Annotated in this window: 34 protein-coding genes and 1 pseudogene (1 of these 35 running past the window's edge); 22 read left to right on the forward strand and 13 right to left on the reverse strand. The window is 41.5% G+C overall.

The window, feature by feature from the left end; genetic code table 11:
* The 5 genes from OA91_RS01960 to atzF form a co-directional block, all read left to right on the forward strand.
* Positions 1-676, forward strand: the 3' portion of a protein-coding gene (locus OA91_RS01960; RefSeq protein ID WP_063337814.1) for an ABC transporter ATP-binding protein. It extends 155 nt beyond the left edge of the window; only the last 676 of its 831 coding nucleotides appear in the window; its start codon lies beyond the left edge, outside the window; the stop codon is at positions 674-676.
* Between the two features lie 59 nt (positions 677-735).
* On the forward strand, positions 736-1,473 hold the full coding sequence (locus OA91_RS01965) for an urea amidolyase associated protein UAAP1 (protein ID WP_063337815.1): 738 nt from the start codon (positions 736-738) through the stop codon (positions 1,471-1,473).
* Between the two features lie 8 nt (positions 1,474-1,481).
* Positions 1,482-2,120 carry an urea amidolyase associated protein UAAP2 gene (locus tag OA91_RS01970; protein WP_063337816.1) on the forward strand — a complete coding sequence of 213 codons (639 nt, stop codon included), beginning with the start codon at positions 1,482-1,484 and terminating at the stop codon, positions 2,118-2,120.
* Positions 2,121-2,243: 123 nt separating this feature from the next.
* Positions 2,244-5,990 carry an urea carboxylase gene (gene uca, locus OA91_RS01975; protein ID WP_063337817.1) on the forward strand — a complete coding sequence of 1,249 codons (3,747 nt, stop codon included), beginning with the start codon at positions 2,244-2,246 and terminating at the stop codon, positions 5,988-5,990.
* Positions 5,991-6,017: 27 nt separating this feature from the next.
* Positions 6,018-7,805 carry an allophanate hydrolase gene (atzF, locus tag OA91_RS01980; protein WP_063337818.1) on the forward strand — a complete coding sequence of 596 codons (1,788 nt, stop codon included), beginning with the start codon at positions 6,018-6,020 and terminating at the stop codon, positions 7,803-7,805.
* Between the two features lie 313 nt (positions 7,806-8,118).
* On the opposite strand, the gene OA91_RS01985 is transcribed toward atzF, so the two are convergent.
* Positions 8,119-9,015: a LysR family transcriptional regulator gene (locus OA91_RS01985; RefSeq protein WP_063337819.1), complete on the reverse strand. Its 897-nt coding sequence runs from the start codon at positions 9,013-9,015 to the stop codon at positions 8,119-8,121.
* 315 nt (positions 9,016-9,330) lie between these two features.
* Here OA91_RS01985 and OA91_RS01990 point away from each other — a divergent pair, with 315 nt between their 5' ends.
* From OA91_RS01990 to OA91_RS24815, 3 genes are all read left to right on the forward strand, one after another.
* A complete protein-coding gene (locus OA91_RS01990) occupies positions 9,331-9,786 on the forward strand; it encodes a Crp/Fnr family transcriptional regulator (RefSeq protein ID WP_063337820.1) in 456 nt (151 codons plus the stop codon).
* Between the two features lie 162 nt (positions 9,787-9,948).
* Entirely contained in the window at positions 9,949-10,206 is a 258-nt protein-coding gene (locus tag OA91_RS24380) for a hypothetical protein (protein ID WP_197477698.1), read from the forward strand.
* Positions 10,207-10,434, forward strand: coding sequence for a DUF1772 domain-containing protein (locus OA91_RS24815; protein ID WP_197477699.1), 228 nt, complete (start codon positions 10,207-10,209; stop codon positions 10,432-10,434).
* A gap of 149 nt (positions 10,435-10,583) precedes the next feature.
* On the opposite strand, the gene OA91_RS02000 is transcribed toward OA91_RS24815, so the two are convergent.
* Both OA91_RS02000 and OA91_RS02005 read right to left on the reverse strand, forming a co-directional pair.
* Complete coding sequence (locus OA91_RS02000) at positions 10,584-11,063, reverse strand: cupin domain-containing protein (RefSeq protein WP_063337821.1); 480 nt, start codon at positions 11,061-11,063, stop codon at positions 10,584-10,586.
* Between the two features lie 14 nt (positions 11,064-11,077).
* Positions 11,078-11,506, reverse strand: coding sequence for a carboxymuconolactone decarboxylase family protein (locus OA91_RS02005; RefSeq protein ID WP_063337822.1), 429 nt, complete (start codon positions 11,504-11,506; stop codon positions 11,078-11,080).
* Positions 11,507-11,636: 130 nt separating this feature from the next.
* On the opposite strand from OA91_RS02005, the gene OA91_RS02010 reads away from it, so the two are divergent.
* Positions 11,637-12,530 (forward strand): LysR family transcriptional regulator, encoded by an 894-nt coding sequence (locus OA91_RS02010; protein WP_063337823.1) that lies wholly within the window; start codon positions 11,637-11,639, stop codon positions 12,528-12,530.
* Between the two features lie 69 nt (positions 12,531-12,599).
* Here the strand turns inward: OA91_RS02010 and OA91_RS02015 are convergent, their stop codons facing one another.
* On the reverse strand, positions 12,600-13,547 hold the full coding sequence (locus OA91_RS02015; protein ID WP_197477700.1) for a substrate-binding domain-containing protein: 948 nt from the start codon (positions 13,545-13,547) through the stop codon (positions 12,600-12,602).
* A gap of 285 nt (positions 13,548-13,832) precedes the next feature.
* Between OA91_RS02015 and OA91_RS02020 the strand changes: the two genes are divergently transcribed.
* On the forward strand, positions 13,833-14,711 hold the full coding sequence (locus tag OA91_RS02020) for a hypothetical protein (protein ID WP_231870287.1): 879 nt from the start codon (positions 13,833-13,835) through the stop codon (positions 14,709-14,711).
* An 89-nt stretch (positions 14,712-14,800) separates the two neighbouring features.
* Here OA91_RS02020 and OA91_RS02025 read toward each other — a convergent pair whose 3' ends face one another.
* A complete protein-coding gene (locus OA91_RS02025; RefSeq protein ID WP_063337825.1) occupies positions 14,801-15,922 on the reverse strand; it encodes an FAD-dependent monooxygenase in 1,122 nt (373 codons plus the stop codon).
* A 364-nt stretch (positions 15,923-16,286) separates the two neighbouring features.
* Between OA91_RS02025 and OA91_RS24185 the strand changes: the two genes are divergently transcribed.
* Both OA91_RS24185 and OA91_RS24675 read left to right on the forward strand, forming a co-directional pair.
* The gene (locus OA91_RS24185; protein ID WP_157203809.1) at positions 16,287-16,436 is read left to right on the forward strand and encodes a hypothetical protein; all 150 of its coding nucleotides are present in this window, start codon (positions 16,287-16,289) and stop codon (positions 16,434-16,436) included.
* Position 16,437: 1 nt separating this feature from the next.
* A complete protein-coding gene (locus tag OA91_RS24675) occupies positions 16,438-16,566 on the forward strand; it encodes a hypothetical protein (protein ID WP_269447889.1) in 129 nt (42 codons plus the stop codon).
* A 129-nt stretch (positions 16,567-16,695) separates the two neighbouring features.
* Here the strand turns inward: OA91_RS24675 and OA91_RS02030 are convergent, their stop codons facing one another.
* From OA91_RS02030 to OA91_RS02040, 3 genes are all read right to left on the reverse strand, one after another.
* Positions 16,696-17,034 (reverse strand): hypothetical protein, encoded by a 339-nt coding sequence (locus OA91_RS02030; RefSeq protein WP_063337826.1) that lies wholly within the window; start codon positions 17,032-17,034, stop codon positions 16,696-16,698.
* Positions 17,021-17,470 (reverse strand): hypothetical protein, encoded by a 450-nt coding sequence (locus OA91_RS02035; protein ID WP_063337827.1) that lies wholly within the window; start codon positions 17,468-17,470, stop codon positions 17,021-17,023. The genes OA91_RS02030 and OA91_RS02035 overlap by 14 nt, the downstream gene beginning before the upstream one ends.
* Positions 17,471-17,693: 223 nt before the next feature.
* Complete coding sequence (locus tag OA91_RS02040; protein ID WP_063337828.1) at positions 17,694-18,116, reverse strand: hypothetical protein; 423 nt, start codon at positions 18,114-18,116, stop codon at positions 17,694-17,696.
* 277 nt (positions 18,117-18,393) lie between these two features.
* Between OA91_RS02040 and OA91_RS02045 the strand changes: the two genes are divergently transcribed.
* The 4 genes from OA91_RS02045 (at position 18,394) to OA91_RS02060 (ending at position 22,183) form a co-directional block, all read left to right on the forward strand.
* Positions 18,394-19,542, forward strand: coding sequence for a Na/Pi symporter (locus OA91_RS02045; RefSeq protein ID WP_063337829.1), 1,149 nt, complete (start codon positions 18,394-18,396; stop codon positions 19,540-19,542).
* Positions 19,543-19,556: 14 nt separating this feature from the next.
* The gene (locus tag OA91_RS02050) at positions 19,557-19,781 is read left to right on the forward strand and encodes a hypothetical protein (protein ID WP_009831711.1); all 225 of its coding nucleotides are present in this window, start codon (positions 19,557-19,559) and stop codon (positions 19,779-19,781) included.
* A 290-nt stretch (positions 19,782-20,071) separates the two neighbouring features.
* A complete protein-coding gene (locus tag OA91_RS02055) occupies positions 20,072-21,703 on the forward strand; it encodes a methyl-accepting chemotaxis protein (protein WP_063337830.1) in 1,632 nt (543 codons plus the stop codon).
* A gap of 255 nt (positions 21,704-21,958) precedes the next feature.
* Positions 21,959-22,183 (forward strand): hypothetical protein, encoded by a 225-nt coding sequence (locus OA91_RS02060; RefSeq protein ID WP_063337831.1) that lies wholly within the window; start codon positions 21,959-21,961, stop codon positions 22,181-22,183.
* Positions 22,184-22,451: 268 nt separating this feature from the next.
* On the opposite strand, the gene OA91_RS02065 is transcribed toward OA91_RS02060, so the two are convergent.
* Positions 22,452-24,185: a BCCT family transporter gene (locus OA91_RS02065; RefSeq protein ID WP_063337832.1), complete on the reverse strand. Its 1,734-nt coding sequence runs from the start codon at positions 24,183-24,185 to the stop codon at positions 22,452-22,454.
* Positions 24,186-25,176: 991 nt separating this feature from the next.
* On the opposite strand from OA91_RS02065, the gene OA91_RS02070 reads away from it, so the two are divergent.
* The 5 genes from OA91_RS02070 (at position 25,177) to OA91_RS02090 (ending at position 32,323) form a co-directional block, all read left to right on the forward strand.
* Entirely contained in the window at positions 25,177-25,893 is a 717-nt protein-coding gene (locus tag OA91_RS02070; RefSeq protein WP_063337833.1) for an ABC transporter ATP-binding protein, read from the forward strand.
* Positions 25,868-28,444 (forward strand): ABC transporter permease, encoded by a 2,577-nt coding sequence (locus OA91_RS02075; protein WP_231870288.1) that lies wholly within the window; start codon positions 25,868-25,870, stop codon positions 28,442-28,444. The genes OA91_RS02070 and OA91_RS02075 overlap by 26 nt, the downstream gene beginning before the upstream one ends.
* A gap of 11 nt (positions 28,445-28,455) precedes the next feature.
* A complete protein-coding gene (locus OA91_RS02080) occupies positions 28,456-29,577 on the forward strand; it encodes a lipocalin-like domain-containing protein (RefSeq protein WP_231870289.1) in 1,122 nt (373 codons plus the stop codon).
* Positions 29,578-29,813: 236 nt separating this feature from the next.
* On the forward strand, positions 29,814-31,937 hold the full coding sequence (locus OA91_RS23980; RefSeq protein WP_082827740.1) for a hypothetical protein: 2,124 nt from the start codon (positions 29,814-29,816) through the stop codon (positions 31,935-31,937).
* A complete protein-coding gene (locus OA91_RS02090; protein WP_063337836.1) occupies positions 31,937-32,323 on the forward strand; it encodes a lysozyme inhibitor LprI family protein in 387 nt (128 codons plus the stop codon). The genes OA91_RS23980 and OA91_RS02090 overlap by 1 nt, the downstream gene beginning before the upstream one ends.
* A 368-nt stretch (positions 32,324-32,691) precedes the next feature.
* Here the strand turns inward: OA91_RS02090 and OA91_RS02095 are convergent, their stop codons facing one another.
* Positions 32,692-33,669, reverse strand: coding sequence for a transposase (locus OA91_RS02095; RefSeq protein ID WP_063337837.1), 978 nt, complete (start codon positions 33,667-33,669; stop codon positions 32,692-32,694).
* Between the two features lie 77 nt (positions 33,670-33,746).
* Here OA91_RS02095 and OA91_RS02100 point away from each other — a divergent pair, with 77 nt between their 5' ends.
* Positions 33,747-34,034: an IS110 family transposase gene (locus tag OA91_RS02100; RefSeq protein WP_063337838.1), complete on the forward strand. Its 288-nt coding sequence runs from the start codon at positions 33,747-33,749 to the stop codon at positions 34,032-34,034.
* A gap of 366 nt (positions 34,035-34,400) precedes the next feature.
* Here OA91_RS02100 and OA91_RS24510 read toward each other — a convergent pair.
* From OA91_RS24510 to OA91_RS02110, 3 genes and pseudogenes are all read right to left on the reverse strand, one after another.
* Positions 34,401-34,502: pseudogene (locus OA91_RS24510) on the reverse strand (transposase); the annotation flags it as partial.
* A gap of 544 nt (positions 34,503-35,046) precedes the next feature.
* On the reverse strand, positions 35,047-35,514 hold the full coding sequence (locus tag OA91_RS02105) for a hypothetical protein (protein ID WP_063338578.1): 468 nt from the start codon (positions 35,512-35,514) through the stop codon (positions 35,047-35,049).
* Positions 35,511-45,584 carry a hemagglutinin repeat-containing protein gene (locus OA91_RS02110; RefSeq protein ID WP_157203893.1) on the reverse strand — a complete coding sequence of 3,358 codons (10,074 nt, stop codon included), beginning with the start codon at positions 45,582-45,584 and terminating at the stop codon, positions 35,511-35,513. The genes OA91_RS02105 and OA91_RS02110 overlap by 4 nt, the downstream gene beginning before the upstream one ends.
* Positions 45,585-45,659: the final 75 nt, after the last annotated feature.

The following is a 45,659-nucleotide window of genomic DNA, read 5'->3' on the forward strand; positions in this document are numbered from 1 at the left end:
CGGCACATCTGGCTGTGGTAAGAGCACCTTTTTAAACATGCTACTCGGCACAGTGGCCCATTCTAAAGGGGATATCTTATTAGAAGGTAAACCTATAGTTGCGGAACCGAGTCCAGATCGAGGCATTGTTTTTCAAAAGTACTCTGTCTTCCCTCACTTGAGCGTGCGTGAAAATGTTGCCATTTCAAAAGAGTTTGAAGCGAGTCCAGTATTAGGTCGGCTATTTGGCGAGAGACGTAAACAAGCCTTAACTGAAACAGATGAATGGCTCGAAGCCGTTGGGCTACTCGCCGCAAAAGACAAGTACCCACACGAACTTTCTGGTGGCATGCAACAAAGGCTAGCCATTGCTCAAGCGCTAATTAAACACCCCAAAGTGTTGCTACTAGACGAACCATTCGGCGCCCTTGATCCGGGCATCCGAAAAGACATGCATAAGTTGGTGTTAGAGCTTTGGAAGAAGTATCAACTCACCATTTTTATGGTGACCCATGATCTAAACGAAGGCTTCTATTTAGGTACTCGCTTATGGGTATTTGATAAAACGCGGCACGATCCACATGCCCCACATCGTTATGGCAGTACGATTACCTTTGATCTGCCTATTGGTAAAACGGATGAAGCAAGCTTTGTAAAAATCGAAAAGTCCTTAGAGTCAAATCGACTCTCAGCTTAAAGCTCAACCTTAACCTTTAACCTAACCCAATACTTCAACTTAAAGAGTAAATTGATAAAATGAAAAATAGTTTGCAAAGTTTACTTAAAGATAAGCACTATCAAACTCACATCCCTGGTGCGAGCCACTGGTCTACCATTATTCGAAAAGGCACTGAACTGCGCCTAAAAGACATAGAAGGTGGCGCAAATGTTGGTATGTTGTTTTATAACCCAAGTATCTTAAGTGAAAAATACAACGCACCAGATACTCTAAAATGCCAACACACATTCAAACTCACCCAAGGCCACTGTCTATACAGCGAAATGGGCCGCATCTTTTGTTCTATCACATCTGATAGTTTTGGCTGGCATGAAACCGTTTGCGGTACTTCACATGCAAAGCACATAGAAGAAAGCTGGGGCAAACGTGACTATCAAGGGGACCACAACCTTTGGCGTCAAAATGGCTTCGATAGCTTTTTAGTGGAACTCGCTAAATACAACCTCAGCAAACAAGACCTTTGTGCCAATGTAAATTGGTTTAGCCAAGTCAGTGCCGACGAAGCGGGCAAACTCGCTCTAACAAGACATAGCCAAGCTGGGGACGAAGTCGTATTAAGATTCGAAATGGACACACTGGTCGTATTGCATACCTGCCCTCACCCACTTAACCAAGCAAAAGAATACCCAAACAAACCTGTTGCTATCAGCTTGAGTCAAGCCGAAACAATGCATGATGACGATGAGTGCCTGAACCACTGCCCAGAAAATCGTCGCGGTTTTGAAAACAACGCGTTATACCACTTTGGTTTATAGGAGCCACCATGATTAAAGCAAGCTTATTAAACGTAGAAGACGCTAAATTCTCACAATCTATCGATGCTGGTGATTACTTTTTTCACTGTATCAAGGCAGGCGAAACCATACGCCTTGTTGACCTTAAAGGTAATCAAGCAGCCGATACCCTATTTTATAATGCCAATGATGTCAGCGAACGCTACAGCGCCATGGACACAGTACGTGAACAAAGTGCGTTATATCTAACAACACACTCTGTTTTAAAAACCAATTTAAACAGAGACATGCTCGAAATCGTCGCAGATACCTGTGGTCGTCATGACACTGTTGGCGGCGCCTGTGCCACTGAATCAAATACAGTGAGGTATGACTTGGAAAAACGTTGCATGCATGCCTGTCGTGATAGCTGGATGTTAGCCATTCAAGAAAATGAAGAGTATGGATTGAGCAAAGCGGATATCACTCACAACATCAACTTTTTCATGAATGTGCCAGTCACTCAAGAGGGTAAATTAACCTTTGAAGATGGTATCTCAGCACCGGGTAAGTACGTTGAATTAAAGGCAAAAATGGATACCTTGGTATTAATTTCAAATTGTCCGCAATTAAACAACCCATGTAATGGTTATGACCCCACCCCGATTCAGGTCTTGGTCTGGTCTTAGGATAAACCGTATTTCTATAAACCCATTAGCCCATTTGCATTAACGCTATTTTTTGCATTTTTTAGTCAGGACGACCTGATTAATGTATTTATTCTCGGGACGACCCGCAAGTTTGGAGCCGTTATGTTTAACACGGTAATGATTGCAAATCGAGGTGCAATAGCCACTCGCATTATTCGCACACTTAAAAAATTAGGTATTCAATCCCTTGCTGTTTATCACCAAGAAGATAAAGACTCATTACATGTTCAGCAAGCTGATATTGCTGTATGTCTGGGTGATAACAGTGTCGCAGACACCTACCTTAATATTGAAAAACTCATTCAGATTGCCAAACAACACCAAGTAGATGCCATTCATCCAGGCTATGGCTTTTTAAGTGAAAATACTGAGTTCGTGAGTCAATGTGAACAAGCAAACATCGTTTTCATTGGCCCGACAAGCACACAAATGAACCTATTTGGTTTGAAACACCTAGCACGGGATGCAGCAGAACAAGCCGGCGTACCGCTTGTACCAGGCTCACCATTACTAACCGAACGAAACGACGCCATACATTGGGCTAATAAGATTGGCTACCCTATCATGCTAAAAAGCACCGCTGGCGGTGGTGGTATTGGAATGCAAGCCTGCCTCAATCAAGATGAAATGCTTATTGCCTGGGAAAGCGTTAAAAGGTTAGGTGAAAACTACTTCTCTAACGATGGCGTCTTCTTAGAAAAACTCATAAAAAATGCACGACATATCGAAGTACAAATTTTTGCCAATGGACAAGGACAAGCCATTAGCCTTGGAGAACGCGATTGCTCAGCCCAGCGCCGTAATCAAAAAGTTGTCGAAGAAACGCCAGCACACAATTTAACTCATGACGTCCGTGAACAGCTCCATAACACCGCAGAGCGCTTAATGGCATCGGTTAATTATCGTAATGCCGGTACCGTTGAGTTTATCTTTGATCATGATGCTAATGCATTTTACTTTTTAGAAGTAAATACGCGATTACAGGTTGAGCATGGCGTAACGGAAGCCGTTTGGGGAGTCGATCTGGTTGATTGCATGATCAAGCAAGCAGCAGGAGAAATGGAAGATTTACAGGCGTTTAAAGCACAGCTCACACCCTCAGGCCATAGTATTCAAGCCCGTATTTATGCTGAAAACCCAGCACAAGACTTCCTACCCAGTAGCGGTTTATTGTCAGAGGTAAACTGGCCACAAAAAGATAACTTACGTATTGATACTTGGATTGAGTCAGGTATCCAAGTACCCGCTCTATTTGACCCTATGTTGGCAAAAGTCATCACCACAGCGGATGATAGACAAACCGCAATCAGCGAATTAGAACAGGCCCTTGATCACAGCACCCTCTATGGCATACAAACTAACAAGGCTTATGTTCAAGCTATTCTAAATGGCCCTATGCATCAAGGTGGCCAACTATTTACCAAGGATCTGGCTGATTTTAAAATCCAGACACCTAGTTTTTCTGTATTAAGTGGCGGCACCCAGACAAGTATTCAAGACTATCCCGGCAGGCAAGCACACTGGCATGTTGGCGTACCACCTTCTGGCCCAATGGACTCACTTAGCTTTCGCTTAGCCAATGAATTATTGGGGAATAACCTTGATGCTGCCGCCTTAGAAATAACCTTAAATGGCCCTAGACTTAAGTTTCATACATCTTGTGATGTTGCTCTAATTGGTGCCGAATTTGATGTGAGTTTGGATGGCAGCCCAGTTGCAATGAACCAAGTCATTCACCTAGATGCAAACCAAACCCTAAGCATAGGAAAAGTCAAAGGAACTGGCGCGCGTTGTTATCTTGCCGTTAAAAATGGCATCCAATGTCCTGACTATTTAGGCTCAAAATCTACCTTTACCTTAGGCCAGTTTGGTGGCCATGTGGGCCGAGCACTGCGTACTGGAGACGTGATAGAACTCGCTAATATAATATCTAATAAAAAGACGAATAAAGAGACTAATCAAAAAACGAATACACAGAGCAGTCTGAAAACTCAGCCCGTTTTATCCGCAAACTTTCAGCAGCAAGCCAAGCAAACCTTTAATCCAGAAATCTCGCAATTAAGGGTTATCTACGGGCCCCATGGCGCACCAGATTTCTTTACCGAAACAGATATAAAGACCTTCTTTGAGCATACTTGGGAAGTGCATTACAACTCCTCTCGTACAGGTGTTCGTCTTATCGGGCCCAAGCCTGAATGGGCACGAGAAAGCGGCGGCGAAGCTGGCATGCACCCTTCGAACATTCATGATAATGCCTATGCTTTTGGTACCGTGGATTTTACGGGTGACATGCCCGTTATTCTTGGTCCAGATGGCCCATCATTGGGTGGATTTGTTTGCCCTGCTACTGTCATTAGTGCCGACCTTTGGAAGCTAGGCCAATTAAAAGCCGGTAGTAAAATTCAATTTATTCCCGTGACACACGCTCAGGCTATTTCCCTCGAAAAAGCGCAAATAAGCGACATACGTGAGTTAAGCTTGGTGGCTGAATCAGTATCCTTATCTAAGTCAGAGTCAGAGCAAGTAACTAGTCGCGGCATTAACCCAGCCGCTTTAGCTTCCCCCAAAGTACATCAAGGGAAAATTGGGAATGACGAGGTAATTTGCCGTTTAGCGGGAGATCATTTCTTACTTGTCGAATTAGGTCCATTAGCGCTTGATATTCCACGTCGTTTTAAAGTTCACGCCCTCATGTTATGGCTAGAAAACTATAAAAAAACGCATCCAGAATCTGGTCTAAGAGAATTAACACCTGGCATTCGCTCTCTTCAAATTCACTTTGACTCTCAAGTGATGAGTCTAGACAAGCTCACTCGTTTAATTGATCAGGCTTGTCATTATGTGGCCACTACCGAAAACCTCACCTTACCTTCTCGCACAGTGTATTTGCCACTAAGTTGGAATGATGAAGCCTGCCAATTAGCCATAGAAAAATACATGCAATCGGTACGTAAAGACGCGCCTTGGTGTCCAAGTAACCTAGAGTTTATCCGCCGTATTAATGGCCTAAAAGATATTCAAGCGGTGAAAGACACTGTCTTTAGCGCGGATTATCTGGTGATGGGATTAGGAGATGTTTATTTAGGTGCACCCGTTGCAACGCCATTGGACCCACGCCATCGACTGGTCACAACAAAGTACAACCCTGCTCGTACTTGGACCGCTGAAAACTCAGTTGGTATTGGTGGGGCTTATATGTGTGTTTACGGGATGGAAGGCCCAGGTGGGTATCAATTTGTGGGTCGTACGTCACAAATGTGGAATCGCTACCGTAAAACCAAAGAGTTTACCCAACCTTGGCTGCTACGCTTTTTTGATCAAATAAAATTCTATGAAGTAAGCCCAGAAGAGCTAGCACACATTCGAGAAGCATTACCAAAAGGCCAAGTATCCCTAAGGATAGAAGAAACACAGTTTAGCCTAAATGATTACCAAAATTTCTTGGACGCTAATCAAACTCAAATGACGGAATTTGTTAAAGCCAGAGATGAGGCCTTCGATGAAGAACTCGCCCGTTGGAAGGAGAATGGTCAACTTACCTATGAGGTGGTTGAACCAGAGACTAGCCAAGATGATGAGCAGGCCTTAGCAGAACTTATCTCAGCCGAAAACATTAATGCTATCGATAGCCCTGTATCGGGCAATGTTTGGCAGTGCAAAGTAGAAGAAGGCCAAACCGTAAAAGCAGGCGACGTATTAATGGTTTTGGAGTCCATGAAAATGGAAATAGAAATCTATGCCAGCTGTGATGGCCAAGTAAGAAGCTTATTAAAGCAGCAAGGACAATCGGTTCAGTCAGGACAAGCCCTCGCCTTAATAGAACTCGCGCCAGTCACTGAACTTGCCTAACTTATACACGTTTAAAGGACATATCCCATGTTTAACTTAAATATTATTGCACTTAAAAATGCCTATAAAAATAATGACACCACAGCCAAAGAACTTATTTTTTCGCTCCGACAACAAGCCCTAGAGCAGGCCGAATATAATGCCTGGATTACCTTATTGGATGAGACAAAATTAACTGAATACCTAAGCTATTTAGAAGGTAAAACCATAGATGAACTCCCTTTATATGGCGTACCATTTGCCATCAAAGACAACATAGACCTAGCCGGCGTACCAACCACAGCGGCCTGTCCAGACTTTGAATACACACCAAGCAAAAGCGCCTTTGTGGTAGAGCAATTAATGAAAGCTGGCGCGATTCCACTAGGTAAAACGAACCTAGACCAATTCGCCACAGGTCTAGTCGGTATGCGAAGCCCCTATGGTGAAGGTGTAAACGCCTTTAATACTGATTATGTGTCAGGTGGTTCAAGCGCAGGCTCGGCCATAAGCACCGCCTTAGGCCAAGTAAGTTTTGCACTTGGCACAGACACAGCCGGCAGTGGCCGTGTACCAGCCGCATTAAATAACCTCATCGGTCACAAACCAACAAAAGGCTTATTCAGTAACTCTGGCTTGGTACCTGCTTGCTTAAGCTTGGATTGCATCACAGTATTCGCGCTAAATACACAAGATGCGGCTTTGGTCACCAGCATTGCAGGCCAATATGACGAAGCAGATAGCTATGCAAGACCTAACAAACCAGAAAACCACTTACGTTACTTTGAACCTAAGCTACCTCAAAACTTCACTTTTGGTGTACCCGCTGAATTAGATTTTTATCAAAACCCAGAAACGAAAGCCTTGTTTGAACAAACCGTAGAGCGTTTAGAAAACCTTGGTGGCACTAAAGTCACCATAGATTTTGTGCCTTTTACCACAGCAGCAAAACTCCTGTACGAAGGCCCTTGGGTGGCAGAACGTTGGTTAGCAACCCATGATGTAAAACGTGAATCCATGTTACCTGTGATTCAAACCATTATAGGTTCAGCAGAAGGTAAAACCGCAGCCGATGCCTTCAGCGCACAATATGCCTTACAAAGCTTTAAGAAAGTGTGCGATGCCCAAGTAGATGCCGTTGATTTTATGCTCACACCCACTTGCCCAACTCAATTCACCCGTGAAGCCTTGCGACAGGAGCCAATCAAATACAACTCGGTTTTAGGCACTTATACCAACTTTATGAATTTATTGGATTACGCTGCAACCAGTATTCCTGTTGGCTTTACCACAAATAAAGTAAGTTGGGGTGTAACTTTCTTTAGCCATGCATTTAGAGATATCGAACTCTTAAGTTATGCTGGAGCCTTACATCAAGCCCTAGATTTACCCCAAGGTGCGAGTGAATTTCCCTTACAAACTTATGAGTCTACCGCCATTGCAGCCCCACAAAAAAATATCGATGTGGTCGTCTGCGGCGCTCATTTAGAAGGTTTTCCCCTTAATTGGCAGCTCACTGAACGCAACGCCACACTCGTTAGCAAAACACTCAGTGCTGCCAAGTATCAACTCTATGCGTTACCAGATGGTAAACGCCCAGCGATGATACGTGATGATGAAGCGGGTCAAGCCATTAAAGTCGAAGTCTGGTCTATGCCGATAGAGCACTTTGGCTCTTTTGTTGCTGGCATCCCTGCACCGCTTGGTATCGGTAAGGTAGAGCTTGCAGATGGTAACTGGTATTGCGGTTTTATGAGTGAGGGGAATGCAACATTAGATGCTACCAAGATTACAGAGTTTGGTGGTTGGGCAAATTATATTCAATCTAAGAAATAGCGCTGTTTTACTAATAAACAAGAGTAGCAAAGCCACCCCGAACCTGCTGGTTTTGCTACTAGCTGTTTATCAAACCTAACATTTCTTATCTCTCTTTTTACCTTAACCTCTTTTCTTTAATCAATTGATAACACGAAAAAGTGTGCTCGTAACGACTAAATAGATAACATTCAAGGTGTCATTTACTTTATAAACAACTAAAAAAGTAAGTAATAAATTAAAAGCTATTAGAAAGCGCTCAATGTCACAAAAGCGATAGCATCACTTAATTTCTACTCTGTTTGGTTAGATAGCTGTTAGACAAGCCATCCGTTTATTTGAAGTTTTTTAAAAGTTCTGAGAGCTCGTCATATATAAGTCTCATCCTTTTATTCGACTTTAACTCTCTGTGAGCGGTGATCCAAATCGGGAAAGAAGCAATGAATTCATCTTTAAATAATCTAACCATGTTTTCTTTTTCACGAGCAGCAATATCTAAACAAAAGCCGCACCCTAAACCTTCTTCGATTAATTCATAAATTAAGACATAACTATCAGTTCTAAGAGCAAAATCTTCATCATTAATGTCGAACCCACTTTTGTTTAAGCCATCTTTTATATCTGTAAAATTATCTTGCCCTATTAAATCAAAGCCCAACACAGCATCAAAGTCCTTTGCATTTACAGATGCCATAAGCTCTTTATATCGTGGATATTTTTTCGACACATAAAAGCCAATTTCTAGATTTAATATTCTCTTGGTAATTAAATCGTTTTGAGTGGGCCTCACCATTCTTAAAGCGATATCAGCCTTTCTTTCTAGTAGGTTTTCAACCTTATCCGAAGGGCTAATGATCAATTGAATTTGAGGGTATTTTTCGCGTAGCTTCCCCATTAACTGAGGCAAAATTTTTAAAGCGATAGTATTGCTTGCTGAAATCCTAACCGGGCCACTAACCACATTAGAACGCATGTCAGCAAGGCTAGAAATTGCCATTGCATGAGAGTTCATCTGCTTTACTTCTTGTGCAAGCTCTAAACCGAATTCAGTTGCAATGTAACCTCTAGCGGTTCTATCAAATAATAAATTACCTAAATCTTTTTCTAATTGTTCAATATGTCTACCAACCGTTGGCTGTGATATTTTTAACTCTTGGGCGGCTTTAGACAAACTCTTTAATTCAATAACAGCAAGGAATGTCTTTAGTAACCCCCAATCTACATGATTCATTTTTGCGTACTTCTTATTTGTTTTTATATCTATAGGCCCAGTAATATCCTTTATATTAGATCCATATTTTTTCTAATGCCATGGGGGAATAAGTGAGACTGGTTTAACCTGTTAATTTAAATGGCTTTCATGTTTAAGTAGACTATAAAACTACCTATTCGGTAATTAGGGAAGCTGCGAATAAGTCTTCCCACCTCAGCGAGTGGACAAAAGTTGACAAGCCATAAGCTGAGCATTTCAGTTAAAGATAATAAATAGTCATAAAACGTGTAAGATAAAACCTGACTTAGCATCCAGATTTTAAGGAGTAATTTCTTGGCTCTTGAACCCCTTCCTCATGTTTCTATGAATACCCTTAACAGATTAAATACGTTGGGCAAAGAAATTGATGCCGTTGCAGGAAGTTGCTTACTTGATGCTTCTCATATTTGGAACAAGGTTACGCTGATTGAATCAGGCGTTGTGAGAATGTTCTATTTAGCCATTGATGGAAAGGAGCATAACAAAAACTTCTTTTTTGAAGGCGATATATTCTGGCCTGTCACGCCAAGCCTACAAGAAAAAGCAGCAGGCTTTACGATCGAAGCACTCTCTAATGTTAAAGCAGTTCAATGGCATATAGATGACTTTAAATCTGCTTTTGAGAGCGAGCTGGAATGGCTTAAATTCACCCTATTTTGGTCTGATAAATTGCTTGATAGTAAAATGCAAAGAGAGCAAGAATGGCTACAGCTTCCAGCCAAAGCACGCTATGAAAACTTGCTTAAATAACATCCTGACATAGTTCAGAGAGTTCCTGCTCATCATATAGCGAGCTTTTTAGGCATCACCTCTGTCACCCTTTCTCGTCTAAAACACGCTAGCTAATTAACATTTGTTAATGCACACCATTTTAAACCCTAGATAATGAGTGTTTTTAAGGAGTGCAAACAGATGCTAACAATAAAACAGCTTAGTGGATTAACGGCTACCGCTTTATTTGGATTAATGGCGGGCTTTTTTGCGACCTATTCGTTTAATGTTAATTACGCAATGTTAGCTGTTGATGCGAGTACCTACGCTGAAGTTCAGTCTCTCTTCAACATCAATGTACGTCATACAGGTTTCTTTTTATGCTTCTTCGGTGCAGGAGCGCTTCCCTATTTTTGTGCTGTTTTGAATATCAAAAATAAGAGTATTTTCTATTTTTGATTGCTGCTCGGAACGCTCTACTTAACAGGAATAATTCTTTTCACCAAGTTCGTTAATTTGCCGCTTAATTATTATACCGAATCTTGGACTTCTTCAACTTTGCCTTCTGATTGGAGAAACACCCGAGATGCTTGGAATCAGGCGAACCTATTCCGATCTCTACTTAGTTTTATTCTCTTCGTTAGCGCCTTATTTCTTCTCATCAAACAAGATAAAACGAATAGCTAATGTCTCTGTATGAGCTATTTTCACGCCTTGATAAGCCACAAAGCACGGGGGCTGAAGACTATTTTCGAGCAAGTTTACACCCATGATAAATAAGATACTTATCATGGGAGTTTCTCTAAAATGCGCCAAAAAGAACTATTTAAAATGAGCTATTTGATAGAAGTACTCAAGGATGTACCTTTTTCACCTATCGAAAGAACGAGTATCTTAGCGACCTCATTGTGACTAAGGTTTTCAGTTAACTCATGAACAGAACCTAAAGGTTCTACCCATACATCTCCTTGTTTATAATCCTTGGCTTCACTGCCTTTTAATTTTGATCTCACCCTTCCTTGCAGCACATAAACATAGAGCATGCCCTCATGTGTATGTGAGCCAACACGCACCTCGGGCTGTAATTCAACTGTTAAGGTCGTGAGATAGGCTTTTTCAAACTCAGGCAGTGCTAAAATATTAAGCATTTGTCGCTTAACATCATGGGCATCACCTTCGTGTGTTAACCCATGATTAGATAAGCTTAACAACGCAATGAGACTAAAGAGCTGCGCGGCTTTTCTCCAAGCCTTCACAGCTCTCATTTCTTTTATATAAGCCTTAATAACTCTCTTATCATTAATAAGCAGACCCATAACTTTCTCCTAATTTAGGCCATAGCCGTTGCCACACCAATGCGATTCCAAGCATTAATCGTCACTATCAGCATAATGAGCTGGGCAATTTCCGAGTTTGAAAGGTATTGCTTTAAAGGTTCATAAATATCATCAGGGACATGTCTACTCGATAACTCAGTGACATGATCTGTCATGGCTAAAATGGCTTTTTCTTTTCCATTAAACAATGCACTTTCTGGCCAAGCCTTCAGCGCTTCAAGCTTCCCCTTTTCAATGCCGAGTTTTTCTGCAGCAGAAGTATGCATCCCGATACAAAAGTGACATTGATTAATCAAAGAGGCTCTAAGCCTTACCAGCTCTTGAGTCTCTTTAGAGAGTGAGGATTGGTCAATAAACTGCTCTAGTTCAAACATGGCTTTATATGCATTTGGTTCAATAGATTGAATATCTACACGAGTCATAGTGTTACCTCAAAAGTGAATGGACAAATTGTTAACTTGTGCTCACTTTAACCAAAGTCGATTAATGCTAGAATAGCCTCAAAAGAACAAGAGTTATTCGTAAATTGCATAAATAGAATGGAACATCTAAATGCTTAAGATTCAGATTGAAGAATTAGAAATGTTGGTAGCAACAGTCAATTGCGGCAACTTTAGTAAGGCTGCCGAAGAGCTTGGGGTAACCGCCTCAGTAGTCAGCCGCACAATCAAGAAGCTGGAAAACAAGCTCAATACGACCCTCTTCAATCGAACTACTCGCAAGACACAATTAACACAAGAAGGCCAATGGCTGTTTAATGAAGCAAGTGCCATGATTGCCCAAGGTCAGAGAGTCGAGTCCCAACTTGGCGAACGTACAGCTGCACCAGCAGGACGATTAGTGGTTGATGCTGCCACACCTTTTTCGCTGCATGCTATTGCTCCACTTATCGCAGGCTTTAATCAGGAATACCCAGATGTCACTGTGATCATGACTTCGACCGAATCCAATATTGATCTAATTGAACGTAAAGTGGATATTGCTATTCGCATTGGCCATTTAACAGACTCAACCCTTAAAGCACGCAAGCTAGGAGAAACCAGCAGACAACTTTATGCCTCTCCTAGTTATATTGATAAATACGGATTGCCTAAGTCCCCAAGCGACTTAAAACAGCATAATTGTTTAGGCTTTGTTAAACCCGATAGGCTTAATGTATGGCCGCTTCAGGATAAAAACAAAAATGCGATACACATAGTGCCTAAAACGTATGCGGACAATGGAGAAACCCTGCGTCAGTTAGCAATACAAGGCTGTGGAATCGCCTGTTTATCAAGATTTACGGTAAACGCAGATGTTCAGACGGGGCACTTACGCCCTATTTTAGAAAGTGACATTCAACCTGAATCCATTCCAATATATGCTGTTTTTTACTCTGATAACGAGGTTAACCCAAGAATGCGTTGTTTCTTGGATTACATCAGTGAGCATATTACTCTTAAATAACAGATGGAAATAAACACTAACCAGAAAGAGTCTGACTTGAAGAAGAGCCAAAATATTGGATCAGGATAATTAATCCTTCAAACCCAGCATTTCTTGGATTTTCTTTTGCTTGATATTACTCACATCCACAAAGATAACCTCTGCTTCTACAGATGCATCTATGGTTTTACCTAACCTCGCGGCATGGGCTGTTTTAACACCTTGATAGCCCATCAAAAAGGGATTTTGAATGATAAAGCCTTGCATACTCTTTTCTTGAACCGCTTTGATCATAAGGGCATGGCTATCAAAGCCAATAAACTTAACATCCTGTTCTAAACCTAATTGTTTTAAACTCGCCAACACACTGACACTAGTCGATTCATTTGGTGTAAACACCCCTTCAAATTCGTCTAACCCTTTAAGAAATCTGATTGAATTAACTCTTGCTTGGCCTATGGTTGTGCCTAAATAGCCTTCAAAGATGAGATTCAAACCTTTCTCTTTAGCCGCTTTGATAAAGCCCTCTTCACGTAATCGCGTACTGATAACCTTTTGATCCATCCTCAGTAAAACCACGCGCTTCTTATTAGAGCCCGCAAGCGCATTCGCCATTTCAAGGCCTGCAAGATAGCCCGCTTTAAAGTTATCCGTTTTAATCACACTCACCCGCTCTCCCCCTGTGTCTCTATCAATAAACACAGTGGAAATGCCTTTTTCTTTTAGAGATTTAACATCTTTATTTCGTTTACTGTTGTTAGGCGCTAGCACCAAAGCCTCACAACCAATAGACATCATAGAATGAATAATTTTAGCTTGAGATTTACTATCCACTTCATCCGCTGCGCCTCTTACCAAAACCTTCACTGAAAGTTCCCTCCCCGCGGTTTCAGCTCCTTTTTTTACCTCTCCCCAAAAACCATCGCCACCCCCTGCGGTAACCACCCCAATACACTGAGACATAAGTGGGAAAGACATAACCAGAGACACTGAAAATACAGCCGATTTAACAGTACCCAGCAGAGAGAAAGCTCTCATTGACGACATCCTTAAATACAAATCACTCTTTAAACTATAGGCCTATTCACCCTCATAAACTGGGGTATTAGGAATAAAAAAGTAATGCATTGTAAATGAGGCAAAGTGACAGCTAGGTGAACAAGAAAAACTCTCCAATTGCTTCTAAAAACACTTATCTCCAAGTATTTACCGTTGTTATGGCGGCGTATTAGTGAGTGAGGCTTATTAAAGTGAGCTATGGGTGAAGTTAAGAAGCACATTTGCTTTTTACACAGTATTGACTTTATAAGAGAGGCCTCAACAATGCATAAACTACTGGATAAAAAAGTTAAAACCATTAAAAGAAAAGAACGATTAAATACAAAGAGAAATTTATCTCAAGAGCTTCTAATACAAAGAAAAATACTGGTTGGTAATGAATGGTTTAAGCATACTGAAGACAGTTTTTTAGAAGATATTGAAGCAGGTGTAAAGCCTCGGCTTAATCACTGGCGAGAATTAAAAGATAAAGTTTTCAAAAAGAACACAAATGCAGCCACGAATTCTGCTATTAAAGATTATTACGAGTTAAAGTTACCAGATGTGGAAGTAACACAATTTGAATCAGATATTCTAGCCTCTCTCCGCAAGCATAACAGCCAGAACAGCTTCGCTGACAAGAATGATCTTTATAGGCAGATAGCTCAGGATATAAAGCTCAAGCTATTAAAATTTAATAATATTGCAGGCATTCCGCACCATGACGGTCAATTTAAAAAAACTGACGATAACTTCGGTGGCTCGGCGAGTGGTCGTAACAAAAATTTAGTCATATACCGCACTATGCCCAAGGCAGATTGGGTTAATTATAAAGAAAGTGGAGATCTAAAAGATATTTTGTATGGTCATGGAGGCTCTCTTGGCCAGGCAATGCACTATTTTTATAAATCCAAAAAAGACAACAAAGATGATGTTCTTGTCGAGTTTAGGTTCTCTAAAAGCGCATTAGAGCTAATAGATTACTCTAAGGTTAACGGAGGAGGTGAAGGAGGGGCTCCAAAAAATGGAAAATTAACAGGAAAATCTGAACAAAATGATTTAATGAATGTTGATGATAATGTTTTTAGTATCCACCTACATAAGAGCAAAGACTTGATAAAAGAGTTAAAACCCAAAGCTCGCCTTATTGCACAAGTGCAGTGATCATTAATATTTCTATTTACTAAAGATATCTATAAAAGACATCCATTCTTTGCTTAAAAAGCACTATGGATGTCTAACCTTATCTCCCCCTACTTCGACCGCTTTTGCCAAAACTCACTGTCAGGCCAGCGTTGCTCTAGCTGGTAAATATGGGCTCTATTCCTCAAGTATTGTCGGTAATCCTGCTTAATCATGTCACCATAATTCATTTGAGGTGCAATACCTTTTAGTTTGGCTAGCACGACTTCGGCGGCGAATATGCCGTGTTTGATGCCTTTGTAGATACCTTGTGCTGCTATAGGATCAAAGCTTGAAGCCGCATCACCAACAGCAATCCAGTTTTCACCTTCAACCTGCTCTAATAAACCAGAATTAATCATATAAGTGTGATAACTCTCATTGGTTAGTTCTATCTCCTGGGCCTTATCGCCTACCCAAAGCGGCTTGGCTAAACGAGTTTTAAACGCATGATAGTTATCTTTTTCGAGCGCCTTTCGCTCAGACGGGTCCGTAATCAGCATACTCATTACTTTTTGATGAGGCATTAACGTGTGATAACACCAACTATTGTTCGTAGCATCTATTCTCACTTGTTTGCCTTTATGGGGCTGCTCAAGCTCGGCAAAATGCACGATTGCAATTAACTTATCATCTAGCGTTTTTTTAACATTTAAGCCTTTAGCAAAGCTTGCCTTGCTACCTGTGGCATCAACAACAAAATTAGCTTTAACTGAACGGGTTTCTTGAGAGTCTGTTTGCAGGAAAAGCTCGTAAGCAATATGCCCATCTTGCTTACGCTTACTCGCCTCAATAAAACGGGTATTCCAAACGATTTCAACACCCAATGCCTTGGCCTTATTCACTAAAGTTAAGTCAAAAGAGTGGCGATTAAGTCGCCAAGAGTGGCCATAAGGGCTAACAACCGTATAGTTATAAAGAAGCTCTTTACCTCCCCAGACAGAAGCAAAATCTGGGCAAGGCTCGTGACCGCCTTTTGAGAACTCAGACTCAACCCCTAACCTTTGTAATAACACTGAAATATCAGAAGGGACATTCTCCCCTATTCTTTGATGGTCTTTTGAGCGCTGATCGATAAGCAGTATTTTAGCCTTCGTATTAGAAGTAAGAAGGTCAGAAGCAATACCTATAGCAGTGGCAAGCCCAGCAGGCCCTCCCCCAATTATCACCACATCATAATGCGTTTGTAGCATACCGAATTGACTCCTTAACCTTACTTAACCTTAAAAAAACGAATTGCTTGGCCAAAAAGAGATTGTGATAACTCTCCACTTTTTAGCCAAAAAGGCTGATAAATAAATTCTAGCTAACTCATAAAGTGAAATGAGCAAACATTCACTTTTTCATAATCCAGCTCAAGAAAAGGTGAAATAAATTTAATTTATAGTTTTTTTTGAAAGATGAAGCACCTGAAAAATACTGTTTTTAAATAATTAACTCTGTACATCCCAAATGTCCCCAGATGTCCCCATGCGACCATTTATAGTTAACTTGCTTTCAAAGAGTACCAGCGGGTACATCTAATAAAGCAATTAACAAAACATAAGGAAATTTGAAATGACTAAAACTAAAACACCAATGACACCGGCCGCTGCTGCACGTATTCAGTCAGCAAACGCAAAACAAAATAATGGAAAAACACCTAAAGGATCTTTTCCTGCCAAAGCACAATCATCAGCAGCAAAAAATCTAAAAAAAGGAGATTAATATGTCTGATATGACAGATGATGAACTAGACCTTTGGTCAGATATTAATAACCCAAATAATGATGCAGACATGGACGATTGGGCTGATGCCCATAACCCAAACAATGATAATTACCAAGGAGAAAACTAATGAGTAAGGGATCAACACCAAGACCACATAATGGACCAAGTACTACAGGTAATCCTTCTGGTGGTGGACGAGGCAATAACCCTCCAAAATAAAGGCTTGCTAAAAAGGGTTGTCAACTGACAACCCTTTTTATTTAGTATGGAACTCTCTAAAAATAGAAGATAGCGACCTTTCAAAATCAGCATCTTTAAACAATTTTTTTTCTCGACTTATATTTACTTGATTAGATTTAGTATACTCAGTTTGTTTTGCTAAGATATCTTGCATTAAAGTTAATTCAAATTTACTAATCGACTTTCTACTTAATCTTTTTCTAAATTTTTCACTGATTGTATTAATTTCATTCTCATCATCAGTGCACTCATCAGAAGCCACTAGCAAGCAAATTTTACGCCTTGAGATATTCATTGACTTAATTAGATCTAAGAACTTTTCTACTTCTACTAAGTCTGCTTTATCTACACTCATTAGATGCAACCTTAACTTCATATGAAAAAGCTTCTAAAACTTCATCAGGCTCATTTCTATCTCTTGCCACACCCAGCGTATTTACAGCTTTTCTAATTGCACATGAGCAAGATTCTATTCTTTCAGAATATCTATCAACATCAACCATACCTGACCGGCTATTTAAGCATAAATCCATAAGTCTGTATTCTGCTGCGTATGGCAACCTTGTATCTTCTATACTGTTTTCTATAACTATTCCACCTATTGCACCAGCGACAATCAAATAGGCTGAAGATTTTTTAAGCAGTTTCCTACGTTTAAAAACCATTCCTCTAAAAGAGGTTTTACAGTCAGGTGAAGTACATTCAACACCCTTTTCATTTTTAACCTTTGTCTTTGTATTACAATCAGGGCAAATTAATGAAAGATGATCATCTTTTGAGCTATTAAACATTACGTAGTAAATCCTTTTAAGAAAGCAAAAGTTCAATTATAAAAATGATTTAAAGTTTTAATTTAAATGTAAATTTATTTTCAAACACTAAGAATCCTCTTTTTAAAAAAAAATTAAGAGTTAACAGCATTCTAAAAGCAAAAAATTAAAAGTATACAGTCAGTTAGTAAACTTTATTGAAACAAGTAAATTTATGTATTTTTCAAATCAATTAACCAAGAAATCATTCTTTAATAGCCATTAAAAAAACTCTTTCTACTATATCTAGCAAACCTATTACAACCAAACAAGCTATTGCAGAAAGCAGAATTGACCATAAAATCCTTTTATACACTTCTCCTTCATAATTTATTTTTATCAAGAAAACGATAGATCCTATTACAAAGAAATAGAGTGTAAAAGGTAATTCAAACAATGATCTTTTATAAACCATCACATACGGTATTTCTAGAAAAAAGATAAAGGTGCGAAAAATTACAGTATAAAATAAAGCTTGTAAGATAACTTTAATCGGACTGTTCAGCTGAATAAAAGGAAATAACTTGTTTGAAGCTTTTAAAACTCCGCCACCAGCAAAAATTAATACAAAGAAGTAAAGCAGAAATACAACAACAGCGATCAAGAAAAATGGTGGACCAATAATCATAAAATCTAGCCTTTATCCATAAAAACTAATAAAGCGGCAATTATATACTCTCTTAGCTATTTAGTCAGGACAATCATTTAGAAAGCACCATTCATTAATCACTTCAACTTTGGCACCTATCTAATTCAGTTTAAGGGTAATAAATTGACGATCTGGCTATTTCTGCAAGCTCCTTTCAGTCAAGCCAAAGACATCATTTCTTCACCTAAATGTCACATAAGTGTAAATCGCCACAAATAGAATTCATTTACCATTCATTCTTAGGTAAATAGCTATTATGGAAAATAATCAGGCAGTACTTCCTAACAAAAGCGAGTATCAAAACTACATGCAGTGGGCGATGGTTGCCCTATTAGTTTACCTACTTATTTGTGCTGTTGGCATGATAGGTGGTGGATTTAAAATGGCGGCAGGTGGCCAAGCTAAGGAGCTTTTTGCTTTTGCTAGTAACCCTTTTGCGGGCCTTGTTGTCGGTATTGTTGCAACAGCGCTTATTCAATCATCTTCGACAGTAACCTCTATTATTGTGGGCTTAGTGGCAGGCGGATTACCTGTTGAGCTGGCTGTGCCTATGGTAATGGGAGCCAATGTCGGGACATCTATTACAAACACAATTGTCTCCTTAGGCCATGTCAGAGCAAAAGAAGAGTTTAAACGGGCCTTTTCAGCTGCCACAGTACACGACTTCTTTAACCTTTTATCTGTACTTATTTTTCTACCGCTGGAGATTGCCTTTGGTGTATTAGAGAAAATGGGGGCATGGTTATCTGGCTTGTTTTATGGTGCTGGGGATAGTTCAATCAAAAGCCTTAACTTTGTGAAGGCTGCGACTGCACCTGTGGTAAATACCTTTAAGGAAGTGACTCATTCTTTAAGTGATCAGATTGGTGGTATCACCCTGATTATTTTAGGAATAGTGCTTATTTTTATCTCTATCACCATGGTTGGTAAATTGCTGAAAAAGCTCATGGTCGGTAGGGCTAAAAACATCATGCATACCGCGATTGGCCGTGGCCCTGTTTCAGGGATAGCATCAGGTACATTAGTGACCATTCTTGTTCAATCATCCTCTACAACCACCTCTTTAATGGTAGCACTGGCTGGCTCTGGCGCATTCAAACTGAAAGATATCTACCCTTTTACCTTAGGCGCAAACATAGGTACCTGTGTGACTGCCGTATTGGCAGCGACTGCTGTAACAGGTAACGCAGAAGCGGCATTACAAATCGCCTTTATCCACCTTACCTATAATATTTTAGGGGTTCTCGTGATCTTCGGATTACCTATGTTAAGGGACTTACCTGTTAAAGCGGCAGAGTTATTAGGTGAGACAGCAGCCGAAAATAAGTTTGCTGCACTTGGATATATTTTAGCTGTATTTTTTGTTGTACCTGCCGTATGCCTCGGCGTCAGTAGCTTAGCTTAATAAAGGGAAATGACATGAGTAATTTACAAGTTTTAACCACAGAAAGATTAAACAAGTTAATTGATGAAACTCAGCAAACCTTGTCAGAACTAAAGGAAGAAGTCGCTCGTCGAGAACTCTTACAACAAGAACATGAAATAATGGATTTAGACCAACATATGAAGAGTGCTGAATTTAACCTAGTGGGAATAAAGAACTTTATTACCTACTTATTAGATGAAGCCAAGAAGAAAAAATAGCCAAAAGACAAAGGCCCTTGTTCATTGCAAGGGCCTTTTTTATTTCTGTCCGTAGTCATTTCTGGATGGTTATCCTAGAAGATATATAGAACGCTGTTGCTTATGTCGAGTGTCGGGAAAATGTCGCCTTTAAAGCCTCTTTTAAGGTAACCGAGCTCCAATACAAATCAATTCTTACATTAATTTACTATAGAAACATTTCTGTAATGTCTTATTAATAATTCATTATTCATTTACATTCTATGGCTTATTATCTCTGGTGATATCAATATCTGACAGGAGAGCTACATTTGCTTAATAATCTAACTATAAAAACTAAGCTAAACTTTAATTCCTTACTCCCCCTAATTGGCATTATTGCCGTTGTCATAATTTCCTTATCAGGTCTAAAACAAGCCAATGAAGGCGTTGGTCGAATATATGAAGACAGAGTCGTACCTCTTGAAGACTTAAAAACAATCGCTGACAACTACGCCGTGTTTGTTATCGATGCAGTAAACAAAGCAGATGCAGGCCTAATGACAGCACCAGAGGCACTTACGGGGGTACAACAAGCCAGAGAAGAAATTAAGCTAAAATGGCAAAAATATATGGCGACAACCCTTACACAAGAGGAAGCCAAATTAGCCAAAGAGGCAGAATCACTATTTGTTGATGCAAACCGCTCATTAGATGAACTAGAAAAAGCATTACAAAATTCGAAACAAACAAATCTAGAAAATAAGCTCAGCGCATTTAATGGACCTCTATATAAAACCATAGATCCTATAAGTGAAAAAATTACAGAGCTAGTTGTTTTACAGTTGGCAGTTGCAAAGCAAGAGCGTGAGAATATTCAATCCGTTTACCAAGACCAACAAATACTACTTTGGCTTCTAACTACACTGATTATTGTTGTACTCATTGCTACAGGGTATCTCATTAATAAATCAATTAATGCCCCACTCAATGTGCTCAATAATGCGATGTACAAAGTATCGACTGAGTCCGACCTCACAGTGAGTGTTGATAGCAAAGGTCAAGATGAACTGGCAAAAATGGCCAATAATTTCAATAGCATGCAAGAGCAACAACGCTCACTCATTTCAGGCATTGGCAATGCTATTCACCAGCTTTCTGATGCCGCATCTCAAATGACTTCAATTAGCTCACTTGCAGGTAAAAATATAAATAACCAAAGAGTTGAGATAGAGCAAGTTGCCAGCGCAATGAATGAAATGGTTTCAACATCACTAGATGTCGCGGATCATGCTGAACAGGCAAATCAAAACGCAAAAAGCATGCAGAATCAGGCTAACAGCGGTAATACAGTCATGGAAAGTACTGTCCATGCAGCAAATGCTCTCATAGAAAATATGGAGAATGTAGCCAATCAAATTAAATCTGTTGATGAAGACACTCTCAGCATAAACTCAGTTGTTAATGTCATTAATGACATTGCTGAACAAACCAACCTGCTTGCACTTAATGCCGCCATAGAAGCCGCACGAGCAGGTGAACAAGGGCGAGGGTTTGCAGTTGTTGCAGATGAAGTAAGAACACTGGCACAAAGAACACAAACCTCGACGACAGAAATACGAACAACCATAGAAAAGCTTCAACAAGGCACACGTATCGCAGTTGAAGCTGTCAAAACAAGTAAAGAAGAGACCGAACAAGTCGGTGCTAAAGCAACAGAGGCTAGCCAAAGCTTTATTGATATTACACAGTCGATTGGTAACAGCACAGACATGAATACTCATATTGCTTTAGCCAGTGAGCAACAACATTCCGTCTCCGAAGAGATCAATGGCTCTCTTACAAGGATTAGTAATTCAGCGCATGACTCAGCCGAAGGCGCTGAGCAGCTTTCAGGTGCTAGCGACCAACTAATGACACTTGCATCAGAGCTCAATGCTCAAGTAAGTAAATTTAAAGTTTAAGCATCAAACACGTCTTAAACCGTGAGAGACAAAAGCTCTCACGGTTTAAACCAAAACTGATAAAAGATAGATAAAAATCATTCAATCTAAAATCGAGGGATTTACGCTTAAGCGCGTTCTTAGATCCCTCATCCTTGAGTGAATCTAATCAAACTAGTCTTGGCTTGAATACAGGTAAGATTACGTTGCCTGTCCATGGTAATTACCTGCCGTATGCCTCGGCGTCAGTAGCTTAGTTTAATAAAGGGAAATGACATGAGTAATTTACAAGTTTTAACCACAGAAAGATTAAACAAGTTAATTGATGAAACTCAGCAAACCTTGTCAGAATTAAAGGAAGAAGTCGCTCGTCGAGAACTCTTACAACAAGAACATGAAATAATGGATTTAGACCAACACATGAAGAGTGCTGAATTTAACCTAGTGGGAATAAAGAACTTTATTGCCTACTTATTAGATGAAGCCAAGAAGAAAAAATAGCAAAAAAGACAAAGGCCCTTGTTCATTGCAAGGGCCTATATTGTTAACTGATAAGTCCACTGAAAGTTTGTCTTATATAGCTAAAAAAGTATGTGCTTTCCCATCCTTGAACGAATCCTAAAAAACCAGTTCGATTTACGTGTAATTGAGGGAAGTTAGAATGAGAGAAAAGCTGTGCAGGTAAAACGATAATGAAAAGAACATGACTCATAACTGTACCATCAAGTAACGGTTATGAATCATGTTGCTCTGTTTAATCAATGAATATTTAAGACATATCAGCGACTTCTCGTTCAATCATAGCCTTGATGTGCTCTTCATTTTCAACCACGGATTCACTTTCGTTTCTTAATGACTTGAATAAGCCAATCACCATAGCAATTAGAACGAAAGAGAAAGGTAATGCACCGGCAATAGAAGCCGCTTGCAGAGCCCTCATTGCCTGATCTCCCCCCATTAGTAGAATCACTAAAGTCACGATACCAAGAATAGAGCCCCACAATATACGTTGCTGTATAGGTGGCCTGCGGCCAAATGAAAGCAGTCGACCTAATACTAAGGTTCCTGAATCTGCAGACGTAACAAAGAAGATAATAACAACGAGTAGCGCAGCACTTTTAGCAATGGTTGCCGCTATACCTGGTGTTAATACATCAAACGCGGCGTAAAGTGTTCCGGCATAATCCCAGTTGTTTACAGCGGTATTGTAGATGGTCATATCAGCACCATAAATGGCTTCATACATACCAGCAGAGCCAATGATGCCAAACCAAATGAGCGCAACAGTAGAGGGAACAAACATGACCCCAATGATAAACTCACGGATAGTACGGCCACGAGAAATACGCGCGATAAACATACCAACAAACGCACCCCAAGCAATCCACCACCCCCAATAGAAGATAGTCCAACCACCTTGCCACGTTCTTTCTTCAGGGCTACGAGCTGTCCATAGCGTCATGGAAATAGCCTCTGAAACGAAGTCTCCCATGGCCGTTAAGGTATTTGCTAATAAGTAGTTTGCGTTACTCACGATTAAGAAATATGACAAAATGATAACGCAAACCCATGTATTGAATGTTGATAGCATTTTGATGCCTTTGGCAACACCACTTGTCGCCGATACAATGGCAATAAAAGTAATCAATACGATGGAACAGATAGTAACCATTTGAGAAGGTTCATCTAACAAGCCTAATGAGATTAAACCTGCACTAATTTGTTGAACACCTAAGCCTAAGGTAGTGGCAATACCAAAAATCGTCCCTAATACGGCTAAAATATCAACAACGTGTCCAATTGGGCCGTAAATACGGTTACCAATCAAAGGATATAAAGCAGAGCGAATTGATAGAGGCAAGCCTTTACGGAAAGCGAAATAAGCCAATGACAAACCCACTACGCCATACATAGACCATGCTGTTAAGCCCCAATGAAAGATGGTCAGTTTAAGACCACCTGCAACAGCTTCTGCAACTAAATCATTTGGTACAGGAAAACCTGCTTCGCCAGGAACTAAGCCTTGTTCTAAAGTATTTTGTTTAGCCTCAAAAAATGTCGCTACCGCCATTTTCACTTCAGCACTCAAAAATGGGTTACCACCACTCCAACCACTTGCAAAATGAATCAAAGGCTCTGACATAGAGAAGAAAAGCATGCCAGCACCTGTACCCGCTCCAAATAACATGGAGAACCAAGCAAAGTTGCTAAACTCGGGCCTTTCATCATCTTGTCCTAGTCTTATATTGCCAATTTTAGAACACATGAAATATGTACAGACGACAAACGACATAAAAATCATGAGAACGTAATACCAACCTAAGGTACTTTCAATCCAACTTTTTAAACCGAGAAACTGCTCGCTGGCTATATCGCCCAAGATGACTGTGTATAGTATTAACCCAACCACCATCACTAATGCGGTAATGCCAAGTGTAGAATCTAACCCCTTCAATATCCCTCTTTTGGATATTCGTGCGTTTATTTCTTCATCCGATATCATGATTTACCCTTTAATTTCCAAGTTGTTTAAAACGACATTGCTAAATTAAGGAGCCTTTGAATAAATCTCATCTTTCGATGTGACTTACTAAATAAACTCCATGGTAACCTCGTAGCCTTTTCCTCCCATTATTATTTTTTTATCTATAACAAATTCCATAGATAGTTATTTTTGTAATCACTCAATCGGTTTTTTTACAATTAAAACGTCTCAATAGATGACATGAATAACAATCGTAAAGTTATAGTGGCAATGTTTTGAAAATGCGTAAACTCTAGCCAGACTAATCCAAGACATAAGTAATTCTTATGTTACTCAATAAATGAGAAAGTGTGGCACTCTGCATTCTGCACGTTAGTTTTCTAAGGGAGGGGTTAATTTATTATTAATTTTATCGACATTGACTAACAATAAAACTAAACAAATTAAATCAATAACTTAGACAAAAATAAAAAACCAAAACCTTCTTTAATTCAATTAAGCCCCAAAGAATTAGTCATTAATAATTTAACCTTACTCATCTGATGAAATTAATTTCATCGCCGCATAATTAAAAATAATGTGTATTAATAAAGCAACCTTGTCGTTTTTAACCACATGAAGGTCGCTTTGATATTTTCAAACAGATCGAATTCTAATATTCAGAATTAGTGATAATAATATTTATTATGAAAAGCATTTATTAGCCCCCTCATCCTTGAGTAAACCTAATTAAACTAGTCTTGACTTGAATTCAGGCAAGATTACCTTGTCTGCCCATCGTAATTACCTAAAATCAATGCATTGCTATTAATCAATGAAGATAACCTTAGACAATAGCCTTAGATCGAAAAACGATGTACTAGAGCTGATGGCTCACTAAAATCTTAGTGTTTTAAACTGATCTATTTTCACCAACTCGTAGTACAGGTTATTAATAAGTCGATGTAAATCGTTAATTTTTCGAATTCTTATCTAAAGTTTTATAGAAGCTATCGTCTAGGGAGAGAAAATGGAAAGCCCAGTTGTCACACTGAAACAAGCCAGCAAAAGCTTTGTTGACGGCAAAGACACCCATAAGGTGCTGAACAGCGTCGACTTCACTTTGGCGGTAGGAGCAAGCGTGGCGTTGACAGGTGCAAGTGGCAGCGGAAAAAGTACGCTACTCAACCTCATCGCGGGTTTTGAACCACTTTCTGATGGCGAACTCTGGCTCGATGGCGACAACACATCGGTTTGGAAAGAGCCACAATGGAGCCGCTTCCGCCACCAAAAACTGGGCGTCATCTTTCAGCAGTTCAACTTATTAACTCCGCTCAACGTTAAGCAAAACATCGCATTCCCGTTGCACTTGAATCAACAAAAATGGGACGACTGGTGTGATTACTTGGTTCAAGTGTTAGGCATCAGTGGACTACTGGATAGGCATGTATCAGCGCTCTCTGGTGGACAACAACAACGAGTCGCGATCGCACGAGCATTGGCTCATAAACCCAAACTGCTGCTTGCCGATGAACCCACCGGCAACCTCGACCACAAAGCCGGATTAGAAGTCATGAGGCTGCTGAACGAAATCACCACACAAGGCAACACCGCCGTGTTACTGGTGACACACAGCCCTGAATGCGCCCAATTTATGCAGACACAATGGGTATTGGATGATGGAGATCTGAAGCAAGTAGACCTAAAGCAAAATCCGGCCGGTGAGATGTCTCATGTGGCAAGCTAACTTATCTCACTCTAAGTTAAATCGCTCTAAGTTAATTCACTCTAAGTTAAATCACTCCTGGCTCAATCACACCTGGCTCTCTCTAAAGCTGTTCGCTGCACACTATAAACAATCACCATTGCAAGCCGCAGCGATCCTGATTGGCATTGTATTGGCGGTCACCTTATTTGTGGCCGTGCAAGCCATCAACCTGAATGCCAAACGAAGCTACGCTGAATCTAGTGAACAACTCAGTGCTCAAGCGAAAAACCTGATCATCCCAGCAGCGGGGCAAAACTACTTACCAGAATCGCTCTACTTCAAGCTAAGACAAAATGGACTCAGCGCAATACTGCCCGTAATTGAAGGGAAAGTGAGAGACGAGCAAGGTCGCCGTTGGTCAGTACAAGGCAGTGAGTTAATCGCTGCTCTCACCTCAAGATCTCGCTATTCTTCTGACAAGACAGCCGAGAAGGATAAAACGCCACAAGGCATCTCCTTATTCGATAGCGCGCTGCCTCTGCCACAGCTCTTGGCTGGAAAACCCATCGTCATGATGAGCCAATCGCAACACCAAAGCTTAGGCGAGGTAGAGACACTCACTCTGGATGAAATAGTCACTCAAGTTGTCGTTTTACCCGACGAGTGGCAGCTGGGGAGTCGCATGTTGATGGACATAGGATTCGCCCAACAACTACTCAACAAGCAAGGTCAACTGAGTTACATCGCTGTGTTTGATACCAACACCCAAGCACAAGAAAAGTGGCAAGATCTCATCGCAGAGCAAGGGCAATGGATCACCAATAACCAGAGTACCAATCTCGGCTCTATTACCGATAGCTTTCACCTCAACCTGACGGCCATGAGCTTACTGGCGTTCTTGGTTGGTTTGTTCATCGCATACAACGGCGTGAAGTACAGCTTGCTCAAACGTAATCGGCTGTTAGTACAAATTCAGCAAGCCGGTGTTTCATCGAGTATCGTGTTCTCCGCGCTGTTAATTGAGCTCACTGTTTTAGTCACACTAGGCGCATCACTCGGTTTCATTTTGGGGATTCAATTAAGCCACTGGCTCCACCCTACCGTTGCGATAACACTGGAGCAACTTTATGGTGCGACACTGCTTCCCGGTACATGGCAGTGGTCATGGTTAGCACAAGCCCTATTATTGACGTTAGCGGCCACGCTTGTTGCCTGCTGGCAACACTTTAAACAAAGGGTTCGACAACCGCTCTCTTCCCATGGCGGATTTTATCAAGCGCCAGAGGCTTCAAATGAAAACCAGCTGTTCGTCATTGGTTTAACCTTAACCTGTATCGCATTAGCAGGGTTATGGCTCAGTGAGTATCATAGATTCACCATGGCGTGGCTAGGTGTGTTGGTGGTGTCGATTCCTTTGTATCTCCCCAAAACACTCAGCGTGTTAGCCAATTGGAGCGAACAACGCACTCAATCGGGGTTGATGCAGTATCTCTTTGCAGAACTGCGAGAGCTGATATCCCCCCTCTCCCTTGCCATGATGGCACTGCTGCTTGCAGTAACCGCCAATATGGGAATGAATACGTTAGTTGGTAGCTTTGAATCCACCCTAAAGCAATGGTTAGAGCAACGACTCCATGCCGACATTTACGTTAGCCCTGCTCAAGGAGAAATCGCTAATGTCGAGCGCGTGTTAGAGCAGTTTGAGAAGGTTGAGACCGTTTATAAGCAATATTATGTCGACGATAACCTGCAAGGCCTACCCACGTTACTCGGCACCAAAGATAAAGACAGCTTAGAGCAAACCATGGTGTTCCAATCAAAGCTGGATAACTTTTGGCTGCGCTTCTACCAAGGTGAATGGGTTGCCATCAGTGAGCCTACCGCGATGAAACTCAACTTATCACTGAATAGTGAATTTAAGCTCGATTCCATCCCCGACAAATTACTGGTGGTTGGCGCGATCTTCCATGATTACGGTTCCCCCAATGGCGAAGTGCTGCTTGCCCCTAATTTATGGCGTGAGAGTGGCTTTACCGACTTACCCACTAGCCTAGGGATTAAAGTGTCTGGCGACCAACAAGGAGTCTACGAACAACTGCGTCAAAAACTGAATTTGCACCCAAGCCAGCTTTACGATCAATCACATATCAAATCCATCGCGTTGGATATCTTTTCACAAACCTTCGCCATTACTCGTGCACTTAATGGCGTCACCTTAATGGTTGCCGTCATTGGCTTGTTCTGTGCCTGTTTCATGTTGCTTGATGCACGTAAAGCCGCTATTGCAAGGCTGTATGCGCTTGGCGTGAGCCGTAATCAGTTAATGGCGATGGTGCTCGGGCAAATTGTCGTATTGGTGACTTTCACTCTGGTTATCGCCATTCCTCTTGGGGCTATGGTCGGCTATGTGCTAACCGACATCGTCACCCTACGCGCCTTTGGTTGGAGCTTAAACTACCAATGGAGTTGGAGCGATGCCCTCAGCATTTCCGCCATCACGATTCTTGTGGCTGTGATTGCGACGCTCATCCCCCTATGGCGCTTAGTCAGTAAGCCCGTGGTAGCTAGCTTGCAAAGTGAGGTGTTGTAATGGAGCTTGGTTTGAAGAGTAAGCGAATCAAAATGTCCGCCGTCTTGCTTAGTCTGTTATTTCTATGGGGTTGTGAGAAAGCCGAACAAAAATCAGCTCAAAACATGGGATCAATGCTCGGTCCTGTCAATAACAAAGAGCAGAATGAACAATTTACGCCTGTCACTAAAGGCGTAGAGATCACCTTCCCTGCCGACCACCAAGCGCACTCAAGCTTTCGTCATGAATGGTGGTATTTAACCGCCAACCTCATGGATGAAAATGGCAATGCACTGGGTGTGCAATGGACACAATTTCGTTTTGCCGCAGCTCCAGAAAATAGAGCCAAACAACCCAAGCAAACCGCGTGGCAAAGCCAGCAGATCTACATGGCGCATAGTGCCATCACCACCAAAGACAAACACTACGCCGATGAAAAGTGGTCCCGTGACCAAGCAGAACTGGCAGGCATAAGCGCTTCACCATTTCGTGTTTATCTTGATGATTGGCAATGGACATCTTCCACCGATGACCTATTCCCAGCCACATTGAATGCCAATTCAGATCAGTTTGGCTACTCATTAACACTCACTAGCGACGCACCCTATCAAAAACAAGGTGAGCAAGGCTACAGCACGAAAAGCAGCGACGGCAAAGTGGCTTCTTATTACTACAGCCAACCATTTATCCATGTATCAGGCAAAGTGACGATTGATGGCGTGACGCATCAGGTTTCTGGCAAAGGCTGGATAGACAGAGAATGGAGCTCGCAATTCTTACTCGACTCGCAACAAGGCTGGGATTGGTTTGCACTCAGACTCAATGATGATACCAGCTTAGTCGTGTTCCAACTTCGAAACGCAACAACAGGCAAAGCCAATTACTCTCACGCAAGGTTAATGCAACAAGATGGTTCTGGCATTGCTATTTCACAGCAGGACATCAGCCTAACCGCCGTCAAACAGACAGAAATCGACGGACGCAATTACCCAACAGCGTGGCAAATATCCATTCCCACTCAGCAAATCGAAGTGACCGTCACGGCACTGAATCCAAAGGCAAAAATGCCCCTGTCGGTTCCGTATTGGGAAGGGCCAATCGTAATAGAAGGGACACACTCAGGAACGGGCTATATGGAGTTAACGGGGTACTGACCCCATAAATACGTTTTTCTAAAAAATCCTATTTGTAAAAGCAGGTGAATCTCTAAAGACATCCAATTTAAAATCGAGGGATTTATGCTTCCCTAAAAAAGAGCTAAAAGAGCAGTAGAAACAATTAAACACTCATAAAAAATGATAATTAATACGAAAACCTTACAAAAAATTCATTAACATCTTGTCCTTATTAGGGTTTAATCCGCCTTTTTAATCGCAAGGATGCGACCAAGATGTACCATAGAATTGCCCCAACGGAATCCGTGCTTCTTAATGAAGCCTCTCAAATCGAAGCTGACTTCTCTTCTTTCAATGAAGAAAGTTGGCAAGCAATCACCCCCACAAACCTTTCCCCAGAACAGGTAAAACAAAAACTGGCTGACGGTGACATGGTTGCCTTAGCGGACCCACCAAACCTACCGCTTTTTTGCTTTATAAAAGGGGACATTGAAGTCAATCCTCTGGCAATCTCGCAAGCCAACCAAGATCTTATCAGACGCCTTAATGCGAGGTTCGACGCCAAAGGCAGTGGTGCTTCTTTTAGTGCTCAATCAGCACAATCAAATGGTAACTTACATCCGCCAGCCCCTATGGAAGAAAAGGCCCCAGAACCTATTGTTAAAGACCCAGAGCCAGAAGTCAGCAAACCTAAAATTCCAGCGTCTTTTGGCCAGCCACCTGCGCCCATCATTTTGGAAGTGGTGTATGACGATAAAGAAAAAACACCTGTTGGTGATGTACCCTACAAACTTGTCTTTGATGATCCTAAGCAAACCATATTAACAGGCTCGCTTAACCCTATGGGTTGGGCCTGTGTGGAAGACTGCCCAAACGCCAAAGCCAGCATAAGTTTTGGAGAAGCCATCGATAACCAAACAGAGCTGGATAACCTTTATGCCGAGTTAGAAACGGCACTTGATAACACAATTAAGAAAGTCGCTGATTACACCCTAGATAAATTAAACGAAATCGAAATCAGTACAATTACAGAGGCCTCAAATCAGCAACTAAATGATTACCTTGCTGAGCTTAGAGACACACTTGAAGATATGGATATACTCAGCTTTTACGAGCATACGACAGCTAAAGCTAAAAACGCAGCAAGTGATGTCACTGACGCCCTTAAAGAGTTTCTCCCTCAAGATACAGCAGACTTAGACGAAGAAACACTCAGCCCAATTCAATACGCCTTTTGTGAAGCGGTGACCCATGGCGACATTGATGCACTGGAGTCAGCATTAGCTGGTTGGAAACCTAGGGAAGAGATCAGGCTGAAAGCAGAATCAAAAGCCATGGAAAAACAGATTCTCATCATTAATGATCAACTAAGCCGTAATATACTCACAACCAGTTGCCAGCGCTTTGTTAAGGCCATGACACCAGAAAAGCTTATCGACTTAGCTGTGTACCTCTCAGTCAAAACCACCGAAGACGCCACTCTCAATAGTGTCTCAAACCTAATGGGAATACTCACCGGTAAAGTCAGCTTGGCCATTACTCGACAAGTGCTATTGTCCGCAACCACAGACACCAAAACTGAATGGTATAAAGACATTTCTCAAGCCCTTAGCAACTTGGTTAAACCACTGAAAACCCTCAGACCTTTTGATGCTGAATATAGCCATAAAAAAGTCATCGAGATCCCCTTAGCTAAAGCCGACATCCAACCATCAGACTGGGCTGAAAAGACAGAAAATGAAAAGATAAAAACCATCACAGACAAACTTGATGGCAGCATCCTAGATGATGAAATGGACAAAAAATGGTTGATCGTACCAAGAGGCCAATTGACCTTTGATGCAGAAGGGAATGATATAAGCGACAATATTTATTTTTCAAGAGTTATTCATTGGCCTGGTAATAGTCTGTCAGGAGTCACATTAGGTAGAGGTTACGATATTGGAAATCGCTCTGAAGCTGAAGTTTATAATGAGCTAATTAATGCATTTATAGATAATGATAAAGCTAAAAAAATAGCTAAAGGTGCAGGTTTAAAAGGTGATGAAGCCAAAAACTTTGTAACAGATAAAAAAGAAGAGATTGGAGAAATTACAAGAAAGTCCCAACACTACCTTTTTAACAACATTTTTCCGAGCTATGAAGATAGAGCGATTAAAAATTACAACAAATGGACTAAAGATAAACTGGAAAAAATCGATTGGGAAAGTCTCGATAATAAGATCAAAGATGTATTAGTAGATTTTGTATACCAAGGATTTACTCAGGGAGAGAGGCCTATGGTAAAAGGTATGCGAAATGATAAACAAGAATTGATAAATTACATTACATCAAACCCCACAATTAAATTGTATGAAGAAGGTAGGCAAAGAGCTAATTATCTTGGAGGAGAAAAATAATGAAAAAGACAGTCGCACTAACGATGTTGATAAGTTTTCAAGCAGCAGCTAGCGATAGCTGCTTCAAAGAAAAATACCTACCGGGAATAAATAATTGCATCAAAGAAAAAATAGAAAATAACCAAGTAAAATTAACTTCAGAGTATCAGAAAATTGAAAATCATTTCAAATCTTCAGAAGACCACGAAAGTTACTTAAAAGACATCCAGAAAAACCGTCAAGAATGGTCTGAGGTCACAACAAAATTTTGTGATTTGCAAAGCTACTTTGTTGACAAAGAAACGATCACTTACGAAATACAATTCAACCAATGTATTAATGAGAAAATTAAGCACCAAACATCTGAAATTAGTAATTTATACCAAATAATTTCCTCTATGATGTAGTTTTACTTCTAACTACTTAGTAAGAGTTAATACGTTATAAATTTCTATTACGTAATTTTATCTAGTTCCCACGGCCCTCAGACTGTGAGCATGGGAACGAGAGGGGAATTACCCTTCATCTAGAATAACATTGGCAAAGACCATAGGGCTTTTAAAGCTGAGAATTTCTAAAGACTTCCATTTAGAGTACGGGCACCACCTGAACATCACTCACTTCGATCATGTTCATCAATTTATGGTTGAAAATAATAAGAAATTCTTAAATTGGAGGCTAACTATAAAGTATTCATTGAAGCTTTTCGTATTTTGGTCAAGCTGATATCTCGCGTTAACGATTAGAAAGAATTAGATGTGTTGAGTTTGTCGAGCTAAGACAAAAGTCTTCTACATGTAGTTAAATTGGGCCGCCTTTTAATATGAGTATGTTGGCAATACTTAGCCAATTGCCAGTCAGACCCAACAGCTGTGGTGAAATGCTTTTCAAAGCCTGTTGAAACTTCAAACCATTGCTCTGATGTAAGATTTATTCGCTGAAGAATTGGAGCCAAGGAAATATCCAACGTTCCTCTTTTATCTTCTCTCACCAACCTCCCCGTTAAATCAATTAATTCAAGGTAATCAGTAAGTTTAAAAGGTAAGCCTTGAGGTTGATCTTCCCGTTCATAGCCAATAAAAGGAAATAAATTTTTGGGCTGCGTCTGATTCGCTTTGGCGACTTCAATACGAGTCTTGATACTTGTATGTTTTGAAGCTTCAGGGGTCTTGTCCATCTTTGCACGCACAGGATTTAAGTCGACATAAGCCATACATGATACTAGCGCGGCGTCATTCAACAAGGCTTGAGACTTAAAGCGACCTTCCCAAAATCGTCCTGTACATTTGTCTTCATTATTAGCCATACGTGCTACAGATTCATTGAGCTCTCGCATAAACCAACTTATGTCCATTAAACGTTTACGGTACTTCTCACAGCTCTCATAAACAGAGGCTAGCTCAAACTCTTCTAAGACTTTGTTCTCTAGATACTTTTGCGTGAACTGAGTACCTTTATGTAGATGATGCCAGCGCTCAAGCACCTGTTTAATAGACCAATTATTCGCTTCATCTTCATTCACATGAAGCACTAAATGGGTATGATTGCTCATGACCGAATAAGCACATACATCTATTGCAAAGATAGCTTCAAGAGAGAATATCTTATCCTCTATCCAACCACGTCTATGTTCGTAACTTTGGCCAGTCTGTTCATCTTGGCCACAGAGAAAAGCGCGTCTCACACAACGTGAAACACAGTGATAGTAAGGTGTATCTTGAAGGCTTATTAAAGATTTTCTTGGTTTAGGCATATTAGATTCCTCATCCTTGAGTGAATTCAATAAAACTAGAATAAGATTAAAAGTGAGTCAAATTGTGTTGGATGTCCATGGTAATTGGCGTAACGCCTAAACAGTATGCGAGTGGTGGAAAATCCTATATGGGAAGAATGAGTAAACGAGGGAATCAGTATTTACGTAAGCAGCTTATACACGGTGCCAGAACCTTAATTCATCGTACAAAAGGGAAAAATGACAAGCTCTCAGTCTGGGTTAAACAGTTGATTGATCGTAGAGGAAAACATAAGGGAGTCGTAGCAATCGCAAATCGATTAGCAAGACTCGCTTGGATTTTACTTCGAAGGAATGAGGATTATAAAACCCTATCCGCTTCATGATAGAAAACAACTAAAGAGTTAAACAGCCGAAACAGATCTAACCAAAGTCGACGAACAAATGATGTGAAAGCGGGTTTTCCGCACTTAACGACAGTCTGGCATGGACAAGGTTCTTGAAACCGATTGGGTGATAAAGACAGTTAAGTACGGATCTCATCAAGGCCAGAAAACCAACAAAAAGCGTTTTCATAACAGGCCGGATATATGTCTAGTACGACCCTTCATCGAGTTTTTGGAATTGGTAAAGATCAAAAGCGGTTAATAAGAAAAAGACAAAACCACTTAATATTCAGAATTAAAAAGTGGTTTGGGTAACTATTGCCTTGACGGCACGGGAGCGTCCATATATGTCCGATTTAAATTGGACTTATCCTTACCACAAAGAAAGGCACGTCGGACGCAACGGGAGAGGCAGTGGTAATAAGTGGTGTCTTGCAAACTTATTAGGGATTTACGTGGTTTAGACATATTAGATTCCTCATCCTTGAGTGAATTCAATAAAACTAGATCATGATTAAATAACAGTCAAATTAAGTTGGGTGTCTCGTTTAAATTCGATTAGGGATTTACGTGGTTTAGGCATATTAGATTCCTCATCCTTGAGTGAATTCAATAAAACTAGATAATGATTAAATAACAGTCAAATTAAGTTGGGTGTCTCGATAAAACTTCTTCAAAAATGGTTAAATTAGGAAAGTATTAATAATTTATTATTTTTTAAATCAAGACAGCCACTTTAAAATGATAATAAGGTGTATTTTAAAGACTAACTAAAGATTTACGTGGTTTAGGCATATTAGATTCCTCATCCTTGAGTGAATTCAATAAAACTAGGTCATGATTAAATAACAGTCAAATTAAGTTGGGTGTCTCGTTTAAATTCTTATAAAACTAGGTCATGATTAAATAACAGTCAAATTAAGTTGGGTGTCTCGTTTAAATTCTTTTAAACATTACAGACCTAATTTAAAATGTGTGTCTTGATAAAATCTTGTATAGATAAAATCAACTTTTATCTATACTGAGACTCGATAAATATTCTTAATGTTTTACTTCCGGGTTCTTCTCCCCACTGCTCCATCAAGTCAGTAACTAGATCTTCACAATGTTGAATAATTTCCCCTTCAGTAACTTCTAAGCCATCAAGTAATGGTTTAACACCAAATGAATCTGCAACATTTCCAGCGACTTTAGCAAACATTGTGATTTGGTCTGCCCCCAAAGTTGCTAATGGATATTTAAGTTCCAACCTGTTTGATGAGTCTTGCGCATCAACTTCTTTATCGTCATAAAAAGTAACCACATAAATTAGACTTTCAGATTGCCATATAGGGCCCTTATCTTTTCTTTTGAAGCTGTATACATCGTAGTAAAGTGTTGCACCAAGCTCCTTTAGTTTCCTATTAAGTTGACCAGAACTATAAGTTTTATCAAAATCGATAAAAACTGATACGCTCTGATGAAAAGGATCATCAATCATCGTATTCCTCTCGTTGTAGGTACCGTATGCCTAAATGGATCAACTTCACCATGTTGATCTGGCGTCAACTCCCGTAGATTTAAAGGACTATTGCTTCCATTAACTCTTTGCGGTTCCACATGATGTAGCTCTCTAGATTCGAATTTACTTGTTCTTGGATTAAAGTCTAAAGGTGCATTACCTTCTCTCATCCTCATTATATTATCATCACTAAATTCACCATTAGATGATACTGCTCTATTTTTCCAATACCTCGATCTTACAGTATTCCATGAAGGCGCACTACCATCCGGCATTGGTTTATCAATTGCCTCTCCATTTTTCCAACGCTTAAACTTAATTTCACTCTTTGCAGTAGAAGCTAAAACTTTAGACTCTGCTTTATTAGTGTCTTCTAACTCCCCTTTAGAAGCCCCCTCCCCCTGAGCAACTACATTATCTGAAGTAGGCCTTTGTCCAGCTTCCCCAACGTCCTTATCTTTTACAGCAACAGCCGAACCTGTCTCTTCAGCTTTCTTAGCCGTATTTACACTAGCACTGGCATTTGTATTAGCACTGGTATTTGTACTAGCACTGGTATTTGTTCTAGCACTGGTATTTGTACTAACACTTGTACCTGTAACCCCTTTTTTTGATTTTTTACCTCCTGCTACTACTGAAACAGTGGCAGCTGTAATTGCTGCTATTTCGTTAGCCCTTTCTAGGCTTAACCCCCTTTCTAAAGCAGCCTTTTTAGCCTGACCAGCAACAATAGCAACACCCGCATCATTTTTTTCTTTTAAATTTTCATTATGGAAGTAAGCTAGTGTGTGCTCTTCTAAGGTGCCAGTTTCAAAGGCATCAAATTCACCATTTTGATAAGAAACTATTGCTCTAGCATGATCGCGGGATTTTTCCGTACATGCACCTTTTCCACTAGCACAATCTGCAATCAAACTATTTGAGTTTTGTATACTCGTCTCTTGATACTTATTTCTTTGAGACTTAATGCAGTCAGTATTGCCATTACATTGAATAAGCCCATTCACCAATGAACTCATTTCAGTTTCTTTTAAATAATAATCCCCTTTCTCTCTATCAAGGCTCTTAAATTCCGCAGTTTTACTAGCAACCTGAGCACTAGTATTCCCAACATGATTATTCGACAGCGACACGCCATCGTCATAACCATTAATATCCACAGCAAGGTTAGTGTAATCCGCGAAGTTTTCACCATAGCTATCCGCATAAGTTTCATTATCTGCCTTGCTATAATTACTACCATCTTTGTCATCTATCGCATGTGATAGTTCATGACCACCCACTTCAACCAGCTTTTTAATACTGTCGATATTCGCATCGTTAATATAAGAATCTTTGGTCTCTTCTGAATAGAAGCCAGCTACAGATCCCACTTGGCCATCTTCAACACCTAATGCGCCTTTATCTGCAATGATATTGTTATCGTATTCAGCACCGTCTGTATAACCTAGCTCTACCAATACAGCGCGAGTTAGCTCATTAAGTACCTTCTCCTTCTCAGCAGGACTAATACTAGGATCTTGCAGAGCCTCTGCTAATGAAGGATCAGAGGCTATTTTAGTTTTTAAAGTTTCATAGGTTTTATCGTTTTTAACGATTTCGCCACCAATATCAGTAAAACCGACTCGATCGGTGGTTGCAGCTAATACAACGGCATCCGTTATCATGCCTGTTTTCAGGATATCTTCTGCAATCTGATCTCTACCTTCCTCACTAAGAACCCTATGATCTAAGGTCACAGTTGCATCTAATCCGCCAAGCTCTATATCCTTGGTAATTATCTGGCTTTGCTCCGCATCACGATTAAGCCCTGCAAACTCAGCTTGCTCATCGATACTTTGCCCACCAACCGTCACTTGGCCTTCACCAATGGTGGCTAGCGTTGTTTGTGCTTTATCAAAACCATTGTAAGTGCCGCCCACTGTGGTTGAACCACTACTACCACTTAAGTTAAAGCCTTTGTTTTTACTCTTATCATGGTCTTCAATATCAGACACGGTAAGCGTTTGGGTGTTTAAAGTTAGATCATCTGTGTTTGACGCAATCAGGCCACCAACAAGCTTGGTGTCTTGGGTATTTATAGTAAGATTGTCACCTGTAATACTGGATTGCTGATCGACCCAAGTACGGCTTGCGTTACTCTTATTTGAATCTAGCCCTAAACTAGAAAGCCCAAAGCTACCCTCAACTTTATTACCTGCCTTATCAGTGCTTGCTGTTGCCCCACCAAAACCAACGTTTACTCCTTTTGTCTCACTCTTGGAGTTACTTGTATTTTGTAAGCTTTCTACAACTAAATTATTGGTATTGAATTCTGCCGTGATAGCATCGATATTAGCGCCTTTTAGCGTCAAGCTATCACTATTGGTTGATAAGCTTGCGGCACTGATCAGACTATTTTCATAAAAGGTATCTTGACTAGAAGCTTTAGTCTTAGACGAAGACGCACTTGCGCTTACAGAGCCTGTTGTTGATGCAGAAGCAGATAAAGTACGAGTGCTCGAGTTTGAACGCATTTCATTTGTCGACTCACCTGCTGTCAGGTTAATCTCATCAGCATCAAGACTTAGGTTCGCCCCAGCTAAAATAGCAGAACCTTCTAGATCAATACTGCTCGCACTCTGAATTCGTGCATCGCCACCCAGGTTTAAGTTAGAGCCTTGCCAAGTATTTTCTGTAGTGGTTTCGCTGCTTTCCGTTACTGTTAACTGAGTGCCTGCATTCGCGTAGAAGCCAGTTCCCATGCTGGACGATGCAGCGGCAGTTGCTGCAGCCCCCGCCCCGTAAACAGCTAATCTGGCATTTGCTACACCCGCTGTGGCAGCTACAACATTCGCTTTGTAGTAATCAAGGTCCGCTTTCATTAAGCGGCCCTGAGCAACTTTCGCTTTTGCTTCTTTATAAGCATCTTTCGCATCAGAGAGACCCTCTGTTGCATCTTTTAAGGCTTTTACAGCAAAGGCAATATCTAAGTAGGCGTTTTTCACCCCGACCGTGAAGGTCTCGATTTCTTCTTTACTTGTCTCTGTCACTTCAACCGTATTTTGACGACCACCTACCAAGACAGAATCCGCTTCTAAGCTGGTTTCACCCGCCACATTCAAGCTACTGCCTAAGATGGCCAATGCCCCAGCCGCCTTCGCTGTGAGTGAGCCAACATTTAAGCTTGAGCCGGACCAATCTGTAGTACTGGTTGTGGTAGATTCTGTTCTGCTGGTTTCTGCCAAACTCATCAGTGTAATTTCATCTTCACCTAATGACGCACCATCAGAGCTGACGGTGTGTATGGTGCTAGACTCAGTTTGCACGCTCTGCTCTTTCGCAGCATCAATGATGATGTTATTCGCTTCTAAGTTAGCGGCACCTGCCACATTGACTTCTGATCCCACAATGGCAAGTTCATCAAAAGCACGAATATCAAGTTCATTGGCATTAATCGTTGAGCCACGTTGAGTTGTGGTTTGTGTGCTTGAGCTGGTACCACTGCCAATTTCGATTTCAGTTTTAATCCCCATATTGCCGGCAATTACAGCCACACCTTTGGCAAGATCAGCAAAAGCGCCTCTTAAACCCGATGATTTTTTGTTCCAGCTTTTATCTTCCAAGGCTTGCGTTGTGATAGTGACATCGTTTGCTTTTGTGCCATCTTGTGTCAGCAAATTGCCTAAACTGTCTTCGATCAAATCACCCGTCGCAGTTTGCGCGATGGCTTGGCCACCAATTGATAACTGGTTACCCGCCAATAAATCAGCACCTTCAAGCAAAACATTGTTACCACTGTTTAGCTGGATGTTACCTAGGGCATTGATAGAACTGGATGCTGCACTTTGATCAACAAACCCAGAGTTTCGAGTGCTCTGTGAAAAAGAACGCTTAGTCGAAGAAGCTTGCTGGTAGCTTGTTTGATCCACTTCACTTAGAAGATCGATATTGCCAGCAGCCGAGACAGTCACATCACCGCCAGCATTGGCATTTGAAGCAGCAAACAAAACATCATCAAAGCTTTGAATCGTAATATTGCCGCCGCTGTTTAGCGTGGTGCCGATATTTTCAGTAACGGTTTTAGAGGTGGTCGTGATTTTTTTCTTGCTTGAGAAGGTCCCTGATTTTTTCGATTTAACTTGGCTATAGTCTGTTTGTGTTGTTTGCTCAGCAGCCAATATCACATCACCAAACGCACCCAGCTGGATATTACCGCCAGCGGTTAAATCACTGCCTTTTGAGACTATGTCATTTTGGCTTAGCAGGGTCAGGTTGTTACCAACATCAAACGTCGTACCGGTAAGGCTTTCGGTATGTTTCTTCGTGACAGAAGAGTTCCAGCCACCACCGGTGAAGCGTGAAAAATCAGTAGTATCAATCACAGCGTTAAACGCAATATCATCCGCTTTTAAACTAAAGTCATTCAATACATCAAATTGGGTACCTTGTGCTGTAAAGGCGCCGCCTGCATTGAAGTCGATGTTCGCTGCGCTGATATCAGCCACTTGATGATTAAGTAAGCTACTAGACTGACTAAAATCTCTGCCAGATAGTTTGGTTGATTGGGTACTCTGTACCGCATTAAAGGCAATGTCTTGTGCATTGATTGCAAAGTCACCTGTCGCCGCAATACTTGAGCCCGATGCGATAAAGTCATTACCCGCATTAATACTGATATTGCCGGCACTGATGTTTGTCACATCATGATTAACCGAGATGGTCTTATGGTCAGGGGCTTTATAACTCACGCTGGTCGATTCAATGCTTTCTAATAAAACATCATTACCCGCATTAATAGACAGGTTCAGGTTCGCAACCACGTCTGTTGCCGCCAAAATGGCATCATTCCCTGCATTAATCGCTAAGTTACTGGCAGACAAGGCCCCACCTGTTGAGGTGATATCATTTTCAGCGGTTAGTACCATGGTCTCTCCTGCAGAGACCTTCCCTGTGTTGCTGATATTTTGACCACTAAGGATTAGATTATTGTCTGCTTTAATTTGACCCGAGTTAACCAGTTGACCATTCACTTCAATAGAGATGTTATTCGCCGCAACAAGTGCGCCGTCTTCTCTTAGCATCAGATCCATAGAAGGAGGTAAGTACACTCTAGGCACTAACGCCTGCTGTGGGCCACTCTCCGTTTGAACGGTTTCTTCGATCATCCAAACAATCGGTTCTTGCAGTTGTGCAATTTGTTCTTGGGACAAGCTCACACCTGGGCTCAGAGCAAGGTCATCAAACGCTTCGATTGCATTATCCATCAGGGCTGCATATTGCTCATCAGCACTCTTATTCGTACCAATAAATTGCTTACCCGTTAGCTCCACTATCTGATTTTTAATCAACCTTTGCTCATAAAAGCCATCACCCAAGGTTTTGGTTGAGGTTTCACCGCCAATGCCCATACGGTCTAGCATGTACTGAGAAGACACGAAGTTGGTATAGCTGGTAAAAACAGGGTTCGTTTCAATTAGGTAGTTTTGATCAGGAGAGTCCACTACATCAAACAAGGCTTTTGTAGAACCTGAGATAAGGTCATCTACATTGGCATCTTGCCAGCTGCTTTGGCCATTCCAAGCTGACTTGCCATGCCAGTTTTCAGCACCGTCCCATTCACTGGTTTGTACTTCAATATCAAGGTCGCCTGGTCCACCAATATTGTTAAAACCTGACACGACAACGGTTTGTGCGGTTTCAGCAACACCAGCTTGAGACGCCTTTTTTGCACTATCGGTTAATTCTGATAAATCAATTGCTTGCGCTTCATTTATACTCGCAATATCACCAAGATTAGTTTCGTTCGCATCAGCAGAGAGCGTTTGTCTCGCGTCAACAGAAGCGGCCTTGATTGCCACATCCGTTACAATGTTTGCGTGTGCAACCTCACCAAGCTGGGTTTTCTCAGCATCAGCCGATAAAGATTGAGTCGCTTTAACCGCTACGCTATTCAGATGTGTTTTTTGAATAACAGCCGCTTGTGCCACATTACCCAGATTGGCTTGTTTTGCATCACCTGCTAACTCACCAGCCGGCCCAACCTCAACAGCAGAAAATGACACTTGCTCAGCACTATTTGCTTGTGCGATTTGGCCCAGTTCGGCTAAGGCCGCCTCATCAGATAATGTCTTCGCTGACTTAACAAGATCGTTAGCAATCGAAGAAATATTTGTATTTGTTGCTTGTGCAACCTCACCAATATTGGCTTGTGTTGCCCCCTCAGATAATGACGCGCTAGCTGTAACAGATACGCCATTTAATTGCACAGCTTGAGCACGATTTGCTTGTGCAATATCACCGACTTCAGCCACGGTAGCATCGCCTGCTAACGTACCAGCGGATTTAACCACAACACTATTCACATTCAGCGTTTGGGCGCTGGCAGCATCAGTTACATCGCCAACATTAGCTTCGGCTGCACTATTCGCTAAGGCTTGTGCAGACAAGGTACTCACTTCACCCAGATTATTCTTCTGGACGCTGTTCGCTTGTTTAACATTACCAATATCCGCTTGAGTGACATCACTCCCTAACGCACTCACACCATCTATGTTGTCATTCGTTAGATTGTTAGCCGCTACACGCTCAGCTTGAGTGACCTCACCAATTTCCGCGTTTGTGGCATCAGACGATAATTGAGTGGCCGTTTTTGCAGAGACTGAGTTTAGATTGAGTGCCTCAACATTGTTAACTTGGCCAAGATTATCGAGGTTTGTTTGGCCAGTTTTGATTTCTGATGAGTTGCCGCTTGCAACATTTTGGCTGAGTAACGCGAGGTCTAAAGCTTCACTGTTATCAAGCGAAGCGACAGCAGAAACCAATGATCCAGCATTAGATAGATCAGGCGTATTCTGCGCAGACAGTTTGATAGGGGTATTACTTGATGGCGCTTTAACATCACTTAATACTGCCGCCGTGCCAGCATTACTTTCGACGACATTAGCAGCTTCACCTGTATCAATTACAACAACAGATTGACCTGTCGCTGCTACAGATTCTAGTGCAACAGCACTCGCTGATGCCGCTGCTTTATCTGTCGAAACAGACAAAGCCTTACCTGTGATGTTGCCATTAGCCGTAAAGGTCGCAGATGCTAAGTTAACACTGATAGAGGTAGTGGGTTTGCTGTAAGCAGAAACATGATTAGTGCTTCGAGAAGAACGCTCTTCGCAATTCCTTGGCCCTCCACCTTCACCAGGACTTCGATCCTCTATTCTAGAACACCACGTGTCAATAATTGTTACTGTTGAAGTACCATTTGTTTCAACTGACTGATTAGCGGTATAAGCAGTATTATTCAATGAACCTTCGTAAGTAAGGTTTTCACCAGCGCTGATAGTTGAATAATTATTGTCAATCACTCCTTTAAGGTGGATATTGCCACCGGCAAGAATGTTTCCTGAATCACTATTTTTACTGATATAAGGCGTTATCGTTGTCTCAGTTAAGTTATAATAGGTCGGGGAACGCCTTTGCGTGCTACGATATCCTGTATTTCGCCCAGACCAACTACCAGATGTATAACTCAGGTTTTTAGAGGTTTGCTCATACCCAACCTCAAACGCTTTCCTCTCATTCAATATACGAGTCGCCGCAATACTTAAATCACCATCCGCCTCTATCGTCGCGGATGTATTTTGAAGTGTCCCCGCCACATCGAAGGTCGCATTGTCCAAGCTATACAAAACACTGCCATCATAGTTATAAACTGTGCCTAAGCTAGTCACGTTTAGTGCCTGTTGCCCCAAGATAAGCGCATCGCCTCCTCGGTTATACAAGTTGCCTGTGTTAAGGGTTAATGCTTGCCCTGAGATTGCCCCATAGTTATCCAACCCCGCAGTTGTCTTGATTGCCATAGCGCCATTTTGCGACAAGATCACTGCATTTTGTTGGTTCGTTAGATTAGTCGCTTTAATATCACCTGACGCTGCGAGTATCGCTGATTGGTTCGTCACATTCTGAGCATCAATAGTCAAGGTGCCCACGCTTGTTTCAATCACGCCATCGCCAGTATTGTTAAGCGTATCCACATTTAATTGAGCAAGATCCCCTGACAAGGTACCGGCATTCTCTATCTGAGTGACTTGTGTCGTTAACCCTTGTGCTTTTGCGGCAATCACACCACTGGCATGGTTGTTAATGCGTGTTCCGCTTAAACTAATTCCTGTGCCTGAGAGGCTACCTTGGTTTTCTAAGGTATGAGTATTTATCCCTAACACGCCACCATTTGAGGCCAACACAGCCCCTGCTTGGTTCGTAAATTGGGCTGTTGCAGTCAGGTCAGTGGATGTGCCCCCTAATGTGCCGGCGTTATCAATCGTCTGGGTTGTGGCTTTCAGCTGCCCACCCTGAGTCACAATCACCCCGGTATCACGGTTAGTAATCGTCGGTGTTATCAGATTGGCTGATTGGCCAGATAAGGTGCCATGGTTATCAATGTTCTGTGTATCGATAACAAGCTCACCTGTGAGCCCTGCAATCACACCCGTTTGTTGGTTCAATACGCTGTCTGTTGTTATTGCTAGACCTGTTCCTGCTAATGTCCCTTGATTATCAAGCGTGTCAGTAACAAGCGAGCTTGCTCCCGTTTGTCCCGACATCACCGCATTCTGCGCATTGATGAGGGTTTTGGCTGTCACATCTAACCCAATACCAGCTAAGGTACCCTTGTTATTAAGCTGCTCTGTCTCAATATCCAGTTGGTTTTGCTGAGCTACGAAGGCCGCACCCTGATGGTTAATCAGAGTTGTCGTATCGGCCTCAATACTTGCTCCCGCAATCACCGCATGGTTAGTCATATCCTGACTTTCGATCGAGAGTAACCCGGTATTAGCAACCGCTTTTGCCCCTGCTTGGTTCGTCAAGGTATTGGCTTTAAGGTGAGCACTTTGTCCTGATAAGGTACCGCTGTTATCCGTTGTTTGAGTATCCAGTGTCAGTTTGCCAGTTTGAGCCGTAATCACGCCCGTGTTAGCATTGCTCAAGGCCTGCGTCGTCAGTGTCGCTGTTTGACCTGCTAACGCCCCTTGGTTATCCAGCGAAGTTGTCGCACTCACATCAAGCACGCCCTCTTTTGCTAGTACCACGGCATTTTGAGCATTTGTCAGTGTGTTTGTACTTAATGTGACGCCTTTACCTGAGATACTGCCGTTATTCGCCAGCGTAGTTGTGGTAAGACTAAGATCACCTGCTTGTGCCGCAATCACACCCGTCCCCTGATTGGTAAAGATCTCACTCACAAGCGTTACATCACTGCCCGCTAATGACCCTGTGTTCGTCAAGGTATCCGCATCAACATCCAGTTCACCCGCTTGGGCAATCACTACCGCATTCTGTTGATTCGTCAGCGTATCTGTCTTAATTGTCGCAGACTGTCCTGCCAAGCTACCCGCATTATCTAGGCTATTGGTTGTTACACTCAGTTTGTCGGTTTGTGCTGAGATCACGCCCGTTTGATGATTTGCCACTGTCGCAGCATTCACGGTCACCGCGTTACCACCGATGGCACCGCGATTGACTAAGCCATTCACCAAGGTAATCACGACATCACCCGCTTGAGCAATCAAGGTAGCACCTGCTAGGTTTTCAAGCACATTGGCCACAAGTGCCACACTTGAACCCGCTAATGTACCCGCGTTATCAAGGGTCTGGGTATCCAGTGCCAATACCCCACCTTGTGCACTCATGACACCTGTCGCGCTGTTGGTAATACGGGTACTGACATCCAGATCAATCGATTTTGCACCGATCGCCCCATCATTCGTCAGAGTTTGGGTATCAAGGTCTAAGGTGCCACCATTGGCCACCATGACAGCATTGCCATTATTGCTGATCGTATTCGCATTCAGAATCATGTCATTACCAGACAGTGAACCCGTATTGACGATCTTTTGGCTCGCCGCATTTGATTGCGCTGAGACCTGTAAACGGCCTGCTTGAGCGGCAACCACACCTTGGCGGTTATTATTCAGTTCATTCACGGTCAATGTGACATCAGAACCCGCAAGAGACCCATCGTTGTTGATGGTGCCTGTGGTGATCGCTAATTCACCATTTTCAGCGATCACAACGGCATCTGCTTGGTTATCTAATGAGCCTGTGTTTAGGGTCAGACTTTGTCCTGATAAGGTACCGCTGTTATC

The sequence above is a fragment of the Marinomonas sp. SBI8L genome (assembly GCF_001624705.1).
Lineage (GTDB): Bacteria > Pseudomonadota > Gammaproteobacteria > Pseudomonadales > Marinomonadaceae > Marinomonas.

Coding starts and splice junctions, on each gene's coding strand:
- OA91_RS01965 (WP_063337815.1), top strand. CDS start 736: ATGAAAAATAGTTTGCAAAGTTTACTTAAAGATAAGCACTATCAAACT.
- OA91_RS01970 (WP_063337816.1), top strand. CDS start 1,482: ATGATTAAAGCAAGCTTATTAAACGTAGAAGACGCTAAATTCTCACAA.
- uca (WP_063337817.1), top strand. CDS start 2,244: ATGTTTAACACGGTAATGATTGCAAATCGAGGTGCAATAGCCACTCGC.
- atzF (WP_063337818.1), top strand. CDS start 6,018: ATGTTTAACTTAAATATTATTGCACTTAAAAATGCCTATAAAAATAAT.
- OA91_RS01985 (WP_063337819.1), bottom strand. CDS start 9,015: ATGAATCATGTAGATTGGGGGTTACTAAAGACATTCCTTGCTGTTATT.
- OA91_RS24380 (WP_197477698.1), top strand. CDS start 9,949: ATGCTAACAATAAAACAGCTTAGTGGATTAACGGCTACCGCTTTATTT.
- OA91_RS02000 (WP_063337821.1), bottom strand. CDS start 11,063: ATGGGTCTGCTTATTAATGATAAGAGAGTTATTAAGGCTTATATAAAA.
- OA91_RS02005 (WP_063337822.1), bottom strand. CDS start 11,506: ATGACTCGTGTAGATATTCAATCTATTGAACCAAATGCATATAAAGCC.
- OA91_RS02010 (WP_063337823.1), top strand. CDS start 11,637: ATGCTTAAGATTCAGATTGAAGAATTAGAAATGTTGGTAGCAACAGTC.
- OA91_RS02015 (WP_197477700.1), bottom strand. CDS start 13,547: ATGAGAGCTTTCTCTCTGCTGGGTACTGTTAAATCGGCTGTATTTTCA.
- OA91_RS02020 (WP_231870287.1), top strand. CDS start 13,833: ATGCATAAACTACTGGATAAAAAAGTTAAAACCATTAAAAGAAAAGAA.
- OA91_RS02025 (WP_063337825.1), bottom strand. CDS start 15,922: ATGCTACAAACGCATTATGATGTGGTGATAATTGGGGGAGGGCCTGCT.
- OA91_RS24185 (WP_157203809.1), top strand. CDS start 16,287: ATGACTAAAACTAAAACACCAATGACACCGGCCGCTGCTGCACGTATT.
- OA91_RS24675 (WP_269447889.1), top strand. CDS start 16,438: ATGTCTGATATGACAGATGATGAACTAGACCTTTGGTCAGATATTAAT.
- OA91_RS02030 (WP_063337826.1), bottom strand. CDS start 17,034: ATGAGTGTAGATAAAGCAGACTTAGTAGAAGTAGAAAAGTTCTTAGAT.
- OA91_RS02035 (WP_063337827.1), bottom strand. CDS start 17,470: ATGTTTAATAGCTCAAAAGATGATCATCTTTCATTAATTTGCCCTGAT.
- OA91_RS02040 (WP_063337828.1), bottom strand. CDS start 18,116: ATGATTATTGGTCCACCATTTTTCTTGATCGCTGTTGTTGTATTTCTG.
- OA91_RS02045 (WP_063337829.1), top strand. CDS start 18,394: ATGGAAAATAATCAGGCAGTACTTCCTAACAAAAGCGAGTATCAAAAC.
- OA91_RS02050 (WP_009831711.1), top strand. CDS start 19,557: ATGAGTAATTTACAAGTTTTAACCACAGAAAGATTAAACAAGTTAATT.
- OA91_RS02060 (WP_063337831.1), top strand. CDS start 21,959: ATGAGTAATTTACAAGTTTTAACCACAGAAAGATTAAACAAGTTAATT.
- OA91_RS02065 (WP_063337832.1), bottom strand. CDS start 24,185: ATGATATCGGATGAAGAAATAAACGCACGAATATCCAAAAGAGGGATA.
- OA91_RS02070 (WP_063337833.1), top strand. CDS start 25,177: ATGGAAAGCCCAGTTGTCACACTGAAACAAGCCAGCAAAAGCTTTGTT.
- OA91_RS23980 (WP_082827740.1), top strand. CDS start 29,814: ATGTACCATAGAATTGCCCCAACGGAATCCGTGCTTCTTAATGAAGCC.
- OA91_RS02090 (WP_063337836.1), top strand. CDS start 31,937: ATGAAAAAGACAGTCGCACTAACGATGTTGATAAGTTTTCAAGCAGCA.
- OA91_RS02095 (WP_063337837.1), bottom strand. CDS start 33,669: ATGCCTAAACCAAGAAAATCTTTAATAAGCCTTCAAGATACACCTTAC.
- OA91_RS02100 (WP_063337838.1), top strand. CDS start 33,747: ATGGTAATTGGCGTAACGCCTAAACAGTATGCGAGTGGTGGAAAATCC.
- OA91_RS02105 (WP_063338578.1), bottom strand. CDS start 35,514: ATGATTGATGATCCTTTTCATCAGAGCGTATCAGTTTTTATCGATTTT.